The sequence below is a fragment of the Caballeronia sp. BCC1704 genome (genome assembly GCF_902833455.1).
GTDB lineage: Bacteria > Pseudomonadota > Gammaproteobacteria > Burkholderiales > Burkholderiaceae > Caballeronia.
Genome location: NZ_CADFFT010000005.1, coordinates 1 through 56687 on the forward strand (window position 1 = coordinate 1; position 56687 = coordinate 56687).

55 protein-coding genes (1 of these 55 running past the window's edge) are annotated in these 56687 nt (G+C 63.5%); 40 read left to right on the top strand and 15 right to left on the bottom strand.

Annotated features, from left to right (window positions below):
• Together prpC and prpB are read right to left on the bottom strand one after the other, a co-directional pair.
• On the bottom strand, positions 1-888 hold an 888-nt coding region (prpC, locus tag HWX53_RS23150; protein ID WP_175945325.1), incomplete at its 3' end, for a 2-methylcitrate synthase.
• A 22-nt stretch (positions 889-910) separates the two neighbouring features.
• On the bottom strand, positions 911-1807 hold the full coding sequence (prpB, locus tag HWX53_RS23155) for a methylisocitrate lyase (RefSeq protein ID WP_175945327.1): 897 nt from the start codon (positions 1805-1807) through the stop codon (positions 911-913).
• 185 nt (positions 1808-1992) lie between these two features.
• On the opposite strand from prpB, the gene prpR reads away from it, so the two are divergent.
• On the top strand, positions 1993-3939 hold the full coding sequence (gene prpR / locus HWX53_RS23160) for a propionate catabolism operon regulatory protein PrpR (protein ID WP_175945329.1): 1947 nt from the start codon (positions 1993-1995) through the stop codon (positions 3937-3939).
• Positions 3940-3969: 30 nt separating this feature from the next.
• On the opposite strand, the gene HWX53_RS23165 is transcribed toward prpR, so the two are convergent.
• From HWX53_RS23165 to HWX53_RS23180, 4 genes are read right to left on the bottom strand one after another with little or no spacing between them, the layout of a single operon-like run.
• Positions 3970-4596 (bottom strand): YdcF family protein, encoded by a 627-nt coding sequence (locus tag HWX53_RS23165; protein ID WP_347879172.1) that lies wholly within the window; start codon positions 4594-4596, stop codon positions 3970-3972.
• Between the two features lie 31 nt (positions 4597-4627).
• Entirely contained in the window at positions 4628-5254 is a 627-nt protein-coding gene (locus tag HWX53_RS23170) for a dual specificity protein phosphatase family protein (RefSeq protein WP_175945330.1), read from the bottom strand.
• Positions 5247-5756 (bottom strand): hypothetical protein, encoded by a 510-nt coding sequence (locus tag HWX53_RS23175; protein WP_175945332.1) that lies wholly within the window; start codon positions 5754-5756, stop codon positions 5247-5249. The genes HWX53_RS23170 and HWX53_RS23175 overlap by 8 nt, the downstream gene beginning before the upstream one ends.
• A complete protein-coding gene (locus HWX53_RS23180; protein ID WP_175945334.1) occupies positions 5753-6898 on the bottom strand; it encodes a glycosyltransferase in 1146 nt (381 codons plus the stop codon). Before HWX53_RS23180 ends, HWX53_RS23175 begins: the two co-directional genes overlap by 4 nt.
• 301 nt (positions 6899-7199) lie before the next feature.
• Here HWX53_RS23180 and HWX53_RS23185 point away from each other — a divergent pair, with 301 nt between their 5' ends.
• The 14 genes from HWX53_RS23185 (at position 7200) to HWX53_RS23250 (ending at position 24919) form a co-directional block, all read left to right on the top strand.
• A complete protein-coding gene (locus HWX53_RS23185; protein ID WP_175945336.1) occupies positions 7200-8807 on the top strand; it encodes an ABC transporter substrate-binding protein in 1608 nt (535 codons plus the stop codon).
• A gap of 10 nt (positions 8808-8817) precedes the next feature.
• On the top strand, positions 8818-9798 hold the full coding sequence (locus HWX53_RS23190; RefSeq protein ID WP_175945338.1) for an ABC transporter permease: 981 nt from the start codon (positions 8818-8820) through the stop codon (positions 9796-9798).
• 24 nt (positions 9799-9822) lie between these two features.
• Entirely contained in the window at positions 9823-10779 is a 957-nt protein-coding gene (locus HWX53_RS23195; RefSeq protein ID WP_175945340.1) for an ABC transporter permease, read from the top strand.
• Complete coding sequence (locus HWX53_RS23200) at positions 10776-12473, top strand: ABC transporter ATP-binding protein (RefSeq protein ID WP_175945342.1); 1698 nt, start codon at positions 10776-10778, stop codon at positions 12471-12473. Before HWX53_RS23195 ends, HWX53_RS23200 begins: the two co-directional genes overlap by 4 nt.
• A gap of 33 nt (positions 12474-12506) precedes the next feature.
• Positions 12507-13730, top strand: a complete 1224-nt coding sequence (locus HWX53_RS23205) for an acyl-CoA dehydrogenase family protein (RefSeq protein ID WP_175945343.1) — start codon at positions 12507-12509, stop codon at positions 13728-13730.
• 38 nt (positions 13731-13768) lie between these two features.
• Complete coding sequence (locus HWX53_RS23210) at positions 13769-15127, top strand: LLM class flavin-dependent oxidoreductase (RefSeq protein WP_175945344.1); 1359 nt, start codon at positions 13769-13771, stop codon at positions 15125-15127.
• A gap of 108 nt (positions 15128-15235) precedes the next feature.
• Positions 15236-16243: a deoxyribose-phosphate aldolase gene (deoC, locus tag HWX53_RS23215; RefSeq protein ID WP_175945346.1), complete on the top strand. Its 1008-nt coding sequence runs from the start codon at positions 15236-15238 to the stop codon at positions 16241-16243.
• A 26-nt stretch (positions 16244-16269) separates the two neighbouring features.
• Positions 16270-18660, top strand: coding sequence for an aldehyde dehydrogenase family protein (locus HWX53_RS23220; protein ID WP_175945348.1), 2391 nt, complete (start codon positions 16270-16272; stop codon positions 18658-18660).
• Positions 18661-18736: 76 nt separating this feature from the next.
• Positions 18737-19210, top strand: coding sequence for an RbsD/FucU family protein (locus tag HWX53_RS23225; protein WP_175945350.1), 474 nt, complete (start codon positions 18737-18739; stop codon positions 19208-19210).
• On the top strand, positions 19207-20142 hold the full coding sequence (rbsK, locus tag HWX53_RS23230) for a ribokinase (RefSeq protein WP_175945352.1): 936 nt from the start codon (positions 19207-19209) through the stop codon (positions 20140-20142). Before HWX53_RS23225 ends, rbsK begins: the two co-directional genes overlap by 4 nt.
• Complete coding sequence (locus tag HWX53_RS23235) at positions 20139-21182, top strand: ABC transporter permease (RefSeq protein WP_175945354.1); 1044 nt, start codon at positions 20139-20141, stop codon at positions 21180-21182. The genes rbsK and HWX53_RS23235 overlap by 4 nt, the downstream gene beginning before the upstream one ends.
• Positions 21183-21248: 66 nt before the next feature.
• Complete coding sequence (locus HWX53_RS23240) at positions 21249-22253, top strand: autoinducer 2 ABC transporter substrate-binding protein (RefSeq protein ID WP_175945355.1); 1005 nt, start codon at positions 21249-21251, stop codon at positions 22251-22253.
• 78 nt (positions 22254-22331) lie between these two features.
• On the top strand, positions 22332-23861 hold the full coding sequence (locus HWX53_RS23245) for a sugar ABC transporter ATP-binding protein (RefSeq protein WP_175945357.1): 1530 nt from the start codon (positions 22332-22334) through the stop codon (positions 23859-23861).
• 2 nt (positions 23862-23863) lie between these two features.
• Entirely contained in the window at positions 23864-24919 is a 1056-nt protein-coding gene (locus HWX53_RS23250; RefSeq protein ID WP_175945359.1) for an ABC transporter permease, read from the top strand.
• A gap of 43 nt (positions 24920-24962) precedes the next feature.
• Here HWX53_RS23250 and HWX53_RS23255 read toward each other — a convergent pair whose 3' ends face one another.
• The 6 genes from HWX53_RS23255 to HWX53_RS23280 all read right to left on the bottom strand — a co-directional run bounded on the left by HWX53_RS23255 (position 24963) and on the right by HWX53_RS23280 (position 30198).
• A complete protein-coding gene (locus tag HWX53_RS23255; RefSeq protein ID WP_175945361.1) occupies positions 24963-25691 on the bottom strand; it encodes a DeoR/GlpR family DNA-binding transcription regulator in 729 nt (242 codons plus the stop codon).
• 131 nt (positions 25692-25822) lie between these two features.
• Positions 25823-26251, bottom strand: coding sequence for a hypothetical protein (locus tag HWX53_RS23260; protein ID WP_175945362.1), 429 nt, complete (start codon positions 26249-26251; stop codon positions 25823-25825).
• Between the two features lie 109 nt (positions 26252-26360).
• A complete protein-coding gene (locus HWX53_RS23265; RefSeq protein WP_175946160.1) occupies positions 26361-27191 on the bottom strand; it encodes an alpha/beta hydrolase in 831 nt (276 codons plus the stop codon).
• Between the two features lie 87 nt (positions 27192-27278).
• The gene (locus HWX53_RS23270) at positions 27279-28541 is read right to left on the bottom strand and encodes a LysR family transcriptional regulator (RefSeq protein ID WP_175945364.1); all 1263 of its coding nucleotides are present in this window, start codon (positions 28539-28541) and stop codon (positions 27279-27281) included.
• A 59-nt stretch (positions 28542-28600) separates the two neighbouring features.
• Positions 28601-29440 carry a siderophore-interacting protein gene (locus tag HWX53_RS23275; protein WP_175945366.1) on the bottom strand — a complete coding sequence of 280 codons (840 nt, stop codon included), beginning with the start codon at positions 29438-29440 and terminating at the stop codon, positions 28601-28603.
• Entirely contained in the window at positions 29437-30198 is a 762-nt protein-coding gene (locus tag HWX53_RS23280; RefSeq protein WP_241270142.1) for a PadR family transcriptional regulator, read from the bottom strand. The genes HWX53_RS23275 and HWX53_RS23280 overlap by 4 nt, the downstream gene beginning before the upstream one ends.
• Before the next feature lie 230 nt (positions 30199-30428).
• Here HWX53_RS23280 and HWX53_RS23285 point away from each other — a divergent pair, with 230 nt between their 5' ends.
• The 3 genes from HWX53_RS23285 (at position 30429) to HWX53_RS23295 (ending at position 33828) form a co-directional block, all read left to right on the top strand.
• Positions 30429-31592, top strand: coding sequence for an MFS transporter (locus tag HWX53_RS23285; RefSeq protein ID WP_175945368.1), 1164 nt, complete (start codon positions 30429-30431; stop codon positions 31590-31592).
• Positions 31593-31700: 108 nt separating this feature from the next.
• Entirely contained in the window at positions 31701-33437 is a 1737-nt protein-coding gene (locus tag HWX53_RS23290; protein ID WP_175945370.1) for a histidine kinase famiy protein, read from the top strand.
• On the top strand, positions 33427-33828 hold the full coding sequence (locus HWX53_RS23295; RefSeq protein WP_175945371.1) for a response regulator: 402 nt from the start codon (positions 33427-33429) through the stop codon (positions 33826-33828). Before HWX53_RS23290 ends, HWX53_RS23295 begins: the two co-directional genes overlap by 11 nt.
• 54 nt (positions 33829-33882) lie before the next feature.
• On the opposite strand, the gene HWX53_RS23300 is transcribed toward HWX53_RS23295, so the two are convergent.
• On the bottom strand, positions 33883-34383 hold the full coding sequence (locus HWX53_RS23300) for a hypothetical protein (protein ID WP_244140229.1): 501 nt from the start codon (positions 34381-34383) through the stop codon (positions 33883-33885).
• Positions 34384-34655: 272 nt separating this feature from the next.
• Here HWX53_RS23300 and HWX53_RS23305 point away from each other — a divergent pair, with 272 nt between their 5' ends.
• The 10 genes from HWX53_RS23305 to HWX53_RS28075 all read left to right on the top strand — a co-directional run bounded on the left by HWX53_RS23305 (position 34656) and on the right by HWX53_RS28075 (position 42497).
• Complete coding sequence (locus HWX53_RS23305) at positions 34656-36245, top strand: TrkA C-terminal domain-containing protein (RefSeq protein WP_175945373.1); 1590 nt, start codon at positions 34656-34658, stop codon at positions 36243-36245.
• A 22-nt stretch (positions 36246-36267) separates the two neighbouring features.
• A complete protein-coding gene (locus HWX53_RS23310; RefSeq protein ID WP_175945375.1) occupies positions 36268-37263 on the top strand; it encodes a 2-hydroxyacid dehydrogenase in 996 nt (331 codons plus the stop codon).
• A 5-nt stretch (positions 37264-37268) separates the two neighbouring features.
• Positions 37269-37961, top strand: coding sequence for a hypothetical protein (locus HWX53_RS23315; protein WP_175945377.1), 693 nt, complete (start codon positions 37269-37271; stop codon positions 37959-37961).
• A gap of 155 nt (positions 37962-38116) precedes the next feature.
• Positions 38117-38272 carry a hypothetical protein gene (locus tag HWX53_RS23320; RefSeq protein WP_175945319.1) on the top strand — a complete coding sequence of 52 codons (156 nt, stop codon included), beginning with the start codon at positions 38117-38119 and terminating at the stop codon, positions 38270-38272.
• A gap of 162 nt (positions 38273-38434) precedes the next feature.
• Complete coding sequence (locus HWX53_RS23325; RefSeq protein WP_175945379.1) at positions 38435-39667, top strand: DUF3300 domain-containing protein; 1233 nt, start codon at positions 38435-38437, stop codon at positions 39665-39667.
• Between the two features lie 8 nt (positions 39668-39675).
• A complete protein-coding gene (locus HWX53_RS23330; protein WP_175945381.1) occupies positions 39676-40593 on the top strand; it encodes a DUF2950 domain-containing protein in 918 nt (305 codons plus the stop codon).
• A 46-nt stretch (positions 40594-40639) separates the two neighbouring features.
• The gene (locus HWX53_RS23335; protein WP_175945383.1) at positions 40640-41113 is read left to right on the top strand and encodes a glycine zipper family protein; all 474 of its coding nucleotides are present in this window, start codon (positions 40640-40642) and stop codon (positions 41111-41113) included.
• A gap of 43 nt (positions 41114-41156) precedes the next feature.
• Positions 41157-41756, top strand: a complete 600-nt coding sequence (locus HWX53_RS23340) for a hypothetical protein (RefSeq protein ID WP_175945385.1) — start codon at positions 41157-41159, stop codon at positions 41754-41756.
• Positions 41757-41758: 2 nt separating this feature from the next.
• A complete protein-coding gene (locus HWX53_RS23345; protein ID WP_175945387.1) occupies positions 41759-42271 on the top strand; it encodes a hypothetical protein in 513 nt (170 codons plus the stop codon).
• Positions 42272-42284: 13 nt separating this feature from the next.
• Entirely contained in the window at positions 42285-42497 is a 213-nt protein-coding gene (locus HWX53_RS28075; RefSeq protein ID WP_347879173.1) for a hypothetical protein, read from the top strand.
• A 207-nt stretch (positions 42498-42704) separates the two neighbouring features.
• Here HWX53_RS28075 and HWX53_RS23355 read toward each other — a convergent pair whose 3' ends face one another.
• On the bottom strand, positions 42705-43619 hold the full coding sequence (locus tag HWX53_RS23355) for a hypothetical protein (protein ID WP_244140272.1): 915 nt from the start codon (positions 43617-43619) through the stop codon (positions 42705-42707).
• Positions 43620-43924: 305 nt separating this feature from the next.
• Here HWX53_RS23355 and HWX53_RS23360 point away from each other — a divergent pair, with 305 nt between their 5' ends.
• The 6 genes from HWX53_RS23360 to HWX53_RS23385 all read left to right on the top strand — a co-directional run bounded on the left by HWX53_RS23360 (position 43925) and on the right by HWX53_RS23385 (position 49164).
• The gene (locus tag HWX53_RS23360; protein WP_175945389.1) at positions 43925-44137 is read left to right on the top strand and encodes a DUF2964 family protein; all 213 of its coding nucleotides are present in this window, start codon (positions 43925-43927) and stop codon (positions 44135-44137) included.
• Between the two features lie 99 nt (positions 44138-44236).
• Positions 44237-44494 carry an RNA-binding protein gene (locus HWX53_RS23365; RefSeq protein WP_175945391.1) on the top strand — a complete coding sequence of 86 codons (258 nt, stop codon included), beginning with the start codon at positions 44237-44239 and terminating at the stop codon, positions 44492-44494.
• A 67-nt stretch (positions 44495-44561) separates the two neighbouring features.
• Positions 44562-45380 carry a polyphosphate kinase 2 gene (gene ppk2 / locus HWX53_RS23370; RefSeq protein ID WP_175946162.1) on the top strand — a complete coding sequence of 273 codons (819 nt, stop codon included), beginning with the start codon at positions 44562-44564 and terminating at the stop codon, positions 45378-45380.
• Positions 45381-45428: 48 nt separating this feature from the next.
• Positions 45429-46931: a SulP family inorganic anion transporter gene (locus HWX53_RS23375; RefSeq protein WP_175945392.1), complete on the top strand. Its 1503-nt coding sequence runs from the start codon at positions 45429-45431 to the stop codon at positions 46929-46931.
• Positions 46932-47030: 99 nt separating this feature from the next.
• Positions 47031-47969 (top strand): phosphate acetyltransferase, encoded by a 939-nt coding sequence (locus HWX53_RS23380; protein WP_175945394.1) that lies wholly within the window; start codon positions 47031-47033, stop codon positions 47967-47969.
• Positions 47970-47973: 4 nt separating this feature from the next.
• Positions 47974-49164 carry an acetate/propionate family kinase gene (locus tag HWX53_RS23385; RefSeq protein WP_175945396.1) on the top strand — a complete coding sequence of 397 codons (1191 nt, stop codon included), beginning with the start codon at positions 47974-47976 and terminating at the stop codon, positions 49162-49164.
• Between the two features lie 44 nt (positions 49165-49208).
• Here the strand turns inward: HWX53_RS23385 and HWX53_RS23390 are convergent, their stop codons facing one another.
• Entirely contained in the window at positions 49209-49799 is a 591-nt protein-coding gene (locus HWX53_RS23390; RefSeq protein ID WP_175946163.1) for a YSC84-related protein, read from the bottom strand.
• 438 nt (positions 49800-50237) lie between these two features.
• Between HWX53_RS23390 and HWX53_RS23395 the strand changes: the two genes are divergently transcribed.
• From HWX53_RS23395 to HWX53_RS23420, 6 genes are all read left to right on the top strand, one after another.
• On the top strand, positions 50238-51338 hold the full coding sequence (locus tag HWX53_RS23395) for an AI-2E family transporter (protein ID WP_175945397.1): 1101 nt from the start codon (positions 50238-50240) through the stop codon (positions 51336-51338).
• A gap of 323 nt (positions 51339-51661) precedes the next feature.
• Complete coding sequence (locus HWX53_RS23400; protein WP_175945399.1) at positions 51662-52495, top strand: class II glutamine amidotransferase; 834 nt, start codon at positions 51662-51664, stop codon at positions 52493-52495.
• Positions 52496-52795: 300 nt separating this feature from the next.
• Complete coding sequence (locus HWX53_RS23405) at positions 52796-53356, top strand: hypothetical protein (RefSeq protein ID WP_175945401.1); 561 nt, start codon at positions 52796-52798, stop codon at positions 53354-53356.
• Positions 53357-53399: 43 nt separating this feature from the next.
• Positions 53400-53906: an MOSC domain-containing protein gene (locus HWX53_RS23410; RefSeq protein ID WP_175945404.1), complete on the top strand. Its 507-nt coding sequence runs from the start codon at positions 53400-53402 to the stop codon at positions 53904-53906.
• 451 nt (positions 53907-54357) lie between these two features.
• Positions 54358-55194 carry an alpha/beta hydrolase gene (locus HWX53_RS23415; RefSeq protein ID WP_175945406.1) on the top strand — a complete coding sequence of 279 codons (837 nt, stop codon included), beginning with the start codon at positions 54358-54360 and terminating at the stop codon, positions 55192-55194.
• 460 nt (positions 55195-55654) lie between these two features.
• On the top strand, positions 55655-56687 hold the 5' portion of the coding sequence (locus tag HWX53_RS23420; RefSeq protein WP_175945408.1) for an AMP-binding protein. It continues 674 nt past the right edge of the window; the window shows 1033 of its 1707 coding nt (coding positions 1-1033); its start codon is at positions 55655-55657; its stop codon lies off the right edge, out of view.

Genomic DNA, 56687 nt, shown 5'->3' on the forward strand with positions numbered 1-56687 from the left:
TTTCGACAGCGACTTCGCGACTTCCTTGATGACCTTGTTACGCGGATCGGAGATCGTATAAACCGGATGCCCGAAGCCGATCACGACTTCCTTGTTCTCCACGCGACGCTTGATGTCGGCTTCCGCTTCGTCGGGCGTCTCGTAGCGCGATTGAATTTCGAATGCGACTTCGTTCGCGCCGCCGTGCTTCGGACCGCGCAGCGCGCCGATTGCGCCGGTAATCGCCGAGTACATGTCCGAGCCCGTGCCTGCGATCACGCGGCCGGTGAACGTCGAAGCGTTGAACTCGTGTTCGGCATACAGATTGAGCGATACATGCATCGCCTGCACCCACGACTGTGACGGCTCCACGCCATGCAGCAGATGCAGAAAGTGCCCGCCGATGGAGTCGTCATCGGTTTCGACTTCGATACGTTTGCCGTTGTGCGAGTAGTGATACCAGTAGAGCAGCATCGAGCCGAGCGAGGCCATCAGTTTGTCGGCGATGTCTCTCGCGCCTGCGATGTTGTGATCTTCCTTCTCCGGCAGAATCGTGCCGAGCACGGAGACGCCGGTGCGCATCACGTCCATCGGGTGCGCGGAGGCGGGAATCCATTCGAGCGCGGCCTTCAGGTTCGCAGGCAAGCCGCGCAGCGCCTTCAGCTTCGTCTTGTACGCCTTCAGTTCCGCGACGTTCGGCAGCTTGCCATGCACGAGCAGGTACGCGATCTCTTCGAACTCGGACGTGGTCGCCACATCCAGAATGTCGTAGCCGCGATAGTGCAGATCGTTGCCGGTCTTGCCGACGGTGCACATAGCGGTATTGCCCGCTGTCACGCCCGACAGCGCGACGGATTTCTTCGGCTTGAATGTGCCTGCGGTTGCAGTGCTGTTATCGGCTTCGCTCATCGTGTCGTCTCCTTCCCAAGGGTTATTTCTTCGCAGCAAAGAGCTGGTCGAGTTTATCTTCGTAGGCGTGATAGCCGAGATATTTATACAGATCCTCACGCGTCTGCATGGTTTCGACTGCGGCCTTTTGTGTGCCATCGCGCTTCACGGTCTCATAGAAGTTGAGCGCGGCGGCGTTCATCGCGCGATACGCGCCGCCGCAGTACAGCGCGATATCGACATTCGCTTCCTTCAGTTCGTCGACGGTAAAGAACGGCGTCGAGCCGAACTCGGTCAGATTCGCGAGAATCGGCACTTGCACGGCTGCCTTGAATCGGCGGTACTCATCGAGCGTCTTCATCGCTTCGGGGAAGATCATATCCGCGCCCGCTTCGACATACGCCACCGCGCGTTCGATCGCCGCGTCGATGCCTTCGGCGGCCGCTGCGTCCGTGCGCGCCATGATGACGAACGCGTCGTCGGTGCGCGCATCGACCGCGGCCTTCACGCGATCCACCATTTCACCGGTCGGCACGACTTCCTTGCCCGGCCGATGGCCACAGCGCTTTTGCCCAACCTGGTCTTCGATATGCACCGCCGCCACGCCCGCCTTGATGAACGAGCGGATGGTGCGCGCAATGTTGAAGGCGCCGCCCCAACCCGTATCGATATCGACCATCAGCGGCAGCGACGAGGCGTCGGTGATGCGGCGGGCGTCGATCAGCACGTCTTCCATCGTGCTGATGCCGAGATCCGGCATGCCGAGCGAGTTGGCGGCCACGCCGCCGCCCGACAAATAGAGCGCCTTGAAGCCGACCGCTTCTGCCATCTTCGCGGCATAGGCCGTAATCGCGCCGACGAGCTGCAATGGCGTTTCTTGCTCCACCGCGCGGCGGAAGCGGGCTCCTGCGCTGCTTGGCATCTGGCATTCAGAATTCACATTCGTCTCCTGCTAAGGTGCGTCGTAAAAGCAACTAGCTTGCCAACGCATTTCGTGCTCGTAACTTCTTGATTTAGCGGAGGTCGACCGGATCACTCCTGCCCAACCGTTTCCGCATTGAATTGGCGATTCCGAAAGTGAAATCATCGTGCATACTGCATGCTCCCATCCGGCATTCAAAACACATGCAAACCGAAACCACGTCTCGTCCTCGCATCTGGGCGGTGGGGATCAGCCGGCTGAGGGCCTTGTTCATCGATCTCGCGCGCGCTTACGAGGATCGGGCCGAGCTCGAAGTCGTGCCGCTGGCCTATGAAGATGCCGCGCGCAGCATCGAATCCGCGCGCGATGGGCGACCGGATGTAGTCGTGGCGGGCGGCTCCAACGGCGCTTATCTCAAGAGCCGAGTGTCGGTGCCGGTGGTCGTCATCAGCCCGACCGGCTTCGACGTGATGCACGCGCTGACGAAGGCGCGACGCGAGGGCGCGAGCGTCGCGCTCGTCACGCACGGCGAGACGCCTGATGAGATTCGCCGCTTCCTGACCGCCTACGGCATCGAGGTGATCTGCGAGTCGTACCGGTCGGCGCAGGATGCGGAGAGCCTCGTGCTGGACCTGCGCGACCGAGGCGTCGACGTGGTAGTCGGTCCGGGGCTCGTCGCGGACCTGGCGGCCGAAGCGGGCATGAGTTCCGTGTTTCTGTATTCGCGCACGTCCGTCGTCGCGGCGTTCGAGACCGCGCTCGAAGTCGCGCAGGCGATGCGCGGCGAGGCCGCCCGCCGTAATCGCCTGGACAATCTGTTGCAGCATCTTCGCGATGGCGTCGTGGCTGTCGATGCAGAAGGGCGCATCGAAGCGATGAATCGCCAACTGGCCGCCGCGCTTGGCATTTTGGATGCATCCCGCGTGGTCGGCCGGGCGCTGTTGGATGTCGCGCCCGAACTGCAAGGCGTGTTGCCGGCTGCCGACGGCGACGTGTTCGGCTCCGTACGCGGCGTGAGCTACGCGATTCATCGCGGACCGCTCGCGAGCGGCGGCGCATCGGACGGCACCATCTTCACGTTCCAGGAATCGCGAGCGGTCGAGCGGCTCGACAGAAGCCTCCGATCGCGGCGAGGGGCGCAAGAGTTCGTCGCGCGCTATCGGCTGGAGGACGTCGTCGGCGAGTCGGAAGCCATCGAGCGGGTCAGGGCGCTCGTGCGCCGCTACGCGAAGTCCGATGCAACCGTGCTGATTCTCGGCGAGAGCGGCACCGGCAAGGAAATGGTCGCGCAAAGCATGCATCGCCTGAGCCGTCGCAAAGACTTCCCGTTCGTCGCGATGAACTGCGGCGCGTTTCCCGAGGCGCTGCTGGAAAGCGAACTGTTCGGCTACGAGGAAGGTGCGTTCACGGGCGCGCGCAAGGGCGGCAAGGCGGGCCTGATCGAGGCGGCGCATCGCGGAACGCTCTTCCTCGACGAAATCGGCGAGATGCCGCCCTCGCTGCAAAGCCGCTTGCTGCGGGTGCTGCAAGAGAGAGAGGTTATGCGTCTCGGATCGACGGAACCGACGCGCGTCGACATCCGCGTGATCGCGGCGACGCATCGCACGCTCGTCGAAGGCGTCGCGGACGGCTCGTTTCGCGCCGACCTTTTCTATCGCATCAACATTCTGAGCCTGGCGTTGCCGCCGTTGCGCGCGCGCGCGTCGGACATCGTGCCGTTGGCCATCGAGCTTTTGATGCAGGCGGCGGGGCGCGACAAGGCGCTGGCGCTGCGCGTGCGCAGCCGCGAAGCGGCGGCGCGTGTTGTCGCGCCGCTCGAACAGGCGTTGACGCGTCACGCGTGGCCCGGCAATGTCCGCGAGTTGCAGAACATCGTGGAACGGATTGCCGTCGAGATATCCAACATGCCGCTCGACGGGGATCGCTCCGTCGCGTTGACGCTCGACGATCTGCGAGTGATCGCGCCCGAGCTGTTCCCCGCGCAAGCCGAGGCTGCGGCGAATCCGTCGCTTCGCGACATGAGCCGCTCCGTCGAAGCGGATCAGATCCGCGCAACGCTCGCTGCGTTCAATGGCGATCGCGACGCGGTCTGCAAGGCGCTCGGGATCAGCAAGACGACGCTGTGGCGCAGACTCAATGCGAAGCGGTGAAGCGCGGGAGCGCCGCGCACGTCGGACTCCTTAGTGACCGCGCTTCCGAAGCAACCCGCGAATGAACCACACCGGCCGAATCGATACCGGCTGCGCGTCCGGATCGAGCGCGAGGCGAACGAAATAGACCGCGTACGCAGGCACTTCGCGCCAGCTCGAATACACATCCATCGCTCGAAAGCGGCGCGGATAGGCGCCCAGCACCACGCGAGCGCCCGCCTTTTCGAACGCAAGCCGCGCTCGCGGCAGGTGGTAGTACTGCGTGATGAGCATGACGCGATGCATGCCGCGCTCACGCATGAAGGCCGTCGCGTTTCGAGCCGAGGCGAGCGTGTTGTCGCCTCGATTGTCGAGCACGATATCGCCGTCCGCGACGCCGCGCTCGCGCAGCCACGCGCGCATCGCCTGAGCTTCGTCGAGACCGGGTCCGTCGATACTGCCGCTCACGAAGAGCAACGGACATTGCCCGGCGCGATGACATTGCAATGCCGCTTCGAGGCGCGGCCGCAGAATCGAGGCGGGCGTGCCCTTCCGGTTGAGAGCATTGCCGAACACGACCGCCACATCCGCGCTTCCCTGCGGCAGGGCGAGGCCGCTTACGCAAATGCACACGGCCGCCAGCATCCAGCAGCCCAGTATCGCGACACCGATGCGCACACCCCATCGAACGAGCCTCGATAACGTCACCTCAGCCTCGCAACGGCTTTGCGCCTACTTGCTGCCTCAGCCACTCGACATCGACCTGTTCAAGATATCGCTTGATGTTGCCCCAGACGGGATGAAAGCCATAACCGCCATTGAGCAACTCGTCTTCCGCGGACTCCTTGCTCCATCCTTGATAGACCACGCGATACAGCGCGGACACGAGTCCCGTGCGATCCGCGCCGTGCTGGCAATGAATCAGAATCGGCCCGTCGCGATCCACATCGCGCAGCGCCCTGAGCGCGGCGATCATGTCTTCATCGCGGATATCCCACGTATTCATCGGGATGCGCTGCAACGCGATGCCGCTTCCGGCGAGCAGGTCCTCGTCCGAATGAAACGAGCGAAAGCTCACGATCTTGCGGATGCCGAGCGCGCGCAATTGCGGCAAATCGCTCTCCGAAATCTGCGCGCTGCGATACAGCGAAGGCGTGATGCGATGCAGGTTCTCGATCCGCGTGAACAGCATCGGCTCCGCCCAGTTCAGCGGCCGTGGGGCTGGGGTCAACTTCGCTGGCGTCGGTGCGAGGGCGCCGGTCGCCATCGATGCGACGACACTTGACACGACCGTCACGCCTGCCGCATAGAACAGCGCGTTGAAGACCCTACGCATCGCGCGTCGCTTCCGTAGCCGTATCCGCTCGTCGCGATACGAAGAACAGCACGCATGCCGCCGCGCTCATCGTCCAGTAATCCGTCGGCGCGAACGCGATCCAATGCTTGTGCCAGGGCACATGAAGCGGATCGAAGCGCGCGAGGCCATATGCCGGATTGAGCACGAACCACAGAAAGTCTTCGATGAGCCAGAAGGCCATGATGCAGGCGACGATGCGCGCCTCGATGCGCCACGACCATCGGGCAAAGAAGATCGCGGGCAAGTGAAAGAAAAGCGCCATGAACGGGAAGACCCAGGCGTGATAGCCGGTCATCGGGCGGCCGCCCCAAAAGATATCGAGCAGCCAGTGATGCTCGATGCGCCATGTCGGCAGATTGGCGGCCCAGCCCGCGCTGCCTTCAATCTGAATCTCGACATTGGCGAAGAAGAAGCCCAAGAGCGCGACCCATGCGACGAGCGCGAGCGTGCGCGCGCCCGGCAACCCGCGACACGCCTTCATGCCGCCTCCGAAGCCGGCGACGACAACGCATGCAGCACCGTGTCCAGCACGAACCGTCCGGCGTGCGGCCGCGCGAGCGGCGCGATCCGGCGGCGCATGTCGTCGAGTTGCGAAGGATCGCGCAAGAGAGCGCGGACGCGATATTCGAGCCCGACTGCATCGACGGCCTTGAGCGCCACGCCCTGTTCGAGCAGGAAGTCGGCATTGCGTTCTTCCTGGCCGGGAATCGGCGCATTCAGGATCATCGGCAGATGCATCGCAAGGCACTCGGAAGTCGTCAGTCCGCCGGGCTTCGTGATGACGAGGTCGGAGCAGGCCATCAATCGTTCGACGCTGGGCGTGAAGCCGGACGCGTGCAGGCGTCGCGGATAGCTGCCGCTCAATTCCTGTAGCGCCCGCAGCATCGCCTCGTTGCGGCCGGCAAGGGCGATCAACTGGAAGTCGCCGTCCATGTGCAGCAGGCGCGCGGCGAGCGTATCGATCGCGCCCAAGCCTGCGCCGCCGGACATCATCAAGAGCGTGCGTCGCCCGGGATCGAGACCGACTTCGGCCGCGCATGCCGCCCGGTCGAGCTTCTCGCTGAACGCAGGCATGACGGGGATGCCGCCCACATGAACCGACGCCGCCGGCACGCCGCGCGCGGCCATGCGCCACGCCACTTCTTCGTTAGCGGCGAAATAGCCCTGCATGCCCGGCACCACCCACAGGCGATGCAGATCGAAGTCCGTGACCTGCACCCACACCGGCGTGCGCAGATTTCCTCGCCGGCTCTCACGCGACAACCATTCCGCAGGCAGAAAATGCGTGCAGATGATCGCATCGGCTTGATGGCGCTCGATCTCTGCTAGCAACGCGCGGCAGTTCAGACGTTCGACGGCGCGTCGCAGCCGCTCGCCGAACGATCGCGGCGAGGCATGATCGGTCTTCTGATAGAGATAGCTCCACAGCGCCGGCTGATGCGCCACCAGCTTGATATAGAAATCGGCGTAGAGCGCCTTAAAGCTCGCGGGCACGTAGTCCATGACATCGAGATGCACGGCTTCGACGCCGGCCGGATGGACCGCCGCATACGCGCACAGCGCCTCAGCGGCGCGCACGTGTCCTGCGCCAGCGCTGACGCTCAGAATAAGGAGCTTCGGCATGGGAAACAGCTCAGATGGATTTCGTCAGGATGACGTTGCAATTTCGACCGGGATCATAGCGGTATTGAGGCGTCGCATACCGTGGCGCATCGATTTTCACAATTGGTCGGTGCAGCATGCTTCTTCACTAATCTCTCGCGGCCTGCTTTGCATATGCCGAACGCTTGGTTTGCGTTCGGCGGCTCCCGTTCTATGGTGTCGGCTTGCGCGGATCACGCGGCGGCGCAGCATTCGCACCGCAGGGCGAGGTTCGTCGCGATTTCCTCCAACCGACGAACGCAACGCACGAGAACGGCATCGCATGACAGGCATCAACCGACGACACTTTCTTCTTTCCACGGGCGCCACGCTGGCGTCGGCAAGCCTCTCCTCGCTGTCTTTCGCACAGAGCAAAGACGCCGGGGCGCCGCGGCGCGGCGGCACGCTCAACATGCTGATCAATCCCGAGCCGCCGGTGCTGGTGTCGATCTTTCAGACGACCGGCCCCGCGCTCGTCGCGAGTTCCAAGGTGCTCGAAGGTCTGCTCGCCTATGACTTCGATCTGAAGCCGAAGCCGCAGCTTGCGACCGCATGGAACGTGGCCGACGACGGCCTCAAGTACACGTTCACCCTGCGCGAGAACGTCAAGTGGCACGACGGCCAGCCGTTCACCTCAGCGGATGTCGCGTTCTCGATCGACCTGCTCAAGTCGGTGCATCCGCGTGGCCGCAGCACGTTCGCGAACGTCACGCGAGTCTCGACGCCCGATGCGCGCACGGCCGTCATCGAACTGGCGAAGCCCGCGCCGTACTTGCTGAAGGCGCTGTCGGCGGGCGAGTCGCCTATCGTGCCGAAGCACCTGTACGCATCCGGCGACCCGCTCTCCAATCCTCACAACAACGCGCCCATCGGCACGGGGCCGTTTCGCTTCAAGTCGTGGACGCGCGGGGCGAACATCGTCTACGAGCGCAATCCGGATTACTGGGACGCGGGCAAGCCCTACATCGATTCGCTCGTTCTGAAAGTGATTCCCGATGCGGCCGCGCGCTCGGCCGCGTTCGAAACCGGCGCGCTCGATCTGGGCGGAGAAAATCCGGTGCCGCTCACCGACTTGCCGCGTCTCACGCAACTGCCGCAACTCGTGACGGAGACGCGCGGCTATCGCTTTCTCGAACCGCTGTCGGAAATCGACTTCAATCTCGATCACCCGATTCTCAAGGACCTGCGCGTGCGGCAGGCGATCGCGCATGCGATCAATCCGCAGATCGTGCAGAAGACGATCGCGTACGGATACGCCGACCTCTCGCCGACGCCGATCACGCCGGGCTCGCCGTATCACGATGCGAAGCTCGCGCCGTATGCGTTCGATACCGCCGCCGCCGAAAAGCTGCTCGACGCGGCGGGTTATCCGCGCAAGAACGGCGGCCCGCGCTTCCAACTCACGCACGACTTCCTGCCCTACGGCGACATGTACCGGCGTCAGGCGGACTATGTGAAATCGGCGCTCGCGCGCGTGGGCATCGACGTTACGGTGCGCTCGCAAGACTTGCCGTCGTTCCTCAAGCGCGTGTATGCCGACCGCCAGTTCGACTTCACGAGCATCGGCGTCAATACGCTGTTCGATCCGAGCGTGGGCGTGCAGCGGCTCTACTGGTCGAAGAACATCCGGCCGGGCGTGCCGTTCTCCAATGCGCCGCATTACAGCAACCCCGACGTGGACCGGCTGCTCGAATCTGCATCGGTCGAAGCGGACGATAGCAAGCGAGTCGCGCTCTTTCAGCAGTTCCAGCAGATCGTCTACCGCGACTTGCCGATCCTGAATCTCGTCGCGCCGCGCATGGTGACGCTCGCGAACCGGCGCGTGCGCAATCACACGGTATCGGCGCAAGGTCTCGAAGGCAATTTCGCCGACGTGTATCTGAGCGCGTGAGGGCATCGTCATGAATCGCCGTGCGCGCCTCGCCGCGATCGCCCGACGCACCGCGTGGCAGGCGGTGCCGACGGTGTTGGCCATCGTGGTCCTGAACTTCTTCCTGCTGAAGCTGATGCCGGGCGACGCCGCCGACGTGCTCGCGGGCGAATCCGGCTCCGCGACGGCGGAAACGCTCGCGGCGCTGCGAGCGAAGTTCGGGCTGGATCAGCCGCTCCTGCATCAACTCGGCGCGTACCTGTCGCATCTCGCGCATTTCAGTCTCGGCTACTCGCCGCGATACGACGCGCCGGTGATGCAGCTCATTCTCTCCCGCTTGCCGAACACGCTGATCCTGATGGGCAGCGCGCTCGCGTTCGCGATCGTCGCGGGCGTCGTGCTCGGCGCGATCATGGCGCACTGGGCGGGCAAATGGCCGGACCGCGTGCTGTCGGTGCTCGCGTTGCTGCTCTATTCGACGCCGGGCTTCTGGATCGGCCTGCTCGCGATCATTCTGTTCTCGGTGCGACTCGGCTGGCTGCCGAGCGGCGGCGACGTCACCGTGGGCGCGAATCTGCACGGCCTCGCGTATGTCGCCGATGTCGCGAAACACGCGCTGCTGCCAGCCGCGACGCTCGGCACGTTCTTCGTGGCGATCTACGCGCGTCTCACGCGCGCCGCGATGCTGGAAGTGCAGCGTCAGGACTTCGTGCGCACCGCGCATGCGAAGGGGCTGCATCCGTTGCGCGTGAGCGTGCGTCATGTGCTGCGCAATGCGCTGATGCCGCTCACGACGATGGTCGGCATCCACTTCGGCACGCTGCTCGGCGGCGCGGCCGTCACCGAGACGGTCTTCAGTTGGCCGGGACTCGGCCGCCTCGCGCTCGATGCCGTCATGGCGCGCGATTTCAGCGTGCTGCTGGGCGTACTGCTGCTGTCGTCGCTGCTCGTGATGGCCGCCAATCTCGTGATCGATCTGCTGCAGGCGTGGCTCGATCCGCGCATCGCCTAATCCTCTCTCTTCTTAGGCTCAAGCATGGCAACCGACTCTTCCGAACTCGTCACGGCGCAAGCATCCGCCGGGTCCGCGTGGCGGCGTCAACTCGCAGGCGCGGTGTTCGCCGCGCGGCGCGCGCAGGTCGCGACGCCACGCGCCACGCGCGGCGTGTGGCGCGCGCTGCTGCGCAATCCGTCGGCGCTCGCGGGCATCGTGCTGCTCGTCGCGCTGCTGGCGCTCGCGCTCGCCGCGCCGCATCTGTTCCCCGGCGATCCGCTCGACATGGTCGCGCCGCCGTTCGAGTGGCCGGGCGCCGATCCGCTCTACACGCTCGGCACCGACTCGCTCGGGCGCGATGTCGCGGCAGGCATCGCGCACGGCACGCGCGTGTCGCTTCTGATCGGCGCGTCGGCGGCCGGCATCGGGCTCGTCATCGGCACGCTCGTCGGCGCGCTGGGCGGCTTCTTCGGCGGCGTCATCGACGATCTGCTCGCGCGCGTCACCGAGGTCTTTCAGACTGTGCCGTCGTTTCTGCTGGTGATCGTCATCGTCGCCATCGGCAAGCCGAGCGTGACGGTCATCGCGCTCGCCATCGGCATTGCGTCGTGGCCGACGGTCGCGCGCATCGTGCGCGCAGAGTTCCGCACGCTGCGTCAGGCCGATTTCGTGCTCGCGGCGCGCAGTCAGGGCTTCTCCGATGCCCGCATCATCTTCGGCGAAATTCTGCCGAACGCGCTGCCGCCGGTGATCGTCACGGCCTCGGTGATGGTCGCGAGCGCGATTCTCATCGAATCGTCGCTGTCGTTCCTCGGCATGGGCGATCCGAACGTCGTCAGTTGGGGCGGCATGATCGGCGCGGGGCGCGATTCGTTGCGCACCGCCTGGTATCTGACGGCGCTGCCGGGCGCGGCCATCGTGATCGCGGTGCTCGCGCTGAATCTTCTCGGCGACGGCCTGAACGACGCGCTCAACCCTCGTTTGCGGGAGCGCGCATGAGCGACGCCAATCTGCTGCAAGTGCGCGACTTGCGCGTGAACTTCGGCGCGCATCAGGCGGTGCGCGGGGTCGATTTCGACATCGCGCAAGGCGAGACGCTGGCGCTCGTCGGCGAATCGGGCTGCGGCAAGTCGGCGACGGCGCTCTCGCTGATGCGCCTCGTGCCGACGCCGGGCATCGTCACGGGCAGCGTGCGCTTCGCCGGCCGCGAATTGCTGACGCTCGCGCCGCGCGAGATGCGCGAGATTCGCGGCGCGCAGATCTCGATGATCTTTCAGGAGCCGATGACCTCGCTCAATCCCGTGCTGTCCATCGGCGCGCAGATTGCCGAGACGTTGCATCGACACGAAGCGCTTTCGAAGCAGGCGGCGCTGCGCCGTGCCGTCGAATTGCTCGACCTCGTGCATGTGCCGGAACCGCAGCGGCGCGTGTCGGACTATCCGCACGAACTGTCGGGCGGCCAGCGCCAGCGCGTGATGATCGCGATGGCGGTGGCGTGCCGTCCGCGCCTTTTGATCGCCGACGAGCCGACCACCGCGCTCGACGTCACGATTCAGGCGCGCATTCTCGAACTGCTCGACGAACTCAAGCGCGAGTTGTCGATGTCGCTCCTGCTCATCACGCACGATCTGGGCGTGGTCGCGCAACACGCGGATCGCGTCGCCGTGATGCTGGCCGGCCAGAAGGTGGAAGAAGCGCGCGTGGAGACGCTTTTCGCCGCGCCGGCTCATGCCTACACGCGCGGTCTCTTGGGCGCGTCGCTGAATCTGTCGGGTGACATTCACTATCGGGACTGGACGCTGCCCGAGATTCGCCACGGCAGCCGCGAGGACGGCGACGCCGCGTTCAACGTGACGCCGCTTGCGCCGCGCACATTCGATGCAGCGACGCCTCCCGCCGATGCGCCGCTCTTGTCGGTGGACCGGCTCACGGTGGACTACGCGCATCGGCACGGCAAGGGCACGCTGCGCGCGGTGGACGGCGTGTCGTTCGATATCGCGGCCGGCGAGACCGTCGGCCTCGTCGGCGAATCCGGTTGCGGCAAGTCCACGCTTTCTCGCGCGATTCTGCGGCTCGCGCCGGTCACCAGTGGCTCCATCCGTCTCCAAGGCACCGACCTCGTGCCGCTTACCGAACGTGCGCTGCGCCCGCTCCGGCGACGCGTGCAGATGGTGTTTCAGGACCCGTACGCGTCGCTCAATCCGCGCCGCACCGTCGGCGAGATTCTCGATACGGTGATGGCCGTGAACGGCATCGGTGCCGACGCACACACGCGGCGCGTTCGCGCCTCCGCCATGCTCGATCGCGTCGGCCTGCCCGCCGCCGCGCTCGCTCGCTATCCGCACGAGTTCTCCGGCGGACAGCGGCAGCGAATCGGCATCGCCCGCGCGCTGGTGCTCGAACCGGCGCTCCTGATCTGCGACGAACCGGTGTCGGCGCTCGACGTTTCCATTCAGGCGCAGATTCTCAATCTGCTCGTCGAGCTGAAGCGCGACCTGGGGCTCGCGTATCTCTTCATCTCGCACGATCTCTCCGTGGTGCGCTATATCGCCGACCGCGTGCATGTGATGCACGGCGGCAGGATCGTCGAGAGCGGCGACCATCGCGACATCTGGCGCGCGCCGCGGCACGCCTACACGCGCGCGCTGCTCGATGCGATTCCCGCAGGGCGCCCGAACGCGCACGCGGCCTGACCTCTCTGCACGATTCACCAACAAGGAAGAAAGATGTCGACACTCGCACGCATCGGCACAGAGCCGGATCACACATTGCAGGACGCGCTCGATGCGCTGCCGGCGCTCGCCCGTGAAATCGGCGAAGAAGCCGCCGCCCGCGAGGCGCGCCGCGAGTTGCCGTTCGAAGCGTTCGCGCGCTTTCGGGCCTCGGGCTTAGGCAAGCTGCGTCTGCCGGTGGAGTGGGGCGGTCTCGGCGGCTCGCTCGAAGACGTGTTCCATGTCATCTCGACGCTCGCCGCGCATGAAAGCAACGTGGCGCATGCGCTGCGCATCCACTTCGATCAGACCGAGGCGTTGCTGCTTTCGCCGCGCACGCCGTTCAACGCGTTGCAAATCGAGCGGATCATCGACGGCGCGATCTTCGGCGGCGCTTCGACCGAAGCGGGCACGTCGCGTCCGGGCGAGATCACGACGCAACTCACGCGCGACGGCGACCACTATCGCCTGAGCGGGCGCAAGTACTACGCGACGGGCACGGCATTCGCGGACTACGCGCGGCTCAACGTGCAGGACGATCGCGGCGAACCGGTCGTCGCGATCGTGCCGGTGCGGCGCGAAGGTCTGCACGTGCTGGACGACTGGGACGGCATGGGCCAGCGCATGACGGCAAGCGGCAGTCTCGTGTTCGATTCGTTGCGCGTGCAGGCCGACGAAGTCGCGCCGCGTAATCTGACGACGCTTGCCGGCCGCCACACGGGCGCGCTGCGGCAGCTGCATCTGGTGGCGGTGGCGGCGGGCATCGTGCGCAACGTTCTCGCCGATGCCAAACGCTACGTCGTGCAACACGGACGCCCCGCGCTGCATAGTCCCGCGCCGACCGCGCGCGAGGATGCGTTCATTCAACAGGTCGTGGGCGATCTGTCGTCGCACAGTCATGCAATCGACGCCCTCGTGCGCGAGAACGCCCGCGCGCTCGACCGCTCGTCGCGCGCGGTGCGCGACGGCGACGCGCGTGCCGATGCGCTCGTGCTCGAAGGCGCGCTCGCCACGGCGCGCACGCAGCTCGTCGTGAGCAAGCTCGCGCTGCACGCGGCGGAACGCATGTTCGAAGCGGGCGGGGCGTCGGCCACGTCGCGCGCGCACAACTTCGACCGCCACTGGCGCAATCTGCGCACCATCTTCAGCCACAACCCGCTGCTGCATAAATCGCGGGTGATCGGCGATTACGAACTGAACGGCGTGACCACGCACCTGACCGAAGGGCGCGTGTTCTGAGCGCCGCGGCCATCATCATCGAAACGGAGTGACCAGTCATGAGCGCATCTCTTCCGCGCCAGTTGCATCTCAACATCAACGCGCTGCACTCGGGCTTCGTGCCGTCGGCGTGGCGCGTGGCGAAGGCCGATCCGCGCGCGTTCATCGACGTGAATCATTACGTGCGGCTCGCGCAGACCGCCGAGCGCGCCTGCCTCGACGCAATTTTTCTGGCCGACAACGCGGCGATCTCCGATCAGCTCGACATGCGTCCGATCACCGCGCTCGAACCGACGATGCTGCTCACGAGCGTGGCCGCCGCGACCACGCATATCGGACTCATCGCGACCGCTTCGACGAGCTACAACGAGCCGTACAACATCGCGCGCCGGTTCGCGACGCTCGATCTGATCAGCGGCGGCCGCGCCGGCTGGAACATCGTGACGACGGCCGATCTGCCGTCCGCGCGCAACTTCGGTCTCGACGCGGTGCCGCAGCACGCGGAACGCTATGCCCGCGCCGATGAGTTCGCGACGCTCGTGAAGTCGCTCTGGAATAGCTGGGAAGACGATGCGCTGGTGGCGGACAAGGCAAGCGGGCGTTTCGTCGATCTGGACAAGCTGCATCCGGCGCAGCATCGCGGGCGCTTCTTCGGCGTGCAGGGCGCGCTCAACCTGCCGCGTTCGGCGCAAGGGCATCCGGTGCTGGTGCAGGCGGGCGCATCGGGCGACGGACGCGAACTGGCCGCGCGTCACGCGGAGGCCGTGTTCTCGGCGTCGCAGTCGTTCGACGAATCGCGCGCCTACCGCGCCGACCTCAACGAGCGGGCGGCGCGCTATGGACGCGGCCCGAACGCCGTGAAGGTGCTCGCCGGACTGACCACGATCATCGGCGCGACGGAGAGCGAGGCACTGCGCCGTCGCGATGAACTCGTCGATCTGATTCCGTGGCGCTACAGCCTCAACCGGCTCGCGGGAACGCTCGGCGTGCCCGTGGAATCGCTGCAACTCGATGCCCGCCTGCCCACCGATCTCCCGCTGCCCAACGACGGCAACGGCAATCACACGTTCTTCAACGCGACGCTCGCGCAGGCGCGCACGCACGGCTATACGGTGCGCGAACTGGTGCGCGCGCTGGCGGGCGGCGGCGGGCATCGCGTGATCGTCGGCACGCCCGAACAGGTGGCCGACGACATCACGCACTGGTTCGAAAACGGCGCGGCCGACGGCTTCAATCTGATGCCGGACGTGCTGCCCGACGGTCTCGAAGCGTTCACCGAAGGCGTCGTGCCGATTCTTCAGCGGCGCGGCATCTTTCGTCGCGCTTACGAAGGCACGACGCTGCGCGGACACTTGGGACTCGCGATTCCGGCGGGCCGGGGCGCGCATGCGGTCGAGCCGGAAGTGCGGGCGGCCTAACCCCTCCGCACTTTCCCTATGTTACGATCGTAACAACGTTGCGATAGACTGAGATCAATCTATCAAAAAGCTGTTGTGCGTTGCGCAAGCGCACAGCCTACCGATCTCATGCTGGAAACCGCATCGAAGTCCATCGTCGCGTGGCCCGGAACCGCTCACCCGGCCACGCGCGCGCGCAATCCCGGCGTCCCTTTCGACCTCGCATGGCTCGAAGGACTGCGCGTCAATCAATCGGCGGTCGCGCGCCGGGCAGCGAGCTTCGGCTTGCGTCGCTCCGTCAAGAAAGACGCGCAAGCGGCGTGGCTCTTGAAGGCAATCACCTGCATCGACCTCACGACGCTAAGCGGCGACGACACTACCGCGCGCGTGCAACGGCTCTGCGCCAAGGCGCGCCGCCCGCTGCGCGAGGATCTGCTCGACGCGCTCGGCATGTCGGATCAGCCGATCACGACGGGCGCCGTGTGCGTCTATCACCGCTTCGTCAAGACGGCCGTGGAAGCGCTCGCCGATAGCGGCATTCCGGTCGCGGCCGTGTCCACCGGATTTCCCGCCGGCCTGAATCCGCATGCGCTCAAGCTGCGCGAGATCGAAGCATCGGTGGCGGACGGCGCGAAGGAAATCGACATCGTCGTGACGCGCGAGCACGTGCTGACCGGGAACTGGCAAGCGCTCTACGACGAGATGCGCGACTTCCGCGCGGCTTGCGGCGATGCGCACGTCAAGGCGATTCTCGGCACCGGCGACATACGCACGCTTTCCAACGTCGCGAAGGCTTCGATGATCTGCATGATGGCCGGCGCCGATTTCATCAAGACCTCGACGGGCAAGGAAGGCGTCAATGCGACGCTCGACGCGTCGCTCGTCATGGTGCGCATGATTCGCGAATATCTGACGCGCACGGGCATCGCGATCGGCTTCAAGCCGGCGGGCGGCGTGTCGACCGCGAAAACGGCGCTGCAGTATCAGATTCTCATGAAGGAGGAACTCGGGCGCGAATGGCTCGAAGCGGACTTGTTCCGCATTGGCGCGTCCAGCCTGCTTGCCGATATCGAGCGGCAACTCGAACATCACGTGAGCGGGCGCTATTCGGCGTTCAACCGTCATCCGGTCGCCTGAACCAGCCCAATACAGACACAAGCCTCATGAGCGTAGCCCACTATTTTTCTTCGATGGAATACGGACCCGCACCGGAAGACGATCGCGCCGTGCGCGCATGGCTCGATCAACATGCCGGACGCTTCGGCCATTTCATCGACGGCGCATGGCGAGACGGCGCGGACGAACATCGCTTCGATTCGCGCGAGCCGGCGACGGGCCGCGTGCTCGCGTCGATCGCGCAAGGATCGAGCAGCGACGTGGATGCCGCCGTGCAAGCCGCGCACGATGCCCTGGAATCGTGGCAAGGCATCGGCGGCGCGGGCCGCGCGCGGCACCTGTACGCACTGTCGCGCATGGTGCAACGGCATAGCCGCCTCTTCGCCGTCCTCGAATCGCTCGATAACGGCAAGCCGATTCGCGAATCGCGCGACATCGATATCCCCCTTGTTTCAAGGCACTTTCTGCATCATGCGGGCTGGGCGCAATTGCAGGATCGCGAGTTCGCGGACTGGGCGCCGCTCGGCGTGATCGGGCAAATCGTGCCGTGGAATTTTCCGCTGCTGATGCTCGCGTGGAAGATCGCGCCCGCGCTTGCGCTCGGCAATTGCGTGGTGCTCAAGCCCGCGGAATACACGTCGCTCACGGCGTTGCTCTTCGCGGAACTCGCGCACCGCGCCGGCTTGCCCAAGGGCGTGCTCAACGTCGTGACCGGAGATGGCCGCACGGGCGCGGCGCTCGTCGAGCATCCGCGCGTCGCGAAGATCGCGTTCACCGGATCGACCGAAGTGGGCCGCCAGATTCGCGCGACGACGGCGGGCTCGGGCAAATCGCTCACGCTCGAATTGGGCGGCAAGTCGCCGTTCATCGTATTCGACGACGCCGATATCGACTCGGCTGTGGAAGGCGTCGTCGATGCGATCTGGTTCAATCAAGGCCAGGTGTGCTGCGCGGGTTCGCGTTTGCTCGTGCAGGAAGGCATCGAAGCGCGCTTTATCGACAAGCTCAAGCGCCGCATGGAAACGCTGCGCGTCGGGCCGTCGTTGGACAAGGGCGTCGACATGAGCGCCATCGTCGATGACGTGCAGCTCGAACGCATTCGCGCGCTCGTGGCGAAAGGCGAAAGCGAAGGATGCGAGATTCACCAGCCTTCGCGTCTTGTGTTGCCCGAAGGCGGCGCGTTTTTCGCGCCGACGCTGGTGACGAACGTCGCGCCGGCATCGACGCTCGCGCAAGAGGAAATCTTCGGGCCCGTGCTCGTCTCGATGAGCTTTCGCACGCCCGACGAAGCCGTCGCCCTGGCGAACAACACGCGCTATGGCCTCGCCGCGAGCGTCTGGAGCGAGAACATCAGCCGCGCGCTGGACGTCGCGCCGCGCCTGCAGTGCGGTGTCGTATGGATCAACGCGACGAATCTGTTCGATGCGGCAGTGGGCTTCGGCGGCTATCGCGAGTCCGGTTTCGGGCGGGAAGGCGGACGCGAGGGCATATACGAATATCTCAAGCCGCGCGCATGGTCCAAGCTGCCGATGCGCGCCGAGACGCAAGCACCGCCCGTCGAGCCAGACTCGCCGATGGAGTCGGCCAATGTCAGCGCGATCGACCGCACGGCGAAGCTCTTCATCGGCGGCAAGCAGACGCGGCCGGATAGCGGTTACTCGCGGCTCGTTCGCTCGCCTGCGGGCGAGATCGTCGGCGAAGTGGCCGAGGGCAATCGCAAGGACATTCGCAATGCAGTGGCGGCGGCGCGCGGCATGACGAAATGGGCGGCAGCGAGCGCGCACAACCGCGCGCAGGTGTTGTATTACCTCGCGGAGAATCTGAGCGCTCGAGGGGAGGAATTCGCGCGCCAACTCGTCACGCGCGCGGGTTCCAGCGAACGCGATGCGAAGCGCGAAGTCGATGCGTCGATTGCCCGCTTGTTCACGTACGCAGCGTGGGCCGACAAGTTCGACGGCGCGGTGCATGCGCCGCCGCTGCACGGCGTCGCGCTGGCGATGCACGAGCCGGTCGGCGTGATCGGCGTCATCTGTCCGGACGAAGCGCCGTTGCTCGGTTTCGTCTCGCTGATCGCGCCCGCGCTCGCGCTGGGCAATACGGTCGTGGCGGTGCCGAGCATGACGTGCCCGCTCATGGCGACAGACTTCTATCAGGTCGCGGATACGTCCGACGTGCCGGGCGGCGCGCTCAACATCGTGACCGGCGACGCGCGCTCGCTTGCGAAAACGCTCGCCCAGCACGATGACGTCGACGCGCTCTGGTGCTTCAATGGCGCGGCGCTTTCGGCGATGGCGGAGCGCGAATCGGTCGGCAATCTGAAGCGAACCTTTGTCGATCACGGACGACTGTTCGACTGGCATGATGCATCGAGTGAAGGTTTGCCCTTCTTGCGCCAAGCCGTGCAAGTCAAGAATATCTGGGTGCCGTATGGAGATTGATCCGCGGCACTCGTAATCCGAGGTTCAACGGCGCAGATCCTGGAACGGGACGCGCCCATGCATGGAGGAGACGCTCTTGCTGAAGAACATTGACCCGCTTCTGAATGCCGACATCCTTTACGCGCTCGCCGCGATGGGACACGGCGATGAAGTCGTCATTTGCGACGCCAACTTTCCCGGCGATTCGGTCGCGCGCCAGACGGTGCTGGGCAAGCTCTTGCGGATCGACGGCGCCAACGCGCCGCGTGTCGTGCGCGCGGTGCTGTCGGTGATGCCGCTCGATACATTCGTGGACGATCCCGCAGGCCGCATGGAAGTCGTCGGCGACGCGACGGCCTTGCCCGCCGTGCAGCGCGAAGCGCAACGCGAAGTCGATCACGCGGAAGGCCGCGAAGTGGCGTTCGCGCCGATCGAACGCTTCGCATTCTATGAACGCGCGAAGAAGGCGTATTGCGTCATCCGCACGGGCGAGACGCGCGGCTATGGCTGTTTCATCTTCAAGAAAGGCGTGCAGCTCGCGCCGGATGCGCCGCAAGGGGACGCGCCATGAGCGGCAGCGTCGTCATCCTCGGCATCTATGTGACGGACCTCGCTTTCCGCGCGCAGCGCATGCCCTTGCTTGGTGAAACGGTGGCGGGTTCCGCGTTTGCGATGGGACCGGGCGGCAAGGGTTCGAATCAGGCCGTGGCCGCCGCCCGCGCGGGCGCGGACGTCATCTTCTGCACGCGCATCGGCAACGATGCGTTCGGCAAGATCGCGCAGGCCACGTGGGCGGCCGAAGGCATCACATCGCGAGCCAGCGTGATAGACGATATCGCGACCGGCGCCGCGCATATCTACGTGGACGAGAACACCGGCGGCAATGCGATCATCGTCGCGGCGGGCGCGGCCGGCACGCTTGGCCCCGATGACGTGGACGCCATCGAAGCGGACATCGCGAAGGCAGCCGTCTTCGTCACGCAACTGGAGCAGCCGATTCCGGCCGCGAAACGCGGGCTCGAACTGGCGCGGAAGCATGGCGTGACGACCGTCTTCAACCCGGCGCCTGCGCTCGCGCTCGACGACGATATCTATCCGCTTTGCGACTACATCACGCCGAATGAAACCGAGGCGGCGGCATTGACCGGAGTCGCCGTGAAGTCTGTCGGCGATGCGCGTCGCGCGGCAGATGTTCTGTTGAGCAAAGGCGCGCGCGCGGCGATCATCACGTTGGGCGAGGCGGGTGCGCTTCTGCATAGCGCGAGCGAATCGGTGCTGGTTCCTGCGTTCGAATGCGGGCGCGTGGTCGAAACGGCCGGCGCGGGCGATGGCTTCACCGGTGGTTTCGCGGCGGCGCTCGCGCGCGGCGACAGCGCGCTCGATGCGGTCCGCTTCGGATGCGCGTTGGCGAGCATCTCGGTCACGCGGCCAGGCACCGCGCCCTCGATGCCTCGCCTCGACGAAATCAATGCATTGTTGAGCGAAAGGAGCGTGACGCAATGAAGGCGTCGAAGTGGCTCGCTGACCGGCAGTTCAACTTTCTGATCGGCGTGAATCTGCTGGTGGTGATCGTCGCGACATGGCTTTCGCACGGCCAGTTTCTCGACATCGACAATCTCCAGTCGATGGGCGGCCAATTGCCCGAACTCGGCTTGCTCGCGCTCGGCATCATGTTGTCGATGGTCTCGGGCAATGGCGGCATCGACCTCTCGGGCGTCGGGCTCGCGAACCTCTCGGGCATGGTCGCGGCGATGGCTCTGCCGCATATCGTCTCCGCCGACGATTCGCCCGCGCTCTATACGGCCGTGTTCGTCGGCATCGTCGTCGCGATGGGCGTGGTCGGTGGCCTGCTGAACGGTGTGGTCATTGCCAAGCTCAGGCTGACGCCGATTCTCTGCACGCTCGGCACCCAACTGCTCTTCACGGGCATTGCCGTCGTGTTGAGCAACGGCGCATCGGTGCGAGTGGAATATGTCGATCCGCTGTCGAACATCGGCAACGGCACATTCCTTCAGGTGCCCATTTCGCTGTGGATCTTCATTGCGGCGGTGCTCGGGCTCGGCTGGGTGCTCAAGCGCACGCCGTTCGGCCTGCGGCTCTACCTCATGGGCACCAATCCGAAAGCTGCCTTCTATGCAGGCATTCCGCGCGCGCGCATGCTGATTCTGACTTACGGCATGTGCGGCGTGCTGGCATCGCTCGCGGGTCTCATTAGCGCAACGCATACGTCGAGCGCGAAGTGGGATTACGGCAACTCTTATCTCTTGATCGCCATTCTGATCGCGGTGATGGGCGGCGTGAATCCGGCCGGCGGCTACGGACGCATTGTCTGCGTGTTTCTCGCGGCAACGGTCCTGCAATTCCTGTCGAGTCTCTTCAATCTGCTTGGCGTCTCCCAGTTTTTCGGCGATTGCGCGTGGGGCTTCCTGCTGCTCGCGTCGCTCGCCTTCGCGGGTGGGGAACGCGTGCGCGCGATCTTCGGCATCGGCGGAGCCAAGCCCACATCCAAGATTCCACCGCCGCCTGCATCGACGGGACGTTGACCACTCGCTGTGTGATTGCTTCAAAAGACCATCGAACGACATTCGAAACATAAAGGAGACAACACGATGAAGCTCAAGACTTTCGGCACCGCGCTGACCGCCATTGCGCTCGCTGCCGGCGCGGTCATGGCCGCACAGGCCGCGACGAACGAAACCATCGTCACGGTCGTCAAGGTGACCGGCATCAACTGGTTCAATCGCATGGACGACGGCGTGAAAGAGTTCGGCAAGGCGAATCCGAACATCAACGTCTATCAGACGGGACCCGGCCGCGCCGACGCCGCACAGCAATTGAAGATCATCGAGGACTTGATCGCGAAGAAAGTCACTGCGATTGCAGTCGTTCCGTACGATCCGCCGACGCTCGAACCCGCGCTGAAGAAGGCAATGGATCGCGGCATCAAGGTGGTCACGCATGAAGCCGACAACGCAAAGAACACGATGGTCGATATCGAAGCGTTCGACAACACCGCATACGGCGCGGGCCTGAACGAACGTCTCGCGAAGTGCATGGGGCAGCAGGGCAAGTGGGCGGTGCTGGTCGGCTCGCTCGGCAGCCGCTCGCAAGTGCAATGGGCGGACGGCGGCATCGGCAACGCAAAGGCCAAGTATCCGAAGATGGATCTCGTCGAGCCGAAGCTCGAAACGAATAACGACGGCGAGCGCGCGTATCAGGTCGCGAAGGAAGTGCTGCGCAAGCATCCGGACCTGACCGGTTTTCAGGGCTCGTCGTCGCTGGATGTGATCGGCATCGGGCGCGCGGTCGAAGAAGCCGGCAAGGTCGGCAAGATCTGCGTGTACGGCACGGGTCTGCCCACCGAAGCGGGCAAGTTCCTCGAAAGCGGCGCCATCAACGGCATCGCATTCTGGGACCCGAAGCTCGCCGGCATCGCGATGAACAAGGTGGCGCAGATGCTCGTCGACGGCAAGACGGTGGAGAACGGCGCGGACCTCGGCATTACCGGCTATAACAAGGTCACGGTGAGCAAAGGGCCGGGCAAGGGCGTGATCGTTCGCGGCACCGGCTGGGTGGACGTGGACAAGACGAACTACAAGCAATACCCGTTCTGATGCGACTGATGTGATGTTAGCGGCGCGCGACGTTCGACGTTCGACGTTCGACGCGCGCGCCGCCCGAATCCATATGCCATGACCCAAGAGACACCGCTCCTCGAAGTCGTCGATATTCATAAACGCTTTACCGGCGTCTATGCGCTGCGTGGCGTGAGCCTCGCGTTTCAGCGCGGGCAGATTTATCACCTGCTCGGCGAAAACGGCTGTGGCAAGAGCACGCTCATCAAGATCATCTCGGGCGCGCAGCCGCCGGACGAAGGCGAACTCGTGATCGAAGGCGCGCGTCATGCGCGGCTCTCGCCGCTCGAAGCATTGTCGGCCGGCATCGAGACCGTGTATCAGGACTTGTCGCTCCTGCCGAACATGAGCGTGGCCGAGAACGTCGCGCTGACTTCCGAACTCGCGGAGCACGCGGGCAAGCTCGCGCGCACGTTCGACCGGCGCGCGCTCGCGACGACCGCCGCACGCGCGCTCGAAGCCGTGGGTTTGCCGGGCGATGCCGAGTTCCAGAAGACGTTGATCGAACAATTGCCGCTGGCGACGCGCCAACTCGTTGCCATCGCGCGCGCCATTGCAAGCGAAGCGAAGTTCGTCATCATGGACGAGCCCACGACGTCGCTCACGCAGAAAGAGGTCGACAACCTGATCGCGGTGCTTGCGAGACTGCGCGCGCAAGGCGTGGCCGTGCTGTTCGTGAGCCACAAGCTCGACGAGTGCTACGCGATCGGTGGCGAAGTCATCGTGCTGCGCGATGGTCAGAAGATGGCGCAAGGACCGATCGAGCACTACACGAAGGCGCAGATCAGCGAGCTCATGACGGGCAAGCATCTTTCGACCGACCGTTACCGCGAAGAAGGCGAGGCGCGTGCATCGAAAGTCGTGCTCGATGTGAAGGACCTCGGCCGCAAGAGTCAGTTTGCCGACGTATCGTTCGCTCTGCATGAAGGCGAGATACTCGGCGTGACGGGACTGCTCGACTCGGGCCGCAATGAACTGGCGCGCGCGCTCGCGGGCGTGGCGCCTGCGGACAGCGGCGTCGTGACGCTCGACGGCATGCGTGTTCGCCTGCAATCGCCCGCGGACGCGAGAACGCAACGCATCGGCTATGTGCCGGAAGACCGCCTGAACGAAGGGCTTTTTCTCGACAAGCCGATCCGCGATAACGTCGTGACCGCGATGATCGCGAGCCTGCGCGACCGCATCGGGCAAATCGATCGCAAGCGCGCGCAGGCGCTGGCCGAGCGCACCGTCAAGGATCTGCAAATCGCCACGCCCGATGTCGACAAGCCGGTGCAGTCGCTTTCCGGCGGCAACCAGCAGCGCGTGCTGATCGGCCGCTGGCTCGCGATCAATCCACGCGTGTTGATTCTGCATGGGCCGACAGTCGGCGTGGACGTAGGCTCGAAGGACATCATTTACCGCATCATGCAGCGGCTGTCGAAAGAGGGCATCGGCATCATTCTCATCAGCGATGATCTGCCCGAACTGCTGCAAAACTGCGATCGCATTCTGATGATGAAGAAAGGCCGCGTCGCCGGCGAATATCGCGCCGATCGTCTGACCGAGGCCGATCTGTATCACGCGCTACTTTCTGAGGCAGCATGAGCATGAGCGAATCCATCCGCGGCGCCGCAAGCGAGACCGTGCCGCAAGCCGTGAGCAACGTCGCGCCGCGCGTGCGCAAGGGCAGTCTCTACGCGCAGCTGATGCGCAAGCCGGAGTGGTTCACCGTCGGGCTGATCCTGGTCACCTGTCTGATCGTGGGCAGCCTCAACCCGCGCTTCTTCCAGTTCGCGACGCTCTTCGACATGCTGCATTCCGCGACCACGGTGTCGCTGTTTGCGCTCGGGACGCTTGTCGTGCTCGCGTCGGGCGGGATCGACGTATCGTTCACCGCCATCGCTGCGTTGACGATGTATTCGATCACCAAGGCGGTGTTCGCATGGTGGCCCGAATGTCCGTTCGCGCTGATCGTGTTGACGGGAGCCTTGGGCGGCGTGCTGCTCGGCGTGGTCAACGGCATGCTCGTGCATCGCCTGAAAGCGCCTTCGCTGATCGTCACCATCGGCACGCAATACCTGTTTCGCGGCTTGTTGCTGACCTTCGTCGGCACGCAGTTCTTCATGAACATTCCGCACAGCATGGATGTGTTCGGCCGCTTGCCGCTTTTCTATTACCACACGGCGGACGGCTTGCGCGCGGTCCTTCCCGTGTCGGTGCTGGCGCTCGTGATCGCGGCGATCGTCACATGGTGGCTGCTCAATCGAACGATGATGGGCCGCGGCGTCTATGCGATGGGCGGCAGTCTCGCCATTGCGGAACGGCTGGGTTATAACCTGCGCGCGATCCACTTGTTCGTATTCGGCTACACGGGTTTGCTCGCAGGCGTAGCGGGCATTCTGCATGTATCGACGAACCGGCTCGCCAATCCGTTCGATCTCGTCGGTACGGAGCTCGATGTCATTGCCGCAGTGATTCTCGGCGGCGCGCGCATTACCGGCGGCACGGGAACGGTGACGGGCACGCTGCTCGGCGTGGTGCTCGTCACGCTTATCAATAGCGTGCTGATTCTCGTAGGCGTGCCGAGCACGTGGCAGAAGGTCATCATCGGCGCATTCATTCTCATCGCAGGAACGCTCTTCGCATTGGGTCGCAGGCAGTAGCGCAACGCGCGGCGCATTTGGACTTACGGGACTTACGCTTCTGCTATTCGCGTGAGTCCGTGCGCCGTTGCCCTTCCTCGGTGATGACAGAGTCGAAGTCCGAGATCTGTGAGAAGCGTACCGCTTTCACCTTGCCGAACTTGCTTGCATCGACGACAAGATGCCGCTCGACCGAACTCGCCATGGCCGCTTGCTTGATGGCGACTTCATGAAAGTTCCAGCACGTCACGCCGCGTACTTCATCGACACCGCCGGCCGACATGAATGCCTTATTGATTCCCATGCGCCGAAGCGTTTCGACGCTTTCATCGCTGGCGAATGATTCCGACGAAGGCACGTACACGCCGCCAAGCAAGATCATGCGTACGTTGGGCTTGCGGCGAAGAATCTCCGCGACGTTGAGCGAATAACACACCACGGTCAAATGCATCTCAGCGGGAATCTGCCGCGCCAGTGTCGTCAACGTCGTGCCGCAGTCGATGAACACAGTCTCGTTGTTCGCGAGCAGGCGCGCCGCATGACTCGACGCAATGGCTTTCGCTTGCGCGAAGTGATCCTTCTCCTCGTCGATGGTATAGCCCGCTGCGTTCGGCAAGTCGGCCGCGCTCACGATATAACCGCCCAGGTAAGTGAACTGCCCGGGGTTGGCTGCAACGTCCCTTCGCACCGTCATTTCGGAGACACCGAGAAGCGCGGCGGCATCGCGCAGACGCATCACGTTTTGTTTTTCTAATGCGCTCGAGAGCGTGCGGAGGCGGTCGATCTTGGCCATCGTTTTGCAGTGCTTTCCACGCGTCGCCGAATGTGAGTTTCTGGTCTTACGTTGATAAGATTATAACAACGCAAGGCGCGTGGAATGCGCGCCTTGCGTGAGTTCACGGGTAAATACGGAGCGCGTGCGGCTTATGCGCCTTCGTTCTCTTCGAGCATCACTGCGAGCGTGCCGGCTTCGCTTTGCACGCCGGCATCGAGGTCGATTTCATTCGGCGTCATCTTTGCAATCGCGCGCAGCAGGCGCGGCGAGAACGTGGCGCCGAATAGCGCGATGGCGTCTTCGCGGCGCCGGTCGTCGGCATGCGCGAGCGAGCGCAGTTCGCTGAGCGGAAGTCCGACGAACAAGTCGAGCGGATACGGCGGAGCAGCAAGCGCGGCGGCCGCAGCCGTTGCCGCCGTCGCGCCCGGAGCGCGCACGCGCAAGCCCGGTTGGAGATGCTCCGCGAGTTCCATCGTGATGTCGTAATCCGCCTCGAATTCGAGGGACGTTCGCGCTTCGCTCTGCAGGAAAGGCGCAACGGTTTCCAGACGAGCGAGTTCTTCACCGGTAAGCAGCATGACATTTCTCCTTCGATAAACGCAGACGAGGTTCCCTTTATCGGACACTTAGCTAAATGCTTGCCCGGTAGCCGAACGAAGCCCGAGCGCCTCTGGCGGAAAAATTGACTCACGCAGTGCGCTGCGCATCGAAGAAGGCGGCGATGGCTTCATTCACTGCTTCGGTTGCGTCGCGGTGAGGCGAATGACGGCAGCCCGGCAGCTTGACGAGATGAGCGTGCGGAACCGCTGCCTTGATCTTGTCGATCTGCTGCATGGACGCGTATTCGTCGTCATAGCCTTGAATGGCGAGCAGAGGCCGGCGGATGGATTCGAGCGTCGTCGTAATATCCCAATGAAGAAACGCGGGATTCAGCCATGCGTCGTTCCAACCATAGAAGGCGGAATCCACATTCTGATGGTAGGGCTCAAGCCGTGAGCGCAATGCGCCGCTCTCATAGGCGCTTCGTGCCTGAGTGATCGCCTGAACGGTCATCGGCTCGACGAATACATGCGGGGCCAGCACGGCGACACCCGCCAACGACTCGGGATAAGCGCTTGCATAGAGCAAGGCGATCGACCCGCCGTCGCTGTGCCCGATGATCCACATGCGCGTGCGTTCGCTCTCGCTTATGCCGATCGCGTCCAGCAGCGCAGGCAGCACGACCTGCGCTTGATAATGCAGAAAGTCAGCCGCCCAGTGCTCGTCTGCGCGACGCGGCGTCGAACGTCCATAACCCGGACGCGAATACACGAGTCCGCGGCAACCGAGGCGATCACATAGCGTCTGCGGCCAGTCTTTCCATAACGCAATGGAACCCAGTCCTTCGTGCAGGAATACCGCGATGGGCGCATCTTTGAATTCGGGGTTGAGCCATTGATATTCGATGGATAGCGGATACGGACTGCCAGTCACCTGAGCATATTGAACAGCGTCGATAGCGCTTGTGGAATCATTCATGGCTTGAAATGTCGCGCGAAGAATCACTCATTGAGGTTCAAGGGTACCAGACGAGTGATGGATGAAACGGTCGGCAGCATCGCCGCATTACGCCGTATGTTTCGTCAGCTTCGCGACGCCCGCCGAATGCGCGAGTTGATCGACGGTCAGGCGAATCGCGTCGATCAGCGCGCGGGCTGCCGGAGAAGGCGTGCTGCCCGCGCGTAACGTGAGCCCGATATCGCGCCGTGTGTTCTGCATCGCGATGTCGAGCACGACGAGTTGCCTCGACTCACATTCATAGAACAACTGCTGGGCCGATACGACCGCGAGCATATCGGTGTGCGTGAGCAAGCCACGGATCACGGCAAGGTCGGCGGTCTCGACCGTCGGCATCGGCGGTTTCAGTCTGAGCCGCTTGAATTGCGCTTCGAACATGCCGCGTGCGGGCGCGTGACTGCGTGGCAAGACCCATTGCGCGGCGCTCAACTCTTTCAGCGTCAAACCCTCGGCTCTAGCCAGCGGATGATCGCGCCGCGCGATGACCACCATGTCCTCCGACATCAGGCGTTCGTTGGTCAATCCGCTCGATGCATCGTTCGGCCTGAGCGCGCCCAGCACGAAGTCGATATCGCCCGCTCGCAAGCCGGCCACGAGCGGTTCGTAGGCGCTCTCGTCAGTGGCTATGCGTACGCCCGGATAGTGCGAGGCCACGCGCGCGATCGCGCCCGGAAGAATCAGCGTCCTGCCGAGCGGCAGCGCGCCGACGGTCACATAGCCTTGAATGGTGCCGCGCAAAGCCGCAATATCGTCCGGGATGTGGCGCAGTTCATTGAGCGCGCGACGCACGTGCAGCACGAACGTCTCGCCTTCGCTCGTGAGCAACAGGCCGCGCGGGCTGCGATAAAACAATTGCATACCTGCGCCCGTTTCCATGATGCGGATCGCGCTGCTGACTGCGGGCTGACTGATGCCGAGCGTCTGCGCGGCGCTCGGCATGTGTCGATGACGCGCCAATGCCGAGAACAACTGTAGCCGCCGCGTATTGAGCAGGAACGCAGGCAATGTGTTGCCGTTGGCCGAGCGTCGCCGTGACTGCCGTGCGGAGCACCATTTGTCGAGTGCTTCGAGCTCCGCGAAGATCCGTTCGCAACGCAGAAGAACGGCGCGACCCGCAGGTGTCGGCAACATGCCTGACGGGCGACGTTCGAGCAGCGTCTCGCCTACGGCTGCTTCCAGTTCCTGCAGGGAGCGCGTGACAGCGGATTGCGCGCGAAAGAGGGCGGCGGCCGCGCGCGTCGCGCTGCCCGTGTGCGCCACAAGCCTGAACGCGCGCAGATAAGCGAGGTTGAGCAGTTCGCGGTTATCCATGGCTATGCTGAAAGAGTCGTAGCCATCAGTTTAGTTTATCGGCACGCCGGGACGCGAATTCAGTCTTCGATCGCGCCATGCACGCCTTGCTCGCCGCGCTTCCAATAGGCGGAGGCGCGAATGCGGCGCTTGTCGATGCCTCGCTCATTGCACAACAGTTGGCGCACGGCGCGCATGAGCGCAGCCTCGCCCGCGGCCCAGACGTAACCCTTTCCATCGGGCAGATACGTTCCGCGCAACGCGAGCAGGAGATCGCCGCCCGGGTACGCGGACTTGCTGCGGTAGCACCACTGCAGATACAGATCGGCGCGTGTATCGAATTCGATCCGCGCCGAGGGATCGGCGACTTCGAGCAGCGCCGCCACGCGCGTGCCCGGCGGAAGTTCCTCCAGGCGACGGGCGATGGCCGGCAGCGCGGTCTCGTCGCCTACCAGCAGATGCCAGTCGAACTGCGTCGGAATGACGAACGAGCCACGCGGCCCGCCGATGCCGAGGTAGTCCCCCGGCGCGGCCTTCGCTGCCCACGCGGTCGCGGGGCCGGCGTCGTGAAGAGCGAATGCAATATCCAATTCGCGCGCCGCCCGATCGAAGCGCCGTGGCGTGAAGTCGCGGGCAATGGGCCGCGGTTTGGCGGGATCGAACACGGGACCGTCCGGGCCTGCCTCCGGCACCACCGGCATGCTTTCGCCCGGCTGCGGGAAGAAGACCTTCACGTGGTCGTCGAACGAGGCGGTCTCGAAGTCGGCGAGCGCCTCCCCCGTGAGCGTGATGCATACAAAATGCGGATTGATCAGCCGAACTCGCTTGACCTGCAACAATCGGAACCTCAGCGCGTGACGCACGCGCGTGACTTCCAGTTCGGCGCGGCCTTGTTGTGCTTCGACGAGTGAATCGCTCATTCTGTCGTTCCTTTTGCCTGCTTCGGCGCATTGTCTTGTTCGATGTCGGCCGTCGCGCGTTCGAGAATCGCGGCGATGCGGCGCTGCTCTTGCGGCGATGCATCGGTGCGCAGGAGTAGCGCCCGCTTCAGCGCGCGTCGTGCTGCGACGAGTTCGGGCACCCAGCCGCCGTCTCCGGCATCCTCGTCGACCTGCTCGCCCGCGTAGGCTCGTCGTACGAGGTCCATCTTGCGTGCAAAATGCAAAAGCTTGGCGAGCATCAGGTCGACGCGTTCCTGATTCGCCGCGAGGTATTCACGGCCCGCATCCGACAGGGCGTAGCGCTTGCGGTTGCCTTCCATCTCGATCGTCGCATAGCCCAGTTCTTCCAGATACGTCAGCGCCGGATACACCATGCCGGGGCTCGGTGCGTAGAAACCGTTGGAGCGATCCGCCAGCGCCTTGATGAGTTCGTAGCCGTGGCGCGGCGCCTCGGCCAGCATGGCGAGCAGCAAGAGTTGCAGGTCTTCGGACGAGAATTTGCGGCCGCGCGGCATGCCGCCCATGTCGTCCGGGCCGCCGCCGAAACCGCCCGCACCGCCGGGACCACCGGCGCCGAAGCCGCCGCCAAAGCGCCCACCGCCGCCGTGCCGATGACGCCCGATCATCGCCCAACCGCGCCATGCAAGGCGATCGAGGCGGTCTAGGGCATCGAATGGGAAGCCGGAACTTAAGCCGCGCGAATCGTCGCGCTTGCCGTGAAAGCAACGTGATCTCATGACTCACTCCGTTATGTCGTAAAACATATCTAACGATATATATCGTAAGAGTGTCTGTCAAGGCGTTCTTTTTCGCACCGGAACGGGGCAACGGGAGCGTTCGCGGCATGAGGCGTCCTTGAAGCCGGTATGCAAAAGACAGCGTGCACCCGCCGGCACGCTAAAAGCTCGGTGCGTGCACGGAGCGTGCTAAAGCACCCGCATCCTTCGACAAATACAACCACCTCTGCATGCCGGCATATCTCGCACTGGCACTGGTATTCATGTTCAACATGGCGGGCACGACGTTGCCCACCGCGATCTATCACGACTACCAGACGACCTACGGCTTCAGTCCCGCGACCATCACGGTCATCTTCGCTGCCTACGCGATCGGCGTGCTCGGCGCGCTGCTGGCGATGGGCAGTTGGTCCGATCAACTCGGGCGCAAGCGCATGCTCATGGCGGGCCTTGCTGCATCCGCCGTCTCCGGGTTGATCTTTCTTGTCGCCAACGGCCTCGTCATGCTCTTGCTCGGACGTCTTGTCTCGGGCATCTCGGCGGGCATCTTCACGTCGACGGCGACGGTCGCGGTGATCGAATCAAGTCCGTCCGACTCGCGCTCGAAGGCGATGCTGGCTGCAACGTCATCAAACATGCTCGGGCTCGGCTTGGGACCTGTCCTCAGCGGAGCGCTTGTCGAGTTCGCGTCGTGGCCTATGCGTCTTTCGTACCTCGCGCATATCGCATTGCTGGTGCTCGCCTTCCTATTGCTACGCGCCGCGCCTGAGACCGTGCGCGTGGCGGATCACCCTAAACTGCACATGCAACGCATCGCACTGCCGCGTGAGGTGCGCGCTGCATTCGTGCCGGCTGCGTTGTCTGGATTCGCGGGCTTTGTCGTTGTCGGATTCTTTACCGCCGTTTCGCCGCAACTCATGCGCACCGTGCTCGGGTATCACAGCGGCTTACTGATCGGCCTCGCAGTGTTCTTCATCTTTCTCTGCTCGGCGGTCGGTCAGGCGGTCGAGAAGCGCATTGCGCAAAGATGGCGTCAGCCTACTGGTTCAGTCGCGCTCGTCGTCGGTCTTGCGCTGCTTGCGCAATGCGCATGGCAGCGTTCCTCCACCGCATTCGTCGTCGGAACAATGCTGTGCGGACTCGGGCAGGGCATCAGCTTTCGCGCCGCACTCGGCGAGCTATCGAATCGCAGTCCGACCGAGCGCAAGGCGGAAGTGACAGCGGCGTTCTTCGTCGTGCTGTATGTGGCGATATCGCTGCCCGTCATCGCGATAGGCGTCGCGGTGCAACGCATCGGCATCGCACCCGCGACGATCACGTTTGCCGCGATCACGGTCGTTATCGTGCTTATTTCCCTCGCGTGGCTGCTCCGCGTCGAGAAGGCGCAGTCATAGCGACGGACAAATCTGCATAGAGCGATTGATAATATCCGAAGGATTGCCGGAATCCCCTCGATGCATCTCTGCGATGGGGCCTAAACCACACACACTGGCGAATAAGATATGGCAAAGGGTAGCGACAAAGACGAAGTCTTGAATAAGCACGGCGATAAACAGGGAGATGGCCAAAGCATCGGCCGGCCGGCGGACGGCGAACTGGAAGGCAGCGCGTATTCACCGTTAGGCAATCCCGGGCTCAAGCATTGGCAAGCCAGCCAGATCTCACGCCCTGGACTGGATGACCGCAGCAATATCTTCTTCGCTGCCGTCGAAATGACTCGGATGCCGATGGTCGTAACCGACCCGAATCAACCGGACAACCCGGTGGTTTTCGCCAACCGCGCATTTCTCGACTTAACCGAGTACACCGAGGAGCAGGTTCTCGGACGCAACTGCCGATTCTTGCAAGGCGCCGAAACCGATACGCGCGCTGTGGATGAAATCCGCAATGCTCTGCGTGAGCAGCGTGCGGTCGCAGTCGACGTCCTGAACTACAAGGCGAGCGGCAAGCCCTTCTGGAATGCGTTGTTCATCGGCCCCGTGTTCAATAAGGAAGGGAAATTACTCTACTATTTCTCATCCCAGATGGACATTACTCGCCGCCGGATCTCGGAGCAGTCGTTCCTGCAGGCGCAGAAGATGGAGGCCATCGGGCAGTTGACCGCCGGGCTCGCGCATGACTTCAATAACCTGCTACAGATCATCACGGGGAATCTGGAACTGGCCGCAGCGTCTCTCGACGACAGACAGGCGACCCGCGAAGCAATCGGGCGCGCCATGTCGGCGGGGGAGAAAGCGGGCAAACTCACTCAGCAACTGCTCACGTTCGCTCGAAAGCAACGTCTTGAACCGAAACAACTGAATCTGAACACGCTGGTAGTCGAGTTCAGTGAGATGTTAGTCAGAACGCTCGGCGACAAGATCGACCTGCACCTGGACCTGAAGCCTGGTCTGCCGGCTTGCACCATCGATGCCACGCACATGGAGATGGCATTGCTGAATGTGCTCATCAATGCTCGGGACGCTATGCCCAAGGGAGGAAGGGTCACGGTCGCCACTTCGGTCATCAATGATGCGGAGCGAATCGAGGCGCATAATCTGACACCCGGAATCTACGTCGTGATCTGCGTGATCGATCATGGTGAAGGCATGACGCCGGACGTCCTGAGACGGGCCACCGAGCCATTCTTCACGACCAAGGGGCCGGGCACCGGTCTCGGCCTCGCAATGGTTCATGGCTTCGTCCAACAGTCGCACGGCCGGCTCGAAATAGAGAGCACGCCCGGAGAGGGAACGACGATACGAATGATCTTCCCGGTGGTCAGTCAGGCGGAAACTGATGTCAGCCAGAGAGGCGACAAATCTCTGAACTGGAGCACTGAAGCGATTCTTGGCAAGCATACGGTGCTGGTCGTGGACGACAACCGCGATGTTCGGGAACTCGCGTATGGCCATCTGAAGAATCTCGGCTATCGCGTATTGTCCGCGCAGAGCGGGGAAGAAGCATTGAAAGTGATCGAGCGATATGGCGATGTCGATTTGCTTTTTACTGACATCATCATGCCCGGAGGAATGAATGGGTTGCAACTCGTCGAGCGAGTCAGGGAACGAAAACCAGATATCGCCGTGCTGCTCGCGACGGGATATATGGATCAACTTCCCGCCGCGAACGTATCGGCAGCGCCCCTCACGACACTCACGAAGCCTTATCGAGTGAGCGACCTGGCCGAGCACGTGCGCGCTTCGCTCGAGAAGAAGATCCCGTCACAGGCAGCTGATGATTTTCGCCATGAAGGATGAGAACCGGACAAGGCACGTCCTGATTGTCGATGACGAGGTAGCGATCGCGTACGTTTTTCAGCGCTACTTCGAGTTGCGCGGATTCCGCGTCTCTGCAGCCTACGATGGAAACGCTGCACTTGCCATTGGTCAAAGCGAATCGATTGATGCACTCGTCACCGATTTTCGTATGCCCGGAATGAACGGGCAAGAGCTTATCGAGCGACTCAGGCAGACTGTCCCGCATCTGCCTGCGATCATCGTATCTGGATTCGGTGGGGAAATTGGCGAACGTCCGGCAGGAGTGCGCGTTATCGGCAAGCCTGTCGAGCCGACATACCTCGTCGAGTGCGTCAAAGAAATGCTCGCTGATGCGGACACCGTGCAGTGGTTGAACCGCCCGAAAGATTGATGGTGAGAAAATGCTAAGCGTGGCAGCGTGAGCTCAGGAATCGTTTATACGAAATTACCGCAATAACTTCGAAAGCACCATGACATAAGCCGCTGTCACCGCGAGCTGGCACAGCGTGATGGGCAAGCCATAGCGCAGAAACCGGGCGAACGTGACCGGGCGTCCTTCGTTCCCGCAGACGCCCGCGGCGACGATGTTCGCTGCCGATCCGATCAGCGTGGCGTTCCCTCGGAGCGTCGCGCCATACATCATGCCGACGAATACGGGTATCACTGTCTGAGGCCACTCTGTGAATCGATCGCCCATCGCCGCTTCAGGGACGAATTCGGCAGTCACGAGATAGGCTTTCCACATCACAATGGAAGCGGCCGCAACCGGGACGTTGGCCAATAACGACGGCAACAGGCCGATGCCGCTAATTATCGCGAGCAGGACGAGCGTAAGATTGGTCCCGAACCATTCGTGGAACTTCGACGCCATCACTTGAAGCAGGCTGGTTTTGACCATTGCCTGCACGAGACACACGGTCATGTCGATGACATTGAAGGCGATCACCTGTATGACCGCCGAGAAGACGCCGACTACGAGATAGATTTGCCAGTCGCTCACGATGCGTTCTTCCCCGCTTCACTCGATATTGTTTCGGATCGGGAAACGGCGATAAAAGAGACGGACACCTGTCGCGTCTCGCCGCGCAGTGTAGTGGTCCTCGAATTGCACTGAACGCGGCAAGACCGTGCTAAGCAAACGCCGCTGGACTGCTTCAGACAAACCGCCTTTAATGTTCGTGTATCGCTGCGTTGCCTGATTCAAAAACGGGAGGCCGCATGGATGCAGTCAGAACGTTTCTCGAAAGCCAGTCGCTTTTCGCATTGTTTCTCACGATCGCATTAGGCTATCTCATCGGCGAGATCACGATCAAAGGGGTCGCGCTCGGCTCGGGGGCCGTGCTGTTCGTCGGACTCGCCGTCGGCGCCTTCGCGCCGAAGTCGGCGCCGCCGGCCTTGCTCGGCACGCTCGGCTTGCTGCTGTTTCTATACGGCATCGGCATTCAGTACGGCGCGCAGTTCTTCAGAGGGCTCACGAGCCGGGAAGGAGCGAAGGCGAACGCGGCCGCTTGCCTCGGCGTCATTGCGGCCGGTCTCGTCTCATGCGCTTTTATCCGCTTCGGCATCACGCTCGCTGATGCGTTGGGCATGTTCGCAGGCAGCGGGACCAGCACGGCAAGTCTTCAGGTCGCCATTGCATCGATGAAGAGCAACGATGCGGCCGTGGGCTATAGCGTCGCTTATCCGTTCGGCGTGGCCGGTCCCATTCTGTTTCTCTATGCGCTTAACGTGCTGCTGAAGGTCTCGATTCCGAAGCCGCCAGCGAAGGTACTCGAAACGGCAGAGATAGCGCTCAAGAACGCGAGCTTCTTCGGGCTGCGCTTATCGGAACTATTGAGCCGCTTGCCGCTGGGCGTGTCGATTGCGGCGGTGCGGCGCGCGCACCGTAATCAATTGCCCGCCGACGACTTCATCGTGCAGTCCGATGACGTGCTCCTCGTCACCGCCACGGACAAGCGCCTGCTTGACGAGGCCACGGCCTTATGCGGCGAGTCGCAGCCAGGACGCATCGCGAGCGATCGCGAAGACATCGACTACATGCGGGTGTTTGCATCGAATTCGGCGGTGGTCGGCATGCCGCTCGGCAAGCTGCGCTTTCCCGGCGGGGTGAATTGTTCGATCGCGCACGTGCGCCGGGGCGACGCCGATTTACTTTCGACGCCCGATCTCATTCTCGAAGCAGGCGACCGCGTAGGCGTGCTCGTGAATCGCGCGCATCGCGCGACGATTCGGGCGTTCTTCGGCGATTCCATCAAAGGCACGGCGGACCTCAGCTTCATCTGCCTCGGAATAGGCGCTGCGGCGGGGCTGCTGCTAGGGGCCGTTCCGTTGCGGTTTCCCGGCCTCGGCAGCTTCAGCCTCGGTCTCGCGGCGTTGCTGTTGCTCGCGCTGTGCCTTGGCAAAGCAAGGCGCAACGGACCGTTCGTGTGGGTCATGCCGCTATCGGCGAATCTGGTTCTGCGCAACCTCGGGCTCACGATCTTTCTTGCGCAGGTCGGCATTTCATGCGGGCCGAAGTTCGTGGCGACCGTGGGCACAGCGGGGCCGCTGCTGCTTCTTTATGGGGTGATCACGCTGCTCGTGCTCGTGGGCGTCACGGCCGCGTCGTGTCTATGGCTATTCAAGCTGCCCTTCGATACCTCGGCCGGCGTCGTATGCGGCGCGACCGGCAATCCTGCCATTCTCGCGTTCGCCAATCGCATTGCGCCCACGGATCAGCCCGACGTCATGTACGCGATGATTTTCCCGTCGATGACTATCGTCAAAGTGCTGTTCGTGCAGATCGCAATCTCGCTGGCTAGCGGCTAGCTCTCGTATTGGAGATGAAATCATGGACGTGGCGATATTCAGTTCGACGCGTTACGAGCGCGAGTTTCTGGACCAGGCGAACGAATCCGCGCACCACAGGCTCAAATACCTCGACGTGTCGCTGAATCGCGATACGGTCGGAGAGGCCGCGGGATTCGGCGCGGCGTGCATCTTCGTGAATGACAAAGCAGACGCCGCCGTTCTGGAGGCGCTGAAAAGCGGCGGCACCGGATTGCTCGCGCTGCGCTGCACGGGCTTCAACAACGTCGACCTCGAAGCCGCCGCGCGCCTCGGGCTGAAGGTCGTTCGCGTCGTGACGTATTCGCCGAACTCAGTCGCCGAACATGCCGTCGCGCTGTTGCTCGCCATTAATCGAAAGGTGCATCGCGCCTACAACCGTACGCGCGATTCCAATTTCTCTCTCGACGGACTCACCGGCTTCGATCTGTGCGGCAAGACGGTGGCCGTCGTGGGCACCGGTAAAATCGGCTGCGTCTTTGCGAAGATCATGCTCGGCTTCGGCTGTAATGTGATCGGCTACGATCCGTATCCCTCGCGAGAATTCGAGGCGATGGGCCTGCGTTATGCGCAGCCAGGTGAGATCGGGGAAAAGGCCGATGTCATTTCACTGCACTGTCCGCTGACGCCCGCGACGCATCACATCATCAATGCGGACACGCTTCAGCGTGCCAAGCGCGGCGCCTTGCTCATCAACACGAGCCGCGGCGCGCTCATCGACACCGGGGCCGTAATAGAAGCACTGAAAAGCGGGCAACTGGGCGGGCTCGCGATCGACGTGTACGAGCAGGAGGCGGACTTGTTTTTCCGCGATCTGTCCAATGAAATCATTCCGGACGACATCATTCAGCGGCTCATCTCATTCCCCAATGTGATCGTGACCGGGCATCAGGCGTATTTGACACGCGAGGCGCTTACGACTATCTGTGAGACGACGATCGCGAGCATTACTGCGTTCGAGCATAACGACCCGCTCGTGAACGAAGTCAAGGCCGGGTGATATTCATGCTGCCGGACACCACCGCCGACGCCGCACTCGCCGAACCGCGCGGCAACACGCGAGCGCCCGTGCTGGACACGGTCGACCGCGTTTCAGAACTATGCTTCGGGTTGTTCATGGCGCTGACGTTCGTCGGTACGGTGTCGGCGGCGACGAGCGGCGAAGATGCCGGCCGCAAGATGCTGTACACGGCCCTCGGCTGCAATCTCGCTTGGGGGCTTGCGGATGCCGTCATGTATTTGATGCGCACTCTCGTGAACCGAGGGCGGCGGCGCACACTCGCGTTTGCGATCAAGCGCGAACTCGACGCGGCAGAGGGCGTGCGAGAACTGCGCGCGAGACTTCCGCCGTTTCTCGCGCCATTCTTCTCAGACGCCGAGCTGGAATCGATTCGCAGCCGCATCGCTCGATACGATGCGCTTCCGGAGCGTCCCTCGCTGGAGCGCGACGATTTTCTTGCCGCGCTCGGCATCTTCATCCTTATCGTGCTGTCCACGTTTCCGGTCGCCGCTCCGTTCGTCATCATCCGGCATTTTCCCACTGCGTTGCTCGTGTCACGCGCGCTGACGCTCGTCATGCTATTCGGATGCGGCGTTGCTTCGGGATCCTATGCGGGATGGGGTGCGCTGAAAGCGGGGTTGGCGATGGTGACGTTGGGCGTGCTTCTGACGATGGCGATCATCGCGCTGGGCGGGTAAGTCAGATCGACCGGCCAGCCGATGAATGCATCTAAATGACCGCGCCCGAGTCTTGAATTCGAGAAAAGGTTCGCATATCTTTCAATCATTATCTCGTGCTCATGGCCGCGCTCTTTAGCGCGTTGCGCTATAAGCGGCGAAACCAAACGAAACGAATGAAGACGCTGCTTTGCTCGTGTGTTTCCTTTCGGATCATCTCGTTTTCCAGAGTGCCCGACGCCACGCGATTCATCTATGACCAGAAGAAGGCGGAAGCCGCGAAGGAGCGTGATGCGGCGATTGCCGCCGCCCATCATGGCGCGGCTCAATAAGGTATTCAAACGCCCTTAAGCGTCTCTTAAGCATGAGTGAATGAGTTTTTCTCACTGTCTTAAACGATCGGTGAAAGACCCACTGCGCTGCGGGGCACAGCTTGCGCTTTAGGCGAATTGGTAGAACAGGCGAGAGACGGCCACCTCGGTGGTAAGACAACAATGCCCAAGTTCATCAACGTGCTTCTGGTCGTGTCGGCGCTCGCATGTGGCACGCATTCGCTCGCTCAGGCGCCGGCGGCAAGCGTCCCGCCGCCCGCCGCAATGAGTGCCGCGGATATCGACAAGCTCGTCGGTCCCATCGCGCTCTATCCCGACGACCTCGTTGCGATCATTCTTCCGGCTTCGACGTATCCGGTCGAAGTGGTGCAGGCCGACCGGTTTCTCGAACGCAGAAAGACGGACAAGAATCTTCCGGTCGATGAACGCTGGCAAGACTCGGTGAAGGCGCTGCTCAACTATCCCGAGATTGTGAATAAGATGAGCACCGATCTCGACTGGACGGTTGCGCTCGGCGAAGCGGTCGTGGCGGATCAGAACGCCGTCTTGCAAGCCGTGCAGCGTGTTCGCCGGCAAACTCAATCAGTCGGCAACTTGAAGAGCGACGACAAGCAGACGGTCGTGGTCGAGAAGGAAGTGATCAAGATCGTGCCGTCTAATCCGGAAGTCATCTATGTACCGCAGTACAACCCGTCCACAGTGGTCGTGAGCAGTCCGACGCCGGTCTATACGTACGCTCCGGCGCCTTACCCTGTCTACTACTATCCGTATGCACCCGGCGCGGCCTTCGCCACGGGCATGATCTGGGGCGCGGCCATCACCGCGGCGTGGAACGGCGGACGGTACGAGGCCAACTATAACGGCGGCAATAACACCATCAACATCAACCGCGAACAGAACGCCAATCGAGCCGACGTGCAGAACAACCTGAGCAATCGCGCGGCGAACCGGTCGGGATCGGGCGCAACGCAACAGTCGAGCACATGGCGCTCCGAGAAGAAGCCGGGACAGGTCTCCGGCACGGGCGGGCGTTCCTCGATGCAGCGCGTGGGCGACGCGCCCTCGCGTGGGAGCGGAGCAGGCGCGGGTTTCGGCGGGGCCGGCGGCACCGAGCGCGCGTCCGCACGCACGCAACCCGCCATGCAGAACACGCCTCGCGCGCAGGGCGCGTCCAACTTTCAGGCGCGCGGCGGCGATGCATTGAGCGGCTATGGCTCGGGTCAAAGCGCCCGCGCGGACAGCGCGCGCGGGGCCGCGAGCCGGCAGTCGATGGCAGGCGGCCAAGGCGGTCGCAACTTCCAGGGCGGCGGTGGCGCCTTTGGTGGCGGCGGGGGCGGCGGCTTCTCAGGAGGCGGAGGTCGCAGCTTCGGTGGCGGCCGCGGGGGTCGTCGCTAGGGGCGCCTATGAACACTCAGTTGACTCGTCTCGTCATTTCGTTCGCGACAGTCGCGATGTTGCTCGCGCCCGCGACGCTATTCGCAGCGACCGACCAGCAGACATTCGCGACACCCGAGGAAGCCGTCAGCGCACTCGTGCAGGCGCTCAAATCGGACGATGACGCCGCGCTCATCGGCATCTTCGGCAGCGCGCACAAGCGACTCGTCGTGACATCCGACGAAGCCGAGAATCGCCAGTTGCGCGCCAATGCGCTCGCCGAATTCGAGGCGTTTCACCGGCTCGAAGAGGCTTCGCCCGACCGACGCATTCTCGTGATCGGCGACGATGCATGGCCCATGCCCATTCCGCTCGTTAGAGAGAACGGCGTCTGGCGCTTCGCCACGGAAGAGGGCGAGCAGGAGGTGCTGGACCGGCGTATCGGCGCGAACGAGCGCGAGGCGATCAAGGTGCTGCGCGCGTATCTCGATGCGCAGCGCGAGTACGCCTCGCAAGATCGCATGGGGGACGGCGTGTTGCAGTACGCGCGCAAGCTCGGCAGTTCGCCAGGCAAGCGCGACGGACTCTATTGGCCAGCGGATGCGAGTCGGGGTGAAGAACAAAGTCCCTTCGGTCCGCTGATCGCCGCGAGCTCGGCCTATTTCAAGGACCGTCACGCCGGCGACCCGTATCACGGCTACCACTTCCGCATTCTCACGCGGCAAGGAAAGCACGCGCCAGGGGGCGCTTTCAGCTACATCATCAATGGGCGCATGCTGGCCGGCTTCGCGATGGTGGCGTACCCGGCGCAATACGGCGAGAGCGGCGTCATGACATTCATTGTCAACAACAACGGCGTGGTGTATCAGAAGAACCGGGGCCCGTCCGCGCAACCGCCGACGGAATTCGATCCCGACCCGACGTGGACGCGCGTGAACGATCCGTGACGGATAGGATCCCCCGTCTGAAATTTCAACACATAAAGGAGTCCATATGAACGCAACGTGCTGGCGCGCGCTCGCCGCCATTGTGATCGCCTCGCTCGCCCTGGATGCTCTTGCGCAAAGCAAGCCAATCGCGTATCCGTCGAAAGGACAAAGCGCGCAGCAGCAACAGAAGGATGACGGCGCGTGCTACAGCTGGGCGAAGAGCAACACGGGTATCGATCCGGCGACCGCATCGACGGCGCCGCCGCCCCAATCGGGCCCGGCTGTAGGCGGCGGCGAGCGCGTGGCCGGCGCGGCGCGCGGCGCGGCCGGCGGCGCGGTGATCGGCGCGATCACGGGGGATGCCGGCAAGGGCGCGGCCATCGGCGCGACCGCCGGCACCATGGCGGGCGGCGTGAGGGCCCGTCAGAACCGGCGCGCGCAGCAGGCCAACGCGCAAGCGCAGAGCCAGGGCGCCATGGACACGTATAACCGCGCGTGGGCCGCGTGCATGCAGGGACGCGGCTATTCCATCCAGTAGCGTTAGCGAGCCTTCTTGCGTCAATTGAATGAGGAGTGTCGAAATGAAGCGTGTCAGTCTGGTCGTCATCTCATGCCTTGTCCTTTTCGCAACCGCATTCGCAACCGCATTCGCAGCCGAGCCGCAAACCGACGCGACCATTACGCGGGACGCGAACGGCGCTACCGTGCAAGGTGTGTCGAAAGTGACCGCGACAATCGTCGGCATCGACCGGGCCACGCGCACAGTGACGCTCAAGACAGCGGCCGGCAAGGTGATGGAACTCGAAGTGACCAACGAGGCGCGCAATTTCGACCAGCTTGCGGTGGGCGATCTCGTGACCACGCAGTATCGTGAATCGCTGACGCTGAGTCTCATCGACAAGAAGACCTCGCCATCAGCGTCCGAGAAGGCGACGGCCGAGCGTGCGCCCGTTGGCGCGAAGCCGGGCGGGGAAATTGGCCGGGAAGTGACCATCATCGCCGACGTCGTGGCAGTGGACCGTCATGCGAAGACCGTCACGCTGCGTGGACCGCGAGGCAATACGCTCGACCTGCATGTCGAGGACCCGGAACGGCTCAAGCGCGTAAAGAAGGGCGATCAAGTGAAGGCCGTCTATACGGAGGCGCTCGCCATATCCGTCGAACCGGCCGCGAAGAAATAGCCATGCCAGAACGCATCGCAGTAGCGTTATCACGCGGCGCGTGCATCGCCGCGCTTGCGCTCGCAGGCTGCGCCCAGCCGGAGCAGCACGTCGAGGCGGGCATGGATCAGCAGGCTATCGTCGCGCGGCTGGGAACGCCCAAGGAGACGTATGACCTGCCGGGTGGCGGCAAGCGGCTCATGTGGCCCACGCAGCCGATGGGCAGCACCACCACCGCCGTCGATGTCGATGCATCGGGCAAGGTGGTGAGCGTCCGGCAAGTGCTTCAGGACAACGAGTTCTACCGCGCGGAAGTAGGCAAATGGACGCGCGATGACGTATTGATGAACTTCGGCCGCCCGTTCGAGACGGCGCATTACAAGCGAATGAATCGCGACGTGTGGTCGTATCGGTACATGGAGAACAACATCGATCATATGCTGTTCCACTTTTATTTCGACGAACAGGGCGTCTTGCGCCAAACGCAGAAGCAGCCCGACCCGAAGTACGATCCGAGCCAACGCAACGTGTTATGAAGGACACCGAACCATGATCCGGCTATCGCGCGGTATCGCGTGCACGCTCGCCAAATGCAGCGTCGCGGCGACGCTCTCGATGTCGTGCGCCTGCGCGTTCGCCAACAGTCTAAACTTTCTGCGCGACACGCCGATCAGCTATATGAAGCCCGCTGACCGCCAGGCGCTCAACCGTGCCGCCCAGCATGCGCTCGACACGCAGAAAGACGGGCAGTCGGTTCCCTGAAACAATGAAGGCACGGGCAACCCGGTTCGCATCGAAGGCACCGTAACGCCGCGCGACACCACGCAAAGCGGCGGCGAAACGTGCCGCAGCGTGACGCTCGTTGCCGTCGCGAAAGGGCAGACGCAGAGCTGGACACCGGTCGCCTGCAAGAAGGCGAGCGGCGAATGGCGCATCAAGAAGCGGTGAAGGCCGCATGTGGCGAAAGAATTAAAAGCTCACAGCGAATCCGAAGGACACGCCATGCACGTTGTGTCCGAAGACATAACGCACCATGGCGCGCGTGCGCGTGATGACGATCGGATACTTGCTGCTGTCGAGTTCCAGACCCACACCGAGCGAGGTAAGGTCGTTGAAGCCGAGCGCGCCGGCGCTGTCGCCGAAGTAATGCGAGTACGCGGTTTCGAGCACGTAGCGAAGCGGCCTGTCTAACGCGCTCAGGCCGGTCGGCGCGCGCCAGCGAGCCCACAGGCTGAGTTGCTGCGCGGTCGCCGAACCCTGCACGGCATCGGACGACGAGCCGAAGCTGCGTAGATAGATATCGGTCGCGCGCAGTTCCACGTCGACTTCGTAATGCTCGCGATAGTGCTCGAGATCGAGCATCAGCGACCCGCCGACGCCATAGGCGTTGAGCACGCCGTCTTCGAGGAATTGCAGGTTCGCGTCGGCCACATGGTTGAAGACGGTCTGCGCAATGCGCAGGTCGCTCGCCACGCGGCCTACCATGCCGTTCACGATCGGCCGCAAGCGCAGTTCATCGGTAATCGGGAAGTCCCAGCCGATGCCCACTGTCGTGCTTGCCGTGTTCCATTTGGTCGGCACGGGACGTTCCTGATTGCCGTCGGTGGCGATGAAGGTCGGATCGTAGCGGCTATAGGCGACCGTGCCTTCGAGATAGAGCGGAAACGACCTGCTGATGGTAAAGCCGCCGCCGAATTGCGTTTGACCGAAACCCGGGTTGCCGGTGGTGCCGCTATTGATGGAGAGCGAGCTCGTGGTCACGTCGGGCACGGCCGTGTACGACATGATCGCGAGCACGGCATCCGCGTACTGCTTGACGTTCGCGCCGACGAACGTGCGGCCCGGCGCCTGCGGTGGCGTGTTCTGAGCCTCTGCGTAATCCATCGGCAACGAGAGAACGAGCGGGAGCAACGAAGCCACGAATCCATGCAATCGGCCGTGCTTGAGAATCGCGTTCGGCATGTTCGGCCTCTGTTGAGATGCACGGCTGTCCAAGTCGTACCTGCATCCTTTCGCGCCGCCGGTGGCGCTCGCAGGACCGGCGCAGTGGCTCGATTTCAGTGGCAATACGCTAGCAATTTAGTCCAACGCGTTGAACGCGCCAAGCGGATTGCAGCAAGTGTGTCCACAGGACCACTCAGAATTTCCTAAACTGAAGTATCCGATGCATGGCAACCGCGGAGGCATGGATGAGACGAACCGAGCTTCGAAGCGTGTGTGCCGCAATCGGCGTTTTCATCTGGCTGGGCGGACTGTATGCCACGATTCACGGTCTTCTGTATGACACCACGTCCGAATTCCGCTATGGCATGTTCGCGCTCGCCATAGGCATCGTCATATTCGTGAGCGCGCTGAATCCGCTCGCGCAGCGCAAATCGAAGGCGCGGGACGAACGCGGTTGATTCGTTAAGCACATCACGCAGCCGACGCGCGACATGACCAGGCACGCGGCTCGTCGAACTCACCTGGCTCTAACCGGTGCATTGAGGGAGGACATCGCGATGAGTGATCTCTGGCTAGGCAATGTCGAACCGAACACGACGGACGATGAGATCCGCGAATTTCTCTGCAAGTACGGGTTTCCTGCGTTCGACGCGATAGAGCGCGTTCCCGGCACCGGGGAACGTCCCGCCGCGGTCGTGAGCTTCCACTCGCTCGAGCCGCATATGCTGCGCACGCTGCAGCCGCGCGTCCACAACATGTTCTGGAAGGACCGCACGCTCGTGGTGCAGGTCATGCCCGAGCGCAATGAAACGTGACGCGCGAGCGTCGCATGAAACGAGCGCCGCTTGAGTGCAGATCGAGAACCAATGGGGAGCCAACGCGATGGAAGACAAGGTTGCCGGGGAATCGGAAGGCGCGCGCTCGGGAAATCGTCTGAGCGGAAAGCAGTACGAGAAGGAACTGGCGCGCCTGCATGTGGAACTCGTGAGGCTACAGCAGTGGACCGTGCATACCGGCGCGAAAATCTGCGTGGTGTTCGAGGGACGCGACGGCGCGGGCAAGGGCGGTACCATCAAGGCACTCACGGAGCGCGTGAGTCCGCGTATCTTTCGCGTGATCGCGCTACCGGCGCCCACGGAGCGCGAGAAGACGCAGATGTACTTCCAGCGGTATATCCCGCACCTTCCCGCTGCAGGCGAAATCGCGCTATTCGACCGAAGTTGGTACAACCGCGCGGGGGTGGAGCGCGTGATGGGGTTCTGCACGCCCGAGCAAGTGCAGACCTTCCTAAAGGGCGTGCCGCTCGTCGAGCGCGCGATCATCGACTCCGGAGTGATCCTGCTTAAGTACTGGCTCGAAGTGAGCGAAGAAGAGCAGACCCGCCGCCTCGAAGCGCGCATCCACGATGAGCGCAAGATCTGGAAGCTCTCGCCGATGGACCTGCGCTCCTATAGCCGCTGGTACGACTATTCGCGCGCGCGCGACGACATGTTCGCCGCCACCGATACCGACGATGCACCGTGGTACGTCGTGCGTTCGGACGACAAGCGGCGCGCGAGGCTCAATCTCATCAGTCACCTGCTCGAGAACATCCCTTACACCGTGCTTCCCCGCGAAAAGGTGAAGCTGCCGAAAAGGCAGAAGCCGGAGGGCTACCGCGAGAGCGATCATCCGCTCAGGTACGTGCCCGAGCGGTTCTGATGCCTGCTGCCTTCGACGCCGCACCGCCCGCTCACCGAGGGAGTCGCCATGCCGGAACGCGCATCCGCCGCTCGCGCCACCCGCGCCGGGATGATCCCCGAGTGGCTGTCGCGCTACGACAAGCAGTGGGCGCATGCCGACGTGATCGCGGGCGCGACGGCTGCGGCTGTCGTCATTCCGAAGGCGCTCGCTTACGCGACGATCGCAGGCTTGCCCGTGCAAGTGGGCCTCTACACAGCGTGCGTACCGATGCTTATCTACGCGCTCACGGGCGCGTCGCGCGTGCTGAGCGTCAGCACCACTACCACGCTTGCCATTCTTGCGGGCGATACACTCGGCATGATGACCAATGCAGGCGATCCGCAGATGCTCGCGACCCTGAACGCCACGCTGACCGCTCTCGTCGGCGGCATGCTCGTGGCGGCGGCCGTGTTGCGAATGGGCTTCGTCGCGGACTTCATCTCCGAGCCGCGCGCGCCGGCGCCGCTCATCGTGGTAGCGGCGGCGATCGCGGCGGTTGCCGTTTTGGGCTTGCGCTCGCGCGGCGTCGAGACGGTGGGCGCGGTTCCCGCAGGACTGCCCTCGTGGGTGAAGCCGGACCCGGCGCTTACGCTTGCGCTCTGGCCGCACGCACTGGGCATTGCGCTGATGAGTTTCACCGAAAGCATCGCGGCGGGCCGCGCGTTCGCACGCAACGACGAGCCGCCGCCCAACGCCAACCGCGAACTCTTCGCGACAGGTATCGCGAATGTCGGAAGCGCGCTCTTCGGAGGCATGGTGTCCGGCGGCGGCACGAGCCAGACCGCCGTCAACCGCCAGGCCGGCGCACGCACGCAATGCGCGCAGATCGTCACGGCACTCATCGCGCTCGCCGTCATGCTGATATTCGCGCCGCTGATGGCGTTGATGCCGCACGCAACGCTTGCCGCAGTCGTCGTGTATTACTCAATCGGCCTCTTCAGCGTGGCCGAATTCCGCGCGATCCTGAGAGTGCGCAAGACCGAGTTCGTCTGGGCGCTTACTGCATGCGTGGGCGTCGTGTTGGTGGGAACGCTCGCGGGCATTGTCGTCGCCATCGTGGTCTCGCTGCTGATGCTCGCGCATCAGGTGTCGAATCCGCCGCTGTACGTGCTCAAGCGCATACCCGGCACCAACGTATTCCGGCCGGCATCGGCGCGACATCCCGACGACGAAGCGTTTCCCGGCATGCTCCTGCTGCGTCCCGAGGGACGAATCTTCTTCGTCAACGCGCAGCGCGTGGCCGACAAAATTCGTCGAATCGTTCAGGATGCCGATGCAAATATCGTCGTGCTGGACCTGAGCCGTGTTTTCGACCTCGAATACACCGCGCTCAAGATGCTCGCGGAAGCCGAACAACGCCTGAGCGCAAACGGCACCGTGCTATGGCTCGCGGGCTTGAATCCGAGCGTGCTCGACAGCGTGCGACGTTCGCCGCTCGGCGAGTCGTTAGGCGAAGCGCGCATGTTCTACAACCTGGAGCATGTCGTCGCCAGATATCGCGACACCGTTGCAACGAGCGAGTCGCGTTGACCGTCGGCATGACCGAAACGTTGGGCGTCGTCGGCATCGCCTTGAAGGTCACGTCATGAGCGCGCCTGCGCTCCCTTGAAATTCCTGCTGGAGGCATTCATGGAGCATACGCATGAGAAGTATCAACGGCTGATCGAGATTTCCACGACGCTGCCGCCGCTTGCCACTGCGGTCGTGCATCCGTGCGACCGGACTTCGCTCGAAGGCGCGGTGAAGGCGGCCGAGATGGGGCTGATCGCGCCGCAACTGTTCGGGCCGAGCGACCGTATCCACGAGATAGCCGGCGAATGCGGGCTCGACATCTCGCGCTATCCGCTAGTCGACGCGCCGCACAGCCACGCGGCCGCGCAACTGGCGGTGGACAGCGTACGCGAAGCGCGCGTCGAAGCGCTCATGAAAGGCAGCCTGCACACCGACGAAGTCATGGCGGCGGTCGTGAAGCGCGAAGGCGGCCTGCGCACCGCGCGGCGCGTGAGCCACTGCTTCATCATGGACGTGCCGGGGCATCAGAACGCGCTCATCATCAGCGATGCGGCGATCAACATTGCGCCGACGCTCGCGGATAAAGTCGACATCGTGCAGAACGCGATCGATCTTGGCCATGCTTTGCGCCTCGACGAAGTGCGCGTGGCGATTCTCTCGGCGATGGAAACGGTGAACCCGAAAGTGCCGTCCACGATCGAAGCGGCGGCGCTCTGCAAGATGGTCGACCGGCATCAGATCACGGGTGCGCTCGTCGACGGGCCGCTGGCGCTCGACAACGCCATCGATCTCGAAGCCGCGCACACGAAGAAGATCGACTCGCCGGTCGCGGGGCGCGCGAACGTGCTTATCGTGCCGGATCTCGAAGCGGGCAACATGCTCGCGAAAAGCCTGTCGTTTCTCGCGGGCGCGGATGCGGCGGGCATCGTGCTCGGGGCGCGCGTGCCGATCATCCTGACGAGTCGCGCCGATTCGCTGCAATCGCGGCTAGCTTCGTGCGCGATCGCCTCGCTGGTCGCGGCCAAGCGCCGCGAAGAACTGCACGTGACGGGGTGAAAAGATGGCGGACGTCATTCTGGTTCTGAACGCAGGTTCATCGAGCATCAAGTTCAGCGCATTCGACGCGCAAAGCCCCGATCTCGCGCTGGTTTCGCGCGGGCAGGCGGAAGGGCTCTTCGGCGCGCCGCGCTTCGCCGCGTTCGACGCGCGCGGCGAGCAGACCGGCGCGCATGCGTGGCCCGACGGCTCGACGCTCGAACACGCGCAAGCCATTACGCATATCGCCGACTTTCTGCGCGCGCATGGCGAAGGGCATCGCCTCGTGGGAGTGGGGCATCGAGTCGTGCATGGCGGCGCGCATTTCACGAAGCCGGTGCTGATCGACGCGAATGTGATCGCCGAACTCGACGCGCTCACGCCGCTCGCGCCGCTGCATCAGCCGCATAACCTGAAGCCGATACGAATCATCGCGGAGCGCAATCCGGCCATGCCGCAAGTCGCCTGCTTCGACACGGCGTTTCACGCGGCACAGCCCGCGCTGGCGCAGGCATTTGCGCTGCCCAAATCGCTCGCTGAGAAGGGCGTGCGGCGCTATGGATTTCATGGCCTTTCGTACGAGTACATTGCAAGCGCGCTGCCGGACCTCGCGCCCGCGGCAGCAGACGGGCGCACCGTGGTCGCGCACCTGGGCAACGGCGCGAGTCTATGCGCGGTGTCAGCGGGCAAGAGCGTAGCCAGCACGATGGGATTCACCGCGCTCGATGGCCTGATGATGGGCACGCGCTGCGGCAACCTCGATCCCGGCGTGATCCTGTATCTGCTAGACGAGATGAACATGAGCGCGCGCGAGATCGAGGACCTGCTGTATCGCGGCTCGGGGCTGCTCGGCGTGTCCGGCGTATCGGGCGACATGCGCGCGCTTCTGGCAAGCAGCGACGCACGCGCGCGCTTTGCCATCGACCTGTATGTGTACCGGATTGCCCGCGAGATCGGTTCGATGAGCGCGGCGCTGCACGGTCTCGACGCTCTCGTGTTCACCGCTGGCATCGGCGAACATGCTGCCGAAATACGGCGGCGTGTCTGCGAGGAAGCGCGATGGTGGGGCATCGAACTCGATACAGATGCCAACGCGCGCGGTCAAACGCGCATCAGCACGGCGACGAGCAAAGTCGGCGCGTGGGTGATTCCGACGAATGAAGAACTGATGATCGCGCGTCACGCGCGCAGCGTGATGGATCGCGCATCCCGTTGATGCGGGCGCTGCGCGATCTCATGCTCGTAGGAAGCGACGCGGACTTACTCGTCCAGTCGGCTTATTTTCGTGCCCTGAAGCGAGGCATCCGCCATCAGGCCAGCGTTCGTCAATACGATTGCATTGACCGGCTTGGTGGCGGTGGTCGTATCGATCTTGCCGTTCGCGCCCATCTTGAGAAGCGCCACCGATGCATCCGCTCCCGCTGACCAGCCCTTGGAGTTGCGGAAGTTGTCGAGCGCCTCTTGCGTCATGAAGAGAAAGATGAGCGCCTTCGACTGCGCGCCGGCCTGCAGGCCGAACGAGCCTGAAGTCGTGCTGTAGTAGCCGACTGTGTGGCCGCCTACGCGAAGCGCGCCTTTGCCGTATTCCGCGCCGACCACGAGGCCGGCCTGCAGTACCGACGGAAACACGAGGATGCCGCGCGCCTTGCCGACCAGTTCCCGCGAACCGGGGACGCTGACATAGAGCCGCTGGATCGTGCTGTCCACATCGGCGTCGATGGAGCGCCGCTGATCGGCGGCACCCGCCGCTTGCTCGGTGCCCGCGTTTTTGTTCATGGTGCAGCCAGTCAGTGCGAGGCAACTCAGCGCGAGGACGGCGGAAGATGCCGTCACGAGGATTCGTCTTTGCATCATGGTGTCCACCGTTCGGCTAACGAAGCATTGATTTGAGTCACGGGGTGCAAAGAAAGTTATAGCACATGGGCCCGGAACCGCGACCCTCGCTTGTCCCTACGGCGCGTTAAGGTGTGCTGCGCGTGGGAAGCGCGTGCTTTTAGCCGTTTTTTCTCGCCAAACGAGTCCCGATTACAGCGTAAAACTTCCTCTCGCTGCATCGCAGTGGATTTGTTTGAGAAGTCGGACTGTCCGTCCTAGACTTGGACGGGGAAACGCTTTCTTTAGCGCCTCTGCGGTGAACGTCATGTCCGCGTCGTGTCATTAGTGGTCGTATGTGGTCGTATGCTGTCGGACCGGTGGCTGCTTGCGAGCCGGCGCGCTGAAAGTCGATGGTCCCGGCAACCGTGGTCAGCCGCGCGTCACGCTCCGCGGCAAGCCGCGAGGAGGCACGAAATGCTCACTCCAGTTTCCGAACGCACGCTCTCGCGCGAGTTGCTCGATGTCTTGATTCGCGCAGGTCTCGTTGCCGTTCTCGCCGTCTTCTGCTTTCGCGTCTTCGTGCCATTCCTGAATCTCATGGTCTGGGCGCTCATCCTGGCGGTCACGCTGTATCCGCTACAGGTCAAGCTTCGCGGTCCTCTCGGGGGCAGGAACGGACTCATCGCGTCGCTCATCATCCTCGTCGCGTTCGCTGTGATTCTGGTGCCGACGTACCTGCTCGGCGTGGCAATAGCGAATTCGATGGACCACGCGATGTCCATCATCCGGAGCGGCACGCTGCACATTCCGCCGCCGGCGGATTCGGTCGCCGCATGGCCGTTCGTAGGCCGTCACGTCTATGACTTCTGGGCGCAAGCATCGACCGATATCACCGTTCTCGCGCAGAAGTTCACGCCTCAATTGAAGCAAGCGGGCCTCGCCGTGCTCGGCACGATTACCGGTCTCGGTGCAGGACTCGTTGTATTCTTCCTGGCCTTGATCGTCGCCGGCATCTTCATGGCTCACGGCGAGAAAGGCTATCGAAGCGCAGTGTTGATCGCATCGCGGATCTCCGGGCCGGAGAACGGACGGCAGATCGCCGATCTGTCCACGGCGACCATTCGCGCCGTCGCGCAGGGCGTGGTCGGCATCGCGTTCATTCAGATGTTGTTGATCGGCATCGCATTCATCGTAATGGACATTCCCGGCGCCGGTCTGCTCGCGCTGGGCGTGCTGCTGCTCGGGATCATGCAGCTTCCCGCGACCTTCATCACGCTGCCGGTTATCGTCTACGTCGTGCTGACCGAGGGCTTCAGCGCGGCGACGATTGCTTTCGCGATTTATGTCTTCATAGCGGGGCTCGCCGATAACGTGCTCAAGCCCTTGCTGCTGGGCCGTGGCGTGGCGGTGCCCATGCCCGTGGTGCTGATCGGCGCGCTCGGCGGCATGGTCACGGGCGGCGTGATTGGACTCTTCATCGGCCCGGTCATGCTCGCGGTGGCCTATAAGCTTTTCTGGCGGTGGGTGAAGGATCAGCCTGACCGGGATGCCATCGTGCAGAGCGAGCGCGTCTAAATAGCCAGCGACGCCCTTGTGGATCACGCTTGAGCGAAGTGAAGGAGACACTGCCGAGCAACAGGTACGACGGCGGCTTGCTCATGGCGATGTTCGCGAATCATCGCCGGGCATAGCCACGGCACGGACGGTTGCGCTGGACAGCAGCATGAGCGTGATGCGCGGCAAGATCCTCGAGCCAAGGGCAGCACGCGAACAATCGGTGTATCGTCGATCCTGCTGGCCTGCGCGTGCGAGGGATGCCGGCACGGCTCAGACCGATCGTCCGGTTTCGTTACTGCGAAGACGCGCCGCCGACTCACGCCCCTTCCACAGGAAAGATCATGTGCCGCTGGCTCGCCTATTCGGGCAATCCGCTTCAGCTCGAGACCGTGCTCTTCAACGCGAAGCATTCGCTGATCGACCAGAGCCTGCACGCCCGGCTCGGCCAGACCACCACCAACGGGGACGGCTTCGGGATCGGATGGTACGGGCATCCGACCGACATTCCGTTTCGCTATCGTTGCATTCAGCCGGCGTGGAGCGATCGCAACCTGCGCGAAGCCGCGCGCGCCATCCACGCGCCGCTCTTCGTCGCGCACATTCGCGCGGCGACCGGCACGCCGTCGCAGGAAACGAACTGTCATCCGTTCCGTTACGGCCGGTGGCTCTTCATGCACAACGGCCTCGTGCGCAATTTTCCGGCGTTGCGCCGCGATCTGATGGTGGCGGTTGCGCCCGAACTGTTCCCGTCGATCGAAGGATCGACCGATTCGGAAGTGCTGTTCTTCCTCGCGCTCACGTTCGGTCTGGCGCATGCGCCTGTCACGGCGCTCAAGCGGATGGTGGCATTCGTCGAGGACACTGCCCGCCGCCATGGCGTGGCGGACCCGCTGAACATGACGGTCTGCGCAACCGACGGCGAGCAAATAGTGGCAGTCCGATATTCGAGCGAAAGACAGTCACGCTCGCTCTTTCACAACACGTCGTTTCGTCACTTGCACGAGTTGTATCCCGACGATCCGCGCATCGCGATGACCGGAGAGGACGCCTTCCTTGTCGTGTCCGAGCCGCTCGCCGATTTGCCCGGATGGTGGCAGGAGATTCCGGAGAGCACGGTGGTCGTCGCGCAGGGCGGCGAAGTCGAACAGTTTCCGTTCGAGCCGCAAGCAGCCTGATACAGGGATCTGACGCGCGGTTCAACGTTTGATCACTGCGCGACTCGTTGCGGGCTTTCCATGATTCGTCCACGCTGCTCGCCCTGAAAGCGGCCCGACTCGGATGCACGGCTCGTCTACGTGGCCTTGGGCGTCATGGCGTCCGCTGTGATCAGCGGCGCACTTCGGCTCCGGCCACGATGTCCATTGCGCTAACCGGCAGTGCGCGCGAATCAGCGCGACGACCGGCGCCGCGCGCCCGGCATCTGGTGGGCATGCGGCGTGCTCGCTTCTCCAGCCTTTTCAACGAAAGCGAAACGCATGAACATCGTCTGTGTGGCGTGGGGGTCGTTGCTATGGAATCTCAAAGGGTTCCGCATCGACGGAGAATGGCGCGAGGGCGGCCCGCTGCTTCCGCTCGAATTCGCACGCCATTCGGACGGCGAGATCGTGAGCCTCGTCGTACTGGAGTCGGGACCTTTGCAACCCACGTTCTGGGCGCGGGTCGCTCTCGACTCGCTCGACGCCGCGCGCGAGGCGTTGCGCGCGCGTGAGGATGTGCGCGCCAATGTCGTCGAATGGATCGGCAGCATTCCCGCGCCGTCAGGCATGACGTATCCGCAATCGCATGCAATCGCCTCATGGCTCGAACGCAACGGCGCCGACGCCGTGATCTGGACGGCGCTGCCGCCCAAATCGCGCGAGGTCAACGGCCGCATGCCGAGCGTCGATGAGGCGGTCACCTATCTGCAATCGCTCGGCGAAGAAGAGCGCGGCCGCGCCGAAGCCTATGTCCGGCAGTCGCCCGTCGGCATTCGAACGCCGTTTCGCGAGCGTTTCGAGGAGGTCTTCGGCTGGACGCCGACGAGCGCGGAAACGTGAACCGCACGAGAATGGCCCACTGCCACGTGAACCTCATCGATCGATGCCGCTCAATCCCGATTCCCCTCTGACCCGGCTCATGCTCGCGCCGGTTCGCTCGGGCAAAGTCGTATGGATCGGCCTGCGCGCCGCGCGGCGCGTGCCGCTCGTCGAAGTGCGCTCGGTTCGCGCATCGACAGACGGAGGGTTGGAAGGCGATCACTACAGCCGCACGCGCGGCAATCGGCAAGTCACGCTCATCGCAGCTGAAAGCCTGCGGGCGATTGCGAGCCATCTCGGGCGCGAGCGCGTGTCGCCACTGGACCTTCGGCGCAACATCGTTACAGAGGGCATCAACCTGAGTGCGCTGAAGGACCGGCAGGTCCGCATCGGCAGCGCGGTCCTTTTCGTGACCGGTGAATGTCATCCCTGTTCGCGGATGGAAGAAACCTTCGGCGTGGGCGGATACAACGCCGTGCGAGGCTTCGGCGGCGTCACGGCGCGCGTCGTCGAAGAGGGCGTCATCGAGACGGGCAGTCTGGTCGAGCCGGTCGGTCTTCTGCAACCGTGAGGCGAAACGGCGGACGAGGGCAGGGCTCTCATCCGCCGCGCATGGCGAACTCACTGCGAGACAGCCGGCGCATTGTCCGTCAACCGGCTTTAGGCTGGTGCATGATGGGCGCGGAAATCAGGCAGCGGTCGCCAGATCGGTGAGAAAGCGCACCCGCTTCAAGCGCGTCGGCGTGCTCGTGCGCAACGCGCCGTGCCGTTTATTCCTCTTAGCGTTCAGCATCGCATCGTCCCGATTCTGGTATCCGGACACCTTCGTTGCAAGGCACGTCGCACCAGTGCAACAATGCATTGCATCCGCCGCTCTTCCACCAAGATGCCGGCGTCCGTACTCTCCCCACATCGCGTTGCGCACTTCGTCGTACCAGCCGCCACCCACGGTAGCGGTTGTCATATTGGCGCCGGAAAATAATCGCCGGCTAATGCTCTATAACGTCAAAGAGGAAATGACCATGCCGTACGTCACAACGAAAGACAACGTCGAAATCTTCTACAAGGACTGGGGTCCGAAGGATGCGCAGCCGATCGTCTTCCATCACGGCTGGCCGTTGTCTTCCGACGACTGGGACGCGCAGATGCTCTTCTTCGTGCAGAAGGGTTATCGCGTGATCGCTCATGACCGGCGCGGTCATGGCCGCTCGACGCAGGTTTCGGACGGACACGACATGGACCACTACGCGGCGGACGCCTTCGCCGTCGTCGAGGCGCTCGACCTGCGCAATGCGGTGCACATCGGCCATTCGACCGGCGGCGGGGAAGTGGCGCGCTATGTGGCGAAGCACGGCGAACCGGCGGGGCGCGTCGCCAAGGCCGTGCTCGTCAGCGCCGTGCCGCCGCTCATGCTCAAGACTGAAGCGAATCCCGAAGGTCTGCCGCTCGACGTGTTCGACGGCTTCCGTAAGGCGCTCGCCGACAACCGCGCGCAGTTCTTTGTCGATGTTCCCGCGGGCCCGTTCTACGGATTCAATCGTCCGGGCGCGACCGCGCATCAGGGCGTGGTCCAGAACTGGTGGCGCCAGGGCATGATGGGTAGCGCCAAGGCGCACTACGACGGCATCAAGGCGTTCTCCGAGACCGACCAGACGGAAGACCTGCGCGCCATCTCCGTGCCGACGCTCGTGCTGCACGGCGAAGACGACCAGATCGTGCCCATCGCCGATGCTGCGTTGAAGTCGATCAAGCTGCTCAAGAACGGCACGCTGAAGACGTATCCCGGCTTCTCGCACGGCATGTTGACGGTCAACGCGGAAACGCTCAACGCGGACCTTCTCGCGTTCATTCAGTCCTGAGCGACAGACGTAAGCGACAGACGTAAGTCACCCATGCCGGGCTCGCGCAAGCGAGCCTGCGCTGCACGCGGCGGCGCGCGGCTCCATCAGGAGTCCGCGGCTGCCGCGTTCTTCATTCTGGCATTCCTGAATGCCTTTGCGCCTCGCGCCGTCGAGCGCATCGGCCGCCGCAATAGAATGCAGGTCCGAGCTTGCATGGACTGCGCCGCTGCGGCCGAAGCGCGCTTCGTCCGTTTGCGCTGCCGCGTCCCCCCTATTTACGGGTGGGCGACGCAGGACCGTATCGGCGTATTGTTGTGTCGTTTCGCGTCAACGGCGGCCACGTGAACGGTGGTACGCCGCGCGGATCGACTTGCCCTCGCGCCGCGAGCGAGCATCAGCCGTTGGCCGGGCCGACACGCGCGGCATACGTTCATCGAGCATGGACGCGGCACATCTTAAGAATAAAGTGGGAGACATCATGAGCGGTACGAATTCGGGAACCTTGGTTCATCGGTTTCTGCACTGGGAGCAAACGCAACCGGATGCGATCTATCTGACCGAACCGACGCCGGACGGACACGTCGTCGACTACACGTGGAAGGACGTCGGCGACGAGGCGCGGCGCATGGCCGGCTGGCTGCGCTCGTTACAGTTGCCCCCAGGCAGCTCTATCTCCATCGTCGGCAAGAACAGCGCGCACTGGATCATCGCGGATTTGGCCATCTGGCTCGCCGGCCACGTTTCGGTGCCGCTCTATCCCACGATCAATCCCGATACCGCTCGATACGTCTTCGAGCATTGCAACGTGCGCGTGGTATTCGTCGGCAAGCTTGACGGCGTGACCGACGCATGGAACGCCATCCGCAAGGTCGTTCCTGCGAACGCGCGGCTCGTTGGCCTGCCGATGTCGCCGGCCACGCCCGAAGCGTCCTGGTGGAGCGATATCGTCGCCGACACCGCGCCGCTCGAAGACGTGCATCTGCCGTCGCCGGACGAACTCGCGACGATCATCTACACGTCGGGCAGCACGGGGCGTCCAAAGGGCGTCATGCACAGCTTCGGCACCATCTTCGCGTACGCCACGCGCTCGGGCGACTTCGGCAGCTTCACGCCGGCCGAGCGCGTGCTCTCGTATTTGCCGCTCGCGCACACGGCCGAGCGCTCGTTCGTCGAAGCCAATTCGCTGTGCCACGGCTTTCGCGTGTTCTTCAACGACAGCCTTGCGACCTTCGTGCAAGATCTGCTGCGGGCGCGGCCCACGCTTTTCATCTCCATGCCGCGTCTGTGGACCAAGTTCTATCACGGCATCTGCGCGAAGCTGCCGCAAGAGCAGCAGGCGCTGCTGCCTTCGGACACGCCCGAAGCCGGCGCGCTCAAACGCCAGATCTTGACTATGCTCGGCCTTGACGCCACGCGGCTCGCGTTCACCGGGTCCGCGCCGCTGCCGGAGGAAATCACGAACTGGTATCGCGCGCTCGGTCTCGAACTGCTGGACGTGTACGGGATGACGG

Excerpts from the sequence above, each read along its gene's own strand:
- prpR (WP_175945329.1), top strand. The coding sequence starts at position 1,993 with ATGCAAACCGAAACCACGTCTCGTCCTCGCATCTGGGCGGTGGGGATC.
- HWX53_RS23415 (WP_175945406.1), top strand. The coding sequence starts at position 54,358 with ATGCCGTACGTCACAACGAAAGACAACGTCGAAATCTTCTACAAGGAC.
- HWX53_RS23260 (WP_175945362.1), bottom strand. The coding sequence starts at position 26,251 with ATGCTGCTTACCGGTGAAGAACTCGCTCGTCTGGAAACCGTTGCGCCT.
- HWX53_RS23255 (WP_175945361.1), bottom strand. The coding sequence starts at position 25,691 with ATGGCCAAGATCGACCGCCTCCGCACGCTCTCGAGCGCATTAGAAAAA.
- rbsK (WP_175945352.1), top strand. The coding sequence starts at position 19,207 with ATGAGCGGCAGCGTCGTCATCCTCGGCATCTATGTGACGGACCTCGCT.
- HWX53_RS23410 (WP_175945404.1), top strand. The coding sequence starts at position 53,400 with ATGCCGCTCAATCCCGATTCCCCTCTGACCCGGCTCATGCTCGCGCCG.
- HWX53_RS23380 (WP_175945394.1), top strand. The coding sequence starts at position 47,031 with ATGGAGCATACGCATGAGAAGTATCAACGGCTGATCGAGATTTCCACG.
- HWX53_RS23220 (WP_175945348.1), top strand. The coding sequence starts at position 16,270 with ATGAGCGTAGCCCACTATTTTTCTTCGATGGAATACGGACCCGCACCG.
- HWX53_RS23240 (WP_175945355.1), top strand. The coding sequence starts at position 21,249 with ATGAAGCTCAAGACTTTCGGCACCGCGCTGACCGCCATTGCGCTCGCT.
- HWX53_RS23295 (WP_175945371.1), top strand. The coding sequence starts at position 33,427 with ATGAAGGATGAGAACCGGACAAGGCACGTCCTGATTGTCGATGACGAG.
- HWX53_RS23185 (WP_175945336.1), top strand. The coding sequence starts at position 7,200 with ATGACAGGCATCAACCGACGACACTTTCTTCTTTCCACGGGCGCCACG.
- HWX53_RS23390 (WP_175946163.1), bottom strand. The coding sequence starts at position 49,799 with ATGCAAAGACGAATCCTCGTGACGGCATCTTCCGCCGTCCTCGCGCTG.
- HWX53_RS23175 (WP_175945332.1), bottom strand. The coding sequence starts at position 5,756 with ATGAAGGCGTGTCGCGGGTTGCCGGGCGCGCGCACGCTCGCGCTCGTC.
- HWX53_RS23195 (WP_175945340.1), top strand. The coding sequence starts at position 9,823 with ATGGCAACCGACTCTTCCGAACTCGTCACGGCGCAAGCATCCGCCGGG.
- HWX53_RS23315 (WP_175945377.1), top strand. The coding sequence starts at position 37,269 with ATGCTGCCGGACACCACCGCCGACGCCGCACTCGCCGAACCGCGCGGC.
- HWX53_RS23310 (WP_175945375.1), top strand. The coding sequence starts at position 36,268 with ATGGACGTGGCGATATTCAGTTCGACGCGTTACGAGCGCGAGTTTCTG.
- HWX53_RS23235 (WP_175945354.1), top strand. The coding sequence starts at position 20,139 with ATGAAGGCGTCGAAGTGGCTCGCTGACCGGCAGTTCAACTTTCTGATC.
- HWX53_RS23330 (WP_175945381.1), top strand. The coding sequence starts at position 39,676 with ATGAACACTCAGTTGACTCGTCTCGTCATTTCGTTCGCGACAGTCGCG.
- HWX53_RS23375 (WP_175945392.1), top strand. The coding sequence starts at position 45,429 with ATGCCGGAACGCGCATCCGCCGCTCGCGCCACCCGCGCCGGGATGATC.
- HWX53_RS23250 (WP_175945359.1), top strand. The coding sequence starts at position 23,864 with ATGAGCGAATCCATCCGCGGCGCCGCAAGCGAGACCGTGCCGCAAGCC.
- HWX53_RS23290 (WP_175945370.1), top strand. The coding sequence starts at position 31,701 with ATGGCAAAGGGTAGCGACAAAGACGAAGTCTTGAATAAGCACGGCGAT.
- HWX53_RS23265 (WP_175946160.1), bottom strand. The coding sequence starts at position 27,191 with ATGAATGATTCCACAAGCGCTATCGACGCTGTTCAATATGCTCAGGTG.
- HWX53_RS23275 (WP_175945366.1), bottom strand. The coding sequence starts at position 29,440 with ATGAGCGATTCACTCGTCGAAGCACAACAAGGCCGCGCCGAACTGGAA.
- HWX53_RS23280 (WP_241270142.1), bottom strand. The coding sequence starts at position 30,198 with ATGAGATCACGTTGCTTTCACGGCAAGCGCGACGATTCGCGCGGCTTA.
- HWX53_RS23305 (WP_175945373.1), top strand. The coding sequence starts at position 34,656 with ATGGATGCAGTCAGAACGTTTCTCGAAAGCCAGTCGCTTTTCGCATTG.
- HWX53_RS23180 (WP_175945334.1), bottom strand. The coding sequence starts at position 6,898 with ATGCCGAAGCTCCTTATTCTGAGCGTCAGCGCTGGCGCAGGACACGTG.
- HWX53_RS23190 (WP_175945338.1), top strand. The coding sequence starts at position 8,818 with ATGAATCGCCGTGCGCGCCTCGCCGCGATCGCCCGACGCACCGCGTGG.
- HWX53_RS23340 (WP_175945385.1), top strand. The coding sequence starts at position 41,157 with ATGAAGCGTGTCAGTCTGGTCGTCATCTCATGCCTTGTCCTTTTCGCA.
- HWX53_RS23320 (WP_175945319.1), top strand. The coding sequence starts at position 38,117 with ATGAAGACGCTGCTTTGCTCGTGTGTTTCCTTTCGGATCATCTCGTTT.
- HWX53_RS23200 (WP_175945342.1), top strand. The coding sequence starts at position 10,776 with ATGAGCGACGCCAATCTGCTGCAAGTGCGCGACTTGCGCGTGAACTTC.
- HWX53_RS23355 (WP_244140272.1), bottom strand. The coding sequence starts at position 43,619 with ATGGATTACGCAGAGGCTCAGAACACGCCACCGCAGGCGCCGGGCCGC.
- HWX53_RS23400 (WP_175945399.1), top strand. The coding sequence starts at position 51,662 with ATGTGCCGCTGGCTCGCCTATTCGGGCAATCCGCTTCAGCTCGAGACC.
- ppk2 (WP_175946162.1), top strand. The coding sequence starts at position 44,562 with ATGGAAGACAAGGTTGCCGGGGAATCGGAAGGCGCGCGCTCGGGAAAT.
- HWX53_RS23365 (WP_175945391.1), top strand. The coding sequence starts at position 44,237 with ATGAGTGATCTCTGGCTAGGCAATGTCGAACCGAACACGACGGACGAT.
- HWX53_RS23170 (WP_175945330.1), bottom strand. The coding sequence starts at position 5,254 with ATGCGTAGGGTCTTCAACGCGCTGTTCTATGCGGCAGGCGTGACGGTC.
- HWX53_RS23405 (WP_175945401.1), top strand. The coding sequence starts at position 52,796 with ATGAACATCGTCTGTGTGGCGTGGGGGTCGTTGCTATGGAATCTCAAA.
- HWX53_RS23395 (WP_175945397.1), top strand. The coding sequence starts at position 50,238 with ATGCTCACTCCAGTTTCCGAACGCACGCTCTCGCGCGAGTTGCTCGAT.
- HWX53_RS23325 (WP_175945379.1), top strand. The coding sequence starts at position 38,435 with ATGCCCAAGTTCATCAACGTGCTTCTGGTCGTGTCGGCGCTCGCATGT.
- HWX53_RS23285 (WP_175945368.1), top strand. The coding sequence starts at position 30,429 with ATGCCGGCATATCTCGCACTGGCACTGGTATTCATGTTCAACATGGCG.
- HWX53_RS28075 (WP_347879173.1), top strand. The coding sequence starts at position 42,285 with ATGATCCGGCTATCGCGCGGTATCGCGTGCACGCTCGCCAAATGCAGC.
- HWX53_RS23270 (WP_175945364.1), bottom strand. The coding sequence starts at position 28,541 with ATGGATAACCGCGAACTGCTCAACCTCGCTTATCTGCGCGCGTTCAGG.
- HWX53_RS23210 (WP_175945344.1), top strand. The coding sequence starts at position 13,769 with ATGAGCGCATCTCTTCCGCGCCAGTTGCATCTCAACATCAACGCGCTG.
- HWX53_RS23245 (WP_175945357.1), top strand. The coding sequence starts at position 22,332 with ATGACCCAAGAGACACCGCTCCTCGAAGTCGTCGATATTCATAAACGC.
- HWX53_RS23385 (WP_175945396.1), top strand. The coding sequence starts at position 47,974 with ATGGCGGACGTCATTCTGGTTCTGAACGCAGGTTCATCGAGCATCAAG.
- deoC (WP_175945346.1), top strand. The coding sequence starts at position 15,236 with ATGCTGGAAACCGCATCGAAGTCCATCGTCGCGTGGCCCGGAACCGCT.
- HWX53_RS23205 (WP_175945343.1), top strand. The coding sequence starts at position 12,507 with ATGTCGACACTCGCACGCATCGGCACAGAGCCGGATCACACATTGCAG.
- HWX53_RS23335 (WP_175945383.1), top strand. The coding sequence starts at position 40,640 with ATGAACGCAACGTGCTGGCGCGCGCTCGCCGCCATTGTGATCGCCTCG.
- HWX53_RS23360 (WP_175945389.1), top strand. The coding sequence starts at position 43,925 with ATGAGACGAACCGAGCTTCGAAGCGTGTGTGCCGCAATCGGCGTTTTC.
- HWX53_RS23345 (WP_175945387.1), top strand. The coding sequence starts at position 41,759 with ATGCCAGAACGCATCGCAGTAGCGTTATCACGCGGCGCGTGCATCGCC.